A 41,225-nucleotide genomic window follows, 5' to 3' on the forward strand; every position below is an offset into this window, starting at 1 on the left:
TGTGAAACTTGCAAGTCGCTTTGGGGTTCGTCGGCAACTACGCCCCACGTGGACTTTCACCACAGATTGACGGCATGCCCGTCATACTTAAAAAAAGAGGACCGCAAGCGGTCCTCTTCCTGTATTCTGGATAATGCAGTGTTTATACAATGCCCTGAAGCATCATAGCTTCTGCGACTCTTTCGAATCCTGCGATGTTAGCTCCTGCGATCAGGTTGTAACCTAAGTTGTACTTCTCGCAAGCATCAGCTGCTTCCTTATGGATGTTGACCATAATTCCCTCAAGCTGTTTGTAAACATCTTCCTTTGAGAACATGATGTGCTCAGCATTCTGGCTCATCTCCAAGCAAGAGCAAGCAACTCCGCCGGCATTTGCTGCCTTTGAAGGTCCTACTACTACGCCGTTCTCCTGCAAGTAAGCAATAGCCTCGTTAGTTGTAGGCATGTTAGCTCCTTCGCACAGATACTTACATCCGTTAGCAACCATATTCTTAGCATCCTCAAGACGGATATCGTTCTGAGTTGCACATGGCATGTAGATGTCAGCCTTAACTTCCCAAGGTTTCTTTCCTGGGAAGAACTTAGCGCCTTTGAACTTGTCAGCATAAGGTGCGCAAACGTTCTTGCCTGAATTTCTCAGCTCAAGAAGGTAATCTTCCTTTTCACCAGGTGTGATTCCATCCATATCAAGGATGTATCCGTCAGGTCCTGAAATTGTGATTGGTTTAGCGCCTAACTGGTTCAACTTCTGGATAGTTCCCCATGATACGTTACCGAATCCGGAAACTGCAACTGTCTTGCCCTTAAGGTCTTCGCCGCAATGTTTCAGCATCTCTCTTGCGAAGAATACGATACCATATCCGGTAGCTTCTGTTCTTCCAGCAAGTCCGCCATTAGCAGTACCTTTTCCTGTCCATGTACCGTCATAAGCGTTTGTGATCCTCTTATACTGACCCATCATGAATCCGATCTCTCTGCCGCCAACACCAAGGTCTCCAGCAGGAACGTCTGTGTTAGGTCCGATATGTCTGTAAAGCTCAGTAATGAATGACTGGCAGAATCTCATGATTTCTGCATCTGACTTTCCGTTAGGATCGAAGTCAGCTCCGCCTTTGCCACCGCCGATAGGAAGTCCTGTCAGGCTGTTCTTAAAGATCTGTTCAAATCCCAGGAACTTAAGGATTCCAGGATATACGCTCGGAGCGAATCTCAGACCACCTTTATAAGGTCCAAGAGCGCTGTTGAACTCAAATCTGTAACCTCTGTTAACCTGAACCTTGCCGTTGTCGTCAACCCAAGGTACTCTGAACTGTATGCCTCTTTCTGGCTCTATCAGTCTTTCAACAAGACCAGCCTCAACGTACTCAGGATGTGCCTCAAGTACCGGCTCGATAGAAGTCAGAACTTCTTCTACAGTCTGAAGAAACTCAGGTTCGCCAGGGTTCTTCTCCTTAGCGATATCAATGTACTTCTGAACTAAATTTCCCATTTTGATCTCCTCTTTTCTCTTACTAAATATTAGCTTCAAAATGCGTATACATTATCCGTAACTAATATTAAATATAACACTTTGATTTTTTATAGTCAATGATTTAGACGAATAAGAATGAGGATTCTGATGTTTTTATTTTGGAACATGGCTGGAGCCTGTTAAAGTGTTGAAATATTACGATGTATAGCCATTAAAAATGCCTGTTTTTTGTTGCCTTTGAACAAGTTTTAGAGTATAATTATTTATTAGCATCCAGTGCATATATTAGATGAAAGGAAGTGAAGACACATGGATAATGTTCCCGTGGATAAGCGTAGGGGCATAATACGACAACCTAAGAAGACTATCATGTCTTCACCCGGAAAATTTTTCAGATAGATGAGTCTGCCTGATCTTGTGTTTTCCGGGAAGGGAAAATACAGGAAAGGAAGTACAGACCAATGGATAACGCAATTCAGGACAAGGACCTGATGATGGATGAATCCATCGAGAAAATACTGGAACTTCTTGAGGAAAAGAAATACTTCAGCGCCAGAGATGAGCTTATGAAGTATAATGCTGCGGATATTGCTGAGATCATTGAGGAAATCACTGATGACAGCGAGATAAGAATGACAGTCATTCTGTTCCGTCTGCTGCCGAAAGATGTTCTGGTAGAAGCCTTTTCATATCTGCCATCTGATTTGCAGGTGGATATTGTCAACGAGATCACAGATAAGGAGATCAACTACATAATCCAGGAGTTGGATTTCGATGATAAGATCGACGTGCTGGAAGAACTGCCGGCAAATCTGGTCAATAAGATACTTGAAAAGACACCTAAGAACGAAAGAAAACAGATCAACACATTTTTAAACTATCCGGAAAACTGTGCAGGTAGCCTGATGACGCCTGAGTACATCAGCCTCCAGAAGGAATGGACAGTTGAGGACGCCTTGGAACACATCAAGGAAGTGGGCATGGACGCCGAGACCGTCTATACCTGCTACGTCAAGGATACAGGAAGAAAACTCATAGGGATAGTTTCCCTGAGCACTTTGGTCGTGACCGACAGCGACGTCAAGATCAAGGATATAATGAAAACAGAATACATATATGAAGATGTAGACAGAGACCAAGAGGAAGTCTCCGACGATTTCAAGAAGTACGGCTATCTGGCAATACCTGTTGTTGACAAGGAGCACAGACTCATAGGAATAATCACCGTCGATGATATCCTGGAAGTCATGGAAGACGAGGCTACAGAGGATATCGAGAGAATGAACGGAGTCATAGACTTCGAGAATTCCGACAAGGGTTATCTGGACATATCGGTATGGCACCACGCCCTTAACAGGCTGCCATGGCTCATAATCCTCATGATCGCGTACATTTTCACAGGAATGATAGTAACCAAATTCGAGAATTCCCTTTCGACTGTCATCTGTCTGGTAGCTTACATGCCGATGCTCATGGGCACCGGCGGCAATACCGGCTCACAGGCTGCAACACTGATAATCAGAGGACTTGCCACAGGCGAAGTGGAGACTGACGATGTGTGGAAGATCCTATGGAAAGAATTCCGCATAGGCATAATCATAGGCGTTATTCTGAGCATCTTGAATTTCGCCAGAGTCATCTTTATAGACGGCAACAGCGTCATGGTAGCCTGCACAGTCTGCGCCGCCATGCTGTTCATCGTGATTTTCGCCAAGATAATCGGAAGCATGATCCCGCTTATCGTTAAGAAGGCACATCTGGATCCGGCGCTTATCGCCAATCCGGCTATTTCTTCAGTATCCGATGCAGTGGCACTTTCCATATACTTCGGAATGGCTACATTGTTCCTGAATCTCTAGAAGGGGGCATTTGTAATGAATTTTAGTATTTCAGGGGATATCGACGCGCAGTTGATAGGCCGTTATATAACAAAAAGAAATTTGTTCATAAGCAAGAACGATTGCGGTCGTGTCCTGCTGGTTGCAGGAGGCGCCGGCATGACCGGTTCAGCCGTTTTAGGCGCAAAGGCTACTTTGCGGAGCGGCGTGGGCCTGGCCTATGTGTGCACGCCAAAGGGTAATTTTCAGGTCATACAGACTTGCGTGCCTGAGGCCATATGCGCTGAATGGAGCGCTGTGGCAGACCGTGATTACGATGCTGTGGCCTTCGGCCCGGGCATGGGAAAAAGCACCGCGACCAAACGCATGCTGAAGAACATACTTTTGAGCAATACATCTACCCTGATAATAGACGCTGACGGCCTTAATGTTCTGGCCGAAGACGATGAGCTGCAGAACTTTGCGGCTAATCATATGGGAGACCTGATCATAACGCCTCACCTGGGCGAGGCCAAGCGACTTTTGAACGCTGAACGCAACGGTAACCCCGACGGCCGCATGGAGATGGCCTTTGAGCTGGCTACCAAATTCAACGCCGTGGCGGTGCTCAAGGGCGCGGGCACTCTGGTTGCAGGCGATACGGGCGAAGTCGACGGCATGGAAATATGGCAGAACACCACGGGTAACCCGGGAATGGCAACTGCCGGCTCCGGAGACGTACTGACAGGAGTGATCCTGGCCCTGGCAGGTCAGGGACTTTCGGGACTGGACGCAGCCAGAGCGGGTGTGTACATCCACGGCCTGGCCGGAGATCTGGCTTGCAGAGACAAAGGCGAGTATGGTATGATAGCAGGCGATATAGCCGAGGAAATCCCATACGCTATTAAATCAATAATTGCAGAATAAGTTGAAAGAGGTACTAATGAAAAGGAAAAACAGCGAATACTATGAATCCATCGCAAGACGGATCAAAGTCGATGTGATCAAGGCCATATACAATGCCGGTTCGGGACATCCGGGCGGATCTTTGTCGGTGACGGACATTATTACGGCCCTGTATTTCGGCGAGATGAACATAGACCCACATAGACCGCAGATGAAAGACAGGGATAGATTTGTTCTATCCAAGGGCCACGCAGTGCCGGCTCAATACGCCGCCTTGGGCGAGAGAGGCTACTACGCCGTAGAGGATATAATGACTCTGCGCAAGCTTGGCAGCGATTTTCAAGGCCATGGCAACATGCATTACGTACCGGGTATAGAAATGTCCACGGGATCCCTGGGACAGGGGTTTTCGGCCAGCGTTGGAATGGCACTTGCCGGCAAAATGGACAAAAGTCCTGGCAGAGTGTATGTGGTTCTGGGCGATGGCGAACTTCAGGAAGGTATCGTCTGGGAAGCAGCTATGTCGGCTGCCCACTACGGACTGGACAACCTGACGGCTTTTGTTGACTGGAACGGTCTGCAGATAGACGGAGAAAACGACAAGGTCATGACCGTAAGGCCAATAGATGAGAAATTCAGAGCATTCGGCTGGAATGCCATGGTAATAGACGGACATGATTTCGATGAAATATTCAAGGCAATAGATGAAGCCAAGGCCAATGAGGGCAAGCCTACTGTCATCGTCTGCAAGACTCATAAGGGAAAAGGAGTTTCCTTTATGGAGGATCAGGCAGGATGGCATGGCAAGGCTCCTGACGAAGAACAGGCTAAGAAGGCTGTAGCAGAACTGGGAGGTGAGTGGTAATGGCAGATAAAGTAGCAACTAGAGCCGCTTACGGCGAGTTCCTGGTAGAAGAAGGAAAAACAAATAAAGACCTGGTAGTTCTCGATGCGGACCTTTCCGGATCCACCAAGACATCAGGCTTTGCGAAAGCATATCCGGACAGATTTTTCGACTTCGGCATTGCCGAGCAGAATATGATGGGAGCCGCAGCGGGACTGGCCCTTTCCGGCAAGACAGTCTGCGCTTCGACCTTCGCCATGTTCGCCAGCGGCAGAGCCTTCGAGATAATCAGAAATTCCATAGGTTACACAGGTGCCAATGTGAAGGTCTGCGCCACTCATGCGGGCATAACCGTAGGCGAAGACGGAGCAAGCCATCAGACCTTCGAGGATCTGGCTCTTATGAGGACGATCCCGGGAATGACAGTGGTAAACCCGTCCGACGGAAGCAGCGCCAAACTGCTTTTGAAACAGGTGGTGGACATGCAGGGACCTGCTTATGTAAGGCTTGGAAGAGCTGCAGTACCGCAGTTCTACGATATGACGGCAGACATTAAACTTGGCAAAGGAAATCTCCTGCGCCCGGGCAAAGATGTGACTGTGATAGCTACGGGGATCCTGGTGTCGTCGGCTATGGAGGCTGCCTCCGAGCTGGCTGAAGAAGGTATAGATGTGAGAGTAATAGATATGCACACTATCAAGCCTTTGGATGAAGAAATCATCATCAAGGCAGCCAGTGAGACAGGGAAAATAGTTACTGCAGAGGAACACTCGATCATAGGTGGACTTGGCGGAGCTGTGGCAGAAGTAGTTACAAGGGAATGCCCTGTAAAGATGGCCATGGTAGGTCAGCATGACACCTTCGGCGAATCCGGAAAGCCTGATGAACTGAGAGAAAAATACGGAATGACAGCGGCGGATATAGTCAACGCCGTCAGAGGATTATACTAAATGAAATCACAGCGTAGCGTAGGCTATCAGATGGTATTTATGGCAGGAGCTCTATGGGGAACTATAGGGTTCTTTGTCAACATACTAAGTAGTATGGGTGTCGATCCCCTGGTGATCCCTTTCCTGAGAATATTCACAGGAGCAGTGCTACTGGTTCCAATAACCCTGTTCACAGGCGGGAAAGACGCATTTAAAATCGATAAAAAAGGCATAATTTACTGCATCGCCCTGGGAATATTCTGCCAGGCCCTGTTCAATTTGTCATACACAGAGTCCATTAAAAACATTGGCGTGTCCACGGGGGCCGTGCTCCTGTATACATCGCCTATTTTTGCCTGCATAATGTCCAGAATAGTTTTCAAGGAGACCATCGGAGCACAAAAAGTACTGGCACTGCTGGTAAACATCGTCGGCTGCACGCTGACTGTCACCGGCGGGGATTTCTCAGCCATTAGTTTTTCCGTGTTCGGTCTGGTAATGGGCATATCGGCCGGCTTCCTCTATGCGCTTATGACTATAATCAGCAAAGGCGCCACGGCAGATTACAATCCTATAACCATATCATTCTACAGTTTCATATTCGGTTCCATCGGACTGGCCATATTCACTCAGCCATGGGTGAATCTGAGCAATGTATTCAGCTGGAAACTGCTGATCGTGATCCTAGGATACGGCCTTATACCGACAGTTGGCTCATACCTGCTGTATCTGGGAGGCCTCAGCAAAAAACTGGAAGCATCCCGCGTGCCGGTCATCGCTTCAGTTGAGACTGTAGTTGCAGCCCTCATAGGAATACTTATGTTCCACGAAGCCGGCAACGTCATTAAGGTCCTGGGTATCTGCCTGGTCGTAGGCTCCATAGCCATAATGAATATGGGAGCTACAGGAGGCAACAATGAGCAAAAAGAATAAAGAAAATAAGACCAACGCTATTCGCATAGCCGAGGCCCATGGAATAGATTATGAAATAAGGACTTACGATGCGTCCCGTGGCTTTGTCAGCGGTGTGGACGCTGCTCATGAAACTGGCATTGAAGAGGCTAGGTGTTTCAAGACTCTAGTCCTTGTGGGTCACAGCCGCGAGAATTATGTCTGCGTCATTCCCGTAGCCCGGGAGCTTGACCTGAAGAAGGCCGCGGCGCACTTCGGCGAGAAGAACGTGGAAATGATCCACGCAAAGGATATAACCAGGACCACCGGATACATTAAAGGCGGCTGCTCGCCTATAGGTATGAAGAAGCAGTTCGTCACGGCCATAGATTCTACGGCAAAGGATTTTGCCACTGTAGGCATCAGCGGCGGCAAAGTGGGATTGCAGATGGAACTTGATCCTGAGAAGCTGGCTGAGCTGGTAGGTGCGGGCTTCTGTGATCTGACAAAATAAACATTGATAAGCAAAAGGGGCCGTCCCATTAACGAATTCCTTATCCGTTAATGGGACGGCCCCTTTTAGAGTGTTTATCAGTCATTGAAATCCGAGGATTTCAAGGGACTGCAACAATGTGTACTCCCTAATTATATACTATACTATGTAAAAAATAAACAAAAAAATAAAAGCACTTGAATTATCTGTAAATAAATGGTAATATGTGGTAAAGAAAGGTGCGTGGGGGATGGACAGATTATTCATAAGAGAGAACCATGAGAAGGCCAAAGAGCCGAGACAGATAAATATAGGAGTTACCGGCCTCGGCCGCAGCGTCGGCACAACGCTTGCCGCATCATCCCTTGCTTTGTACCTGGCGGAAGCCGGTTACAGCGTGACATTTACACAATGCGGAGACCCAGAGAAAACCAACGGCCTGCTTTTTGTGGCAGCTGCCATAGACAAGAGGTTTTACGGCCGGGAATTCACTGACTTCTATGGGGAAATAGCCGCAGGCAGGACCATAAGGAACCGCAGGAACATGGAAATGGGCGTCAATTGGAGACTTATGACGCCGACTGATGTGGACAGGAAAGTTAGATTGGACGAAGCCCAGAAAACCAGGTTGATGGCCGGCACAGGAGACGATGTCTGTGTCTTCGACATAGAGCCCGGTAGCGGATATGAGGAATTTCTGGTAGATATGGATGTGATCGTGGCTGTAGTGGATCCACTGCCTTCACGTATGACGGCGGATACAGAGGCATTCAGAAAACTGCTGGCCATGGAAGGCAGCGGGAACTTCAAATTCATCTGGCTGGTCAGCGGGGTCAACAGCGGCGTCAGCAAACGGCAGGTCAGGAACTTCATAAGAAGTAATGAAATCAGTTGGGTCGACAGAGTACCTGACGAGGTCATTTATCGTAATGAATACAGGTGCAGGTTCCAATGGGAGGACGAGACTGTAAAGACTATATTCAGCGATGTTTTCACTAAAGTTTCACATTATATAGGCAATTAAAGGAGCCTAGGGTGTTTCCAAAAGTGGAAAACTATGGTATAATCTACAAAGTTATTAAGAAAAATTAAGACTTTGAATTTAATTGGCAAGGGGAAATAATGATAACATTTACCGACGTTACAAAGATGTATGGCGATAACGTAGGACTGGAAAATGCCAGTGTTGATATAGATAAGGGAGATTTCGTATTTTTAGTGGGCCCCAGCGGCGCAGGCAAGTCTACCTTTATCAAACTGATTTTGAAAGAAATAGATGCCGATTCCGGCAGTATCAGGATAGGCGATTATGAAGTCACGCAGCTAAGCAACCGAGAGGTACCGCAGCTGCGCAGGAAGATCGGAATAGTATTTCAGGACTTCAGACTTCTGCCTAAGAAGACAGTCTACGAGAATGTCGCCTTTGCTATGGAAATACTCCATAGAAGCAAGAGACAGATAAGAAAGAGAGTGCCGCAGATATTAAGTCTGGTGGGCATTTCTGATAAAGCAGACAGATATCCTCAGGAACTGTCGGCAGGAGAACAGCAGAGAGTTGCTATTGCCAGGGCTATAATCAACAACCCTAAGGTACTTATAGCAGATGAGCCTACGGGCAATCTGGATCCGGATACCGCAAGCGGCATCATGGAACTGCTGGATCAGATAAATATGACGGGGACCACGATTCTGATGGTCACCCATGCTAAAGATATAGTTGACAGGATGCATAAGCGCGTTGTCGCCATTGAATCCGGTCATATAGTCAGAGACGAATTCGGACAGTACGGCTATGAAGAAGCAGGCGATCAGAGGGAGGAGGTCTTTGACGATGAATAGTTTTACCTATAACATCAAACAGGCTTTCCAGCAGATAGGCAGGAATAAAGGCATGAGCTTCGCTTCAGTCTTTGCCATCATCGCTATGATGATGATCTTGGGATTATTCTTCGTTGTGTCAGTCAATGTTAACCTTTTCACTGAAATGGTCAAGCAGGACTACGACAGCGTGGAAGTGTATTTGCAGGACAGCACAGACACGGCTCAGGCCCAGACAATAATGAATAAACTGGAAACAGTAAAGGGCGTTGACAAGGTCACTTACAGGACCAAAGACGAAGCCCTGAATATAATGAAGGAAAGATGGGGAGACAGCGGATATCTGCTGGATTCCCTTGGAGATAATCCATTGCCAAACTCCATACTTGTTAAAGTCAGCAGCGTTAAAGGCGCTGATCGAGTCAATACTTTGGCGGCGAAACTGGATGGTGTGGAGAGCACCAAGTACTATAAAGAAACAGTGGATAAGCTGACTAAGGTCACTAATTTCATGCAGGCGGCAGCCATAGTGATCATGATATTCCTCATAGTGGTTTCAGTAGTGGTCGTATCGAATACCATTAAGCTTACGGTATTTGCCAGGGCCCGGGAAATATCCATTATGAAGTACGTGGGCGCGACCAACTGGTTTGTGAGAGGTCCCTTCCTTGTGGAAGGTATACTGATAGGAATATTTTCATCCCTGGTTTCGGCGGGGATAACATACTTGATATACAGCAGGATAGTAGCCACTATCGGAACTAAGGTCATGACCATATTGTCATCGCCTCTGGTGCCGGCAGGGTATCTGTCATTGAATCTTATAATCATATTCCTGGCTATGGGAATAAGTATAGGAGCATGTGGCAGTGTGATTTCCATGAGGAAATTCCTGGACAAATAAAGGGGGAGGTCAATAATGAGAAAGAAAATACTTGTGGTAGGTCTGATCGTAACTCTGGTAATGTGTTTCAGCCCATTATCATTTGCGGCGTCTACGCAGGATAAACTGAATTCTGTACAGAATCAGAAGGATGACATATCGGGGGATCTTGATTCTCTGTCTTCAGAGATAAAGACTCAGCAGGCATCCATCGATAAACTTCAGAAAACCATCGATGCTAAAGCTTCGGCTCTGGCAAAGACACAGGCTAAACTGGATTCCACCAAGAAGCAGATCAGTTCCAGAAAGGATGGCCTGGAGAAGAGACTCCGCGCCATGTATAAGAATGGTTCTATCGGATATCTGGATATAATCCTCAGTTCACAGAATGTCAGCGACCTGATTTCCAACCTGGAAATGGTGCAGAAGATATATAAGAACGATCAGGACACCCTGACGACATTGAAGACTCAGAAGAAGAAAATAGAGTCTCAGGAAACTCAGCTGGCTTCAGAGAAGAAAGCGTTGGATGCTCAGCAGTCTAAGCTGACAAGCAAGAAGACGACTATGCTGGCTTCCAAGAGTAAACTGACGGCCAAGCTAAATCAGCTCAAGCAGACAGAGAACAAACTCAAGGCTGCTATCAGCGCAAGCTCCGGCAGCAACGGCGGTAGCTATGGCGGCGGAGTATTCTGCTGGCCTACTACATCTCATACGATAACTGCGCAATTCGGCGAGAAACGTTCCTACGAAACTCATCCGGGAATAGATATCGGCGTAGCATCCGGTTCCCCTACATATGCGGCGGCCAGCGGTACAGTAGTCATAGCGGGATGGTACGGCGGCTACGGTAAATGCGTGGGCATAAACCACGGCGGCGGCCTGACCACTATTTATGGACATAACAGCAGCATACTCGTTAGCGTTGGACAACATGTAAGTAAAGGCCAGGTAGTGGCTCGTACCGGTTCCACCGGTTGGAGCACAGGCCCTCATCTGCATTTCGAGGTCAGGAAGAACGGCACGCCGGTCAGCCCATGGTCTTACTTAAATTAAAAGGTCAGCATTAGATGGAATTAAAGCAAAAATTTGTAGAATTACTGAATAAGAGAGGCATCACGTCGGAAGAAGATATAAGGGAATATCTTTCCGATAAACCTCAGAAAACATACGATCCATTCCTGCTTCTTAACATGGAAGCAGGAGTGGATTTAATATTGTCTGCCATTGAGGCTGATGAGAAGATCTGCATTTACGGAGATTACGATGCCGATGGCATCACTTCTACTGTCATAATGCTGGAGGTTCTGGGCAATCTGACCAAGAGACTTATGTACTACATACCTTCTCGTTTCGATGAGGGTTACGGTATGAACCGGGCAGCCGTGGAAAAGATCCATGACAAAGGCGTGGATCTTATCATTACCGTGGACTGCGGCAGTGTATCCTGCGATGAAGTGGACTATGCCAGATCCCTCGGCATGGAAGTCCTCGTAACGGATCATCATACTATTACAGATAAAAAGGCCTCAGGCCTTGTTATAAATCCTACCCAGAAGGAATGTCCGTATCCGTTTAAATATCTGGCAGGCTGCGGAGTGGCCTTCAAGGTCGCTCAGGCTATAGTGGCTGAAACCGGCCTCCCGAAGAGTATCCTCACCAGGACATTGGATCTGGTGGGCATCGGCACTATAGGCGACATCGTACCTTTGGTAGGCGAGAACAGGACCCTTGCCAAATATGGCCTGCGGGCCATCAATACATCAGCCAGGGAAAACCTTGGAGCCCTGATCGAAGCAACAGGCCTGCATCCGGGGCATATAACGGCGGAAAATGTTTCTTTTGTTATAGTCCCGCATCTTAACGCTGCCGGCAGAATGGACCACGCTTCCAAAGCTGTGGAAATGCTAATGGAGAAAGATCAAGCCCGGGTCAGAGAGCTGGCCATGGAACTGTCACGCTGCAACAGCGAGAGGAAGCATGTGCAGGAAGGCATCTATAAAGAATGCACAGCCATAATAGATGAAAAATTCAAAGATTCAAAATTTCTGGTCATAGATCTGCCGGATGCTCATGAGGGAGTAACAGGTATCGTGGCCGGTAAAATCAAGGACAGATATTACAGACCTGCTATTATAGTCACTCCTACAGGAGACGGATGTTTAAAAGGTACAGGAAGAAGTATTGACGGCGTCAATATTTATGATATGCTTAAAGACAATGAAGACCTGTTTCTGCGTTTCGGCGGTCATGCGGCTGCCTGCGGATTCACTATGAAGGAAGAAAATCTGCTGAAACTGAGAGATAATCTGAATGATGCCGCCGGGAGAATATATGAAGAGAGACCGGAAACATTTGACAGGGATCTCAGCCCGGAACTCAGACTTGAACCGGCAGATATAGATCTGGAGCTTATGAGCGACTTTGACAAACTGGAGCCTTGTGGTTGCGCCAACACCAAACCACTGGTGGCAGTAAGCGGAAATGTAGCCAATTACTCCAGAATGGGAAATCAAAACCAGTATATGAGATTAACTTTAAGAATGGATGGCGGTATTACGCTGCCATGTGTGGATTTCAGGAATGCGGATAGCCTGGAAACCATGATACAGGCGGAACCTGATGAAGTTTTCGATTTCATGGGTTATCTGAGCGCCAGAACATGGAAGGAAAACACCACCATACAGATGACCGTAGAAGACGCACAGGTGAGTTTGAAAGATTGAGGATCGTATGATAAAAATCAAGAAAAGCAGATTCGTGGCCATAATAGCCGCGGTGATCATAGGAACACTTCTGGTGGCTACTGCGGGATTTTTTGCAGTAGCAAAAATCAATGACTTTACCGTAGTCAAAGCTTCCAGTTATGAGAAGATGAAGACTATATCCAAGGACTATTCCAAGTTGTACGCCCTGCAGACGGAGATCAATGATAACGGTCTGTGGAAGGTAAGCAAGGCCAAGCAGATGAACGCCATATACAAGGGACTTTTCAACAGTCTTGATGATCAGTATTCCACATATATGACCAAGTCGGAAGCAGAAGAATGGAACAGTTATGTCAACGGTACTTTCTACGGCATAGGCATAAGCTATGAAAAATACGGCAAGAACAAATACATAATCAGAAAGGTGTTCTCTGACAGCCCGGCTCAGTCGGCCGGACTAAAGAGGGGCGATGTGATCCTGAAGGTCAACGGCAAGGTTTACACTGATGTGAACAAAGTCAAGAGCGCCATGAGGGGCAAGGAAGGCTCCAAGGTAAAGGTTACTTATTCGCGCAAAAGTGCGACTAAGACTGTTACAATGACAAGGGCTGAGATCACGGAGGATTCCGTATTCAGTTCCGTGCTCAAAGGGAATATCGGATACATCTGGATATCGTCATTCTCTGAAAACACCGCAGATGAATTCAAGACAGAACTCAAGTCCATGGAAAATAAAAACGTCAAGGGACTTGTCATAGATATCAGACAGAACGGAGGCGGATATACTCAGCAGGGTATCAAGATCGCCGATATGCTTCTGCCGGAATGCACCATAACCTACGTGAAGGACAGGGACGGCAAGAAGACATATTACAACTCCAAGGAGAGCTGTACCAAACTCAAGTATGTGCTGCTGGTAGATAAGAACACAGCCAGCACATCGGAGATACTGGCGTCGGCCATTAAGGACAACAAGGGCGGCAAGCTGGTAGGTACGACTACCTTCGGCAAGGGAATAATACAGGAAGAGTATACCTTCAAGGATGGATCTGCTTTCAAGCTGACTATCCAGCAGTATTTCTCGCCTGATGGACATAAGATACACAAGATCGGAGTCAAACCTGATTATCAGGTGAAACTGAAGAGTGGATCAACAACAGATTATCAGTTGAAGAAGGCTATTCAGCTGTTGAAGTAAGGTGAATTAAAGACGTGGCTTATTGACTTTAACGCGTAAAAGTGATATACTTTCACTTTAGTAAAGGGTAAAGAAAGGAGTCACAGAAATGGCATATGAATCAAAGTTTAAGCGTGACGATATTGATGAGCTTTTCGACGCGGTATTGACATTGAAAGACAGAGAAGACTGCTATAGATTTTTTGAAGATATCTGCACGATCAATGAAATACACGCAATAGCTCAGAGACTTCAGGTAGCCAAGCTACTGTCACAGAAGAGGACCTACAGTGAAATCGAAGAGGTGACCAAGGCTTCTACTGCGACTATCAGCAGAATCAATAAATGCCTGGTTTACGGAGCTGACGGATATCAGCGAGTCCTTGACAGACTGGCAAACCAGAAATAGAAACCGAGAAAGTTTGAGCTGTTGTTTTCACAACAGCTCTTTTTAAACCGCACATTTCATACTACACCGGTAAAGGCACGACAGTTGAATTGTCAGTGCCTCTGAAATTGCGGTTTATGTAAAAAATACCATTGGCGGGCTGTGACACGCGGGGCGGCGATTCCGCAGGAACGAGTACAGTCACTGACGATGGGAGCAACAAGGGCAGTTAAACGCGCTGTGCTGTCTGAAGTCGAAATGCATGATGGCATGGTCATTAGCATGTTCACATACTAATGACCGCGTCATCATGCAAAAGCATCGACGATGCTTTAAAACATTTCGACAAGTTCACAGCGCGTTCTGCTCTTGGCGAGCAAGGAAACAGTGACTGTTCGTGACGAGGACAAGCAGTCCCCGTGTGTCACAGCCCGCCAATGAGTAATATTAAAATATGATACCGCAATTTCAGGAGGTACTGATGGATTCAATTTACATTTATGATGGCCAGTTCGCCACCGGCGATGCCGGCTTCGACATGATCAGAAGCGCTGCAGCCAGACACTGCGCAGAAAACGGCATTGAATTCGACTACGATAGATCCGAAATCACCAGAGACGAGAAAGGCAAGCCCTACTTCGTCGACATGGATCTGGAGTTTTCTCTTTCCCACACAGGCAAGATGTGGATGTGCATGTTTTCTGACAGACCCTGTGGACTTGACATACAGGAAATGAGAAAATGCGATCACGAGGCCATATCCCAAAGATACTATCTTGACGACGAGCAGCAATATGTGAGTGAAAATGGCTTGGATGGTTTCTTCCATATATGGGTTAGAAAAGAGGCCTACTGCAAGATGACCGGCGAGGGTATGTTCGGCAATATGCCGTCGGTAATGGAAGACTCGGGCACATTTGACGGCAAGGATTACTGCTTCAGAGAGATAGAGATTTCGGACAGTATGAAATGCGCCATATGCAGCGAAGATGCCAGAGACTATGAAATGAGGATATTAGGATGATAAAGTTTACTTTTTTGTCGGAAAACAAGACGGACGACCCGGCCTGCGACGCAGAGTTCGGCCTGTCCGTATACATAGAGACACCTGCTATGAACATTTTGTTCGATACGGGCGCCTCCGATCTCTTTGAGAAAAATGCCCGCAGAAAGCACGTTGACCTGGAAGACGTAGACGCCTGCGTCATCAGTCACGGCCATTACGACCACACCGGCGGCGTACCCAGGTTCACCGTCCTGAACGATAAAGCTCAGGTGTACATCCATAAGAACGCCTTCAGGGAAACCTACGGCACCACCAGGGGCAAGATGGACAAACATCCATGCAGCATTTTGTGGACCGAGGAGGAAAAAGAACATGTCAGGACTAGACTGACACTGACAGACGGGCCATGCTGGCTGACTGACGATATAGTCGTGTCCGGGACCATACCTGATGTGCCGGGCAGTGCGCCTACGGAGAAATTCTATATCAAGGATATCGACGGCGTTCTGAACCCTGATCCCATGGATCACGAACAGTTCCTGGCCATCAGAAACGGCAGCGAGGGGGTTTTCGTGTTTTCCGGCTGCAGCCACAAAGGTGTCATAGCGGCTCTTGATTATGCGAAAAAGTTATTCCCTGGAGAGCGCATCGCAGGTCTCATAGCAGGCATGCATCTTTTCGGCGCCACAGACGAAGTGAGACGGGAAGTCGTTGACAAGGTCATGGCCGAAGATCCGGATATGGTAGCGCCTGTCCACTGCACGGGCATAGACGCCATCATCATGCTGAAGGAGCGCTTAGGCGACCGGTGCATAGTGCCATCGGCAGGGAGCAGCTATGAATATTGAAGATACTGCCGCCAGGAAGCTTACGGAGCGGAGCATGTCAGTGGTGGAACTGACCAACTACCTGGCTAAGAAAGGCTTTCCGCAGGAAGACGTCAGCAGAGTTATCGCTATGCTTAAGGAAGACGGCTATCTTAACGACAGCCGTTTTTGCAGGGAGTACTTCGAGTACGCATTCGGCAGGAACAAAGGTAAGCGCAGGGCTTTTGCCGAGCTTCGCAAGAAGGGCGTCGATGCCGACGTTATGGAGAATGCTTTCGATGATTACGAGGCTGAGGACGACGTGGATTTCAGCGAAGAGCGTATGGCCAGGGCTGAGGCTGCCAAGATACTTCGCATGGCTGATCTGACCTGGGATGATCCCGTGTCGGAAAAGATCCGCGGGCGCATAGCCAGAAAACTGGACAGTTACGGATATTCGTCGACTGTCATTTATGAAATACTAGGAGAACTTAAATATGAGCTTCGATGAAAGAACCAGATTACTTATAGGCGATGAGGGTGTTGACAGGCTGGCAGGAGCCAGGATACTGGTTTTCGGCTTAGGCGGCGTGGGCGGATACGTCTGCGAGGCCCTGGCCAGAGCAGGAGTCGGCGCCCTTGATATAGTAGATAATGATGAAATCGACGAGACTAATATAAATCGTCAGATCATAGCCACAAGGGACACCATAGGCAGGGAGAAAATAAGAGTTATGATGAACAGGATAAGGTCCATAAATCCCAATTGCAAATTAACCGGATACGATTGTTTCTATCTGCCGGATGATGATTCTGCCGGACTTTTCGATTTCAGCAATTTCGACTATGTGGTAGACGCCATCGATACTGTGGCCGCCAAGGTGGACATCATCGCCCGTTGCAAAGATGCAGGGACGCCGGTGATCTCAGCCATGGGCACCGGGAACAAAATGGATGCCGGCCGGTTTCAGATCGCGGACATTTCCAAGACCAGCGTCTGCCCTTTGGCGAGAGTCATGCGCAAGGAGCTTCGCGACCGCGGGATCACTGATGTGAAAGTTTTGTTCTCTAAAGAAGAGCCGGTAAAGACCGGCCAGAGGACCCCCGGAAGCATTAGCTACGTTCCGCCTGTAGCGGGATTGCTTATGGCCGGACAGGTAATAAGGGATATTTTGAACGAAAAACACTAAAAAACACCGTTTGAATTGCCATTATTTACAGAATCAACATAAAACCGTACTATAATGGACTAGTGCCTGTGAAGAAGGGCACCGCTATTATAAAAATAAACGTCTTCGAGGAGGAAATAATGAAGAAATATTTAGCTGAATTTATTGGGACTTTAGCTTTGGCACTGATCGGCTGCGGAACGGCAGTTGGAGCCAACGCTTTGTTCACGGCACTGGGCATGGGATTGCCTGTGGCTTTCACGACATTGACCATCGCAGTAGCATTTGGCGTTACTTACATCGCCATGTACTACGCTTTCGGAAGCGTTTCCGGATGCCACCTGAACCCGGCAGTTTCTCTTGCTGTTTTGATCAATAAGGGAATGGGAGTCAAGGACTTCTTCGGATATATCATCGCACAGTTAGTCGGAGCTGTTGCAGGAGCAGGACTTCTGGCACTGTTCGTTCAGGGAAGAACTTCTCTAGACGCTTGCGCTTACGGAGATTCAAGTACTTTCGGAATCACTATCTGGATGGCTCTTGGACTTGAACTTGTAACATCATTCCTGTTTGTACTGGTATTCCTGGGAGCTACTGACAAGAAGGAAAAGACTGCTGTCAGCGGTATCGTCATCGGACTTGCGCTGGTTGCCGTTTATCTGTTCTCAGTCCCGTTCACAGGCGGCGGAGCCAATCCGGCAAGAGCATTCGGACCTGCTATCGTACAGCTGAGCACAGCCATTACTCAGGTTTGGGTATTCATCGTTGGACCGCTGGTTGGTGGTATACTTGCAGCACTTGTTAATAAGATCTTCAGAGGAGAGCCGAAGGAAGCTAAGACAATCGAAGAGAAGAAAACTGATGCTAAAGCAAAGAAAGAGAATCCTATTGAAGCAGCTATCGCAGCTGATGAAGAGGATGACGATGCTGAAGAGGCTGAAGAAGATACTAAGGAAGACGCAAAAGACGAAGAGAAAGTTACTGAGTAATTTGCAGGATTTTACAGAGCATCTGGCGTACAGGTGCTCTTTTTTTCTTGCAATGAATGGCCTGCGGGGTTAGAATAAGGTAATTCAGAAGGAGGATCCATGGGGAAAATCGACGATAGAAAATGCCTGACAATAATAGTAGAGGTAGTGGTCATATATCTGGTGACCTTCGCTCTTGGAGCTATGGCGCTTATGCCGGCCCTGACTGCCGCCACAGACATGAGCACCAACTCTGTCACCGTTATCAGCAGTCTGGCTGTTGATGCGGTACTTATAGTGGTATTTTTGTTATTGTTCAAAGATCTGGATCCTTTCGGAGGCAAGCCGGGCATCTCAGTAAGACATGAGACACCATTTATAGTGGCAGGACTGGTGAGTTTTTTGCTCCTTGGCATTCTGACGGGGACGATCCTCGCTGGTCTCATGCCGGAAAACTACAGTGAGTATTCGTCGGCCTTCGGCCTCGGGACCGGTAACATGGGTATCATAGAGATCCTGTGGTTGGTGGTTGCGGCGCCTGTTGCCGAAGAGATCATGTGCCGTGGAGTCGTATTCAAGGCGGTCAGATCCGGACATGGGTTCTGGCTTGCGGCTATCATTTCATCTCTGCTATGGGCCGTGATCCATATGGACCTGATCCAGGGAATAAGTACGTTCATACTGGGCCTGTTACTGGCCCTGCTCATGGAAAAATTCGGCAGTCTGTGGGTCTGCATAGGAGCCCACATGCTGAATAATGTTATAGCGATTCTGCCATCTGATGTATTTACCCTGCCCAATGAACTGAAGTACCGGGTCATAATGGCTGTGGCCGTGACAGTAGTAGTGCTGGCTCTGACCAGGGCCCTGGCAGTACATAAGACCGATGTTCCGGATGCGGACACCGGCATATCTATAATCTGAAAGAAGGAATAGTTAATGAACTGGTCATTAATAGCAGGCCCGATAATCGGTGCCATAATTGGATATTGTACGAATTATATAGCAGTCAAGATGCTTTTCAGACCTCTGGAGCCCATATATGTCTTCGGAAAAAGGCTGCCATTCACCCCTGGCATAATCCCCAAGAGTAAAGACCGCATAGCCGTTGCCGTGGGCAACGCCGTAGGCGGAGGTCTGCTGACACAGGAAGCCCTGGAGAAGACTTTGTTAGCGCCGGAACTTAAGGAAAAACTCCGCCTGAGGATCAATGCTGTCATCCGCAAGGAATCTCAGGATGAACGGCTTGTCCGCGACGTCATAATCTTCTATGTAGACGGAGACGAATTCGACGGTATGCTGGAGAAGGGTGAGGATAAGGTCGCCAGCGTCATAGCTCAGAAGGTCATTGAAATGGACATAGGCAGGCTGGTCGCTGACGAGGCTATCAACGCCATCAAGGAACAAAGGGTAGGCTCTGTGGTTACCAGGCTATTTAGCGACGAGTTTCTCTACACGCTGATATCGCCAATAAGCGATAAGGTAGACGCTATGGTCAAGGAACGTGGCGTGGAACTTGTGAAACAGAAAATCCACGAGGAGTTCCAGTCCTTCGAGGAGAAGACTGTGGGCGATCTGTTTACGGCCATCGAAAAGTCCGGTATAGATGTGGGGCAGTCTATGGTCAACGCTTACGAAGTGTTTATAAAGAAGCGCCTTGAATCTATACTGAAGAATATTGATATTGCTCAGATCGTCAAAGATAAGATGGATTCCATGGATGCGGGCGAAGTTGAGGAACTTGCGCTGTCAGTAATGAAGAAGGAACTCAATGCCATCGTAAATCTGGGAGCGTTGATAGGATTTATACTTGGCTGTGTCAATATCTTCTTTAACCTGTAGTTGCGTCGTCGTGCGGTTACATTATGAGAAAGCCTGTAGCCGTAGTGGGAGTGCTGTTCCTGTGCTTCCCTGTCAGTATAGTTTTGCCTTTGATAGCAGGAGCTTATGCGGGAAGCCTGGTACCGGCCATAGGAAGAAAGGAGAAGCGTGGAGATGAGAAAAATTAAGAGAGTCAGATTTTTGTGGACGATAATCAAACGCACCCATGCCGAACGTCTTGTTTACAGTTTGTTGGTTTCGGTTTTTGTAAGCGCATTGATCCTTTGCCTTGTGGAGCCGGACATCAACAGATACGGGGATGCTTTGTGGTACACATGCGTCAGTATTTTTACCATAGGATTTGGAGATTTTGCAGCGGTAACGGTAATAGGCAGGATCGTCACCATAGTAGTGACGCTTCAGGCTCTGCTGGTGCTTGCCATAATACCGGGCATAGTTACCAGCTATTATATTGATGTCGTAAAGGAAAATCGAAAAGAATCTGTTACCTTGTTTATGGATAAATTAGAGCGGTTACCTGATCTTTCCAGAGAAGAACTTGAAGAAATATCAGAACGAGTCAGACAAATGACAAAATAGGCGCAGCAGAACCAATAAAATAATCGCCTCACAAGACTACCGGGACTGTAGAGAAAGAAAACTCACCGGTTTCCTGTGAAGCGATATTTTCAATTGTTAACAGGCTTTCTGATCTGCCGCGTTGTTACTGCGAAAAAGATCTTCTATGGCCTTTTCCAGATAATCGGCTATGACTTTATGGCCCTTGCCATTTGGATGCATGCCGTCTAAGCATACCAGAGATTCATAGTCCGGCTGTTGGAGGACTGCACTCCTTATGTCGATGACAGGCACATTCTGTTCCCTGGCTATTTCATTTACCATATCATTGTATCCCTCATGCCAGCGGTATATGTATTCCTTGTCGCCCTTAAGAAACTCAAGGATGTTGTCTTTATCAAGTCCCTTTGATACCCAGCCGAAGAATTTATCAGCTACAAGAGGAGGAAGAGACATCATTACAGGCGTGCTGCCTGCGGCTCTTACCCTGGCTATCATGGAAAGATAAAGCTGTCTGAATTTATCTAAGGGAACCAGAGGCAGATGTTCATCCTGCGGAGTTTCCGCGATCTCATTCCACAAAAGGTCACAGTCGTTGCCGCCGAATTCCAACAGAGTATAGTCATAGTCACCCAGAGTATCCTCATGTTTATTCATTATTTCAGAGCCCTTGACTGTGGTGCTTCCGAATTTAGCGAAGTTCTTGATTTTAACGCCGGTATCTGCGGAAGTCAGGTTGATGAAGCTATCTTTCAGGAAGACATACTTCCCCTTTGCTTCGTCGAAAACCACTCCCTTGGTGATCGAATCACCGAAAACGCATATATTCATTCTAATTACCCCCTTACGAGATATTAAATACTTTATAATCTGATATTGAATATTATATTTAAGAATATCGAAAATGTCAACACGTTATTGCAAAAAAACTTAAAAAGTTTTATAATATCATCATATAAATTATTAAGGGGAGCAACTATGGAAAAGATAGAAGAACTGAAGGTGAAACTGAAGGAGTCCAGACCGGAGAAATGGGAACAGATCCCGGACATCGATCTCTACATGGATCAGGTCATCAGCTATATGACCAGACAGCACATCGGACTGGAACTGGACGACGATGAGGAGTCGCTGACTTCAGCGATGATAAACAACTACATTAAAAGCGGCCTTTTGCCAAGGGCCCACGGCAAGAAGTACGACCGTGAGCACATTGGATATCTTACAGCCATCTGTCTTCTGAAGCAGGTCCTCAGCGTAGGCGAGGCCGGCGTGCTTCTGTCCAACCAGATGGAGCACCGCAGCATAGAAGATTTCTATAACAATTACAACAAAGTCCTCGATGAGGAGTATAATAAGGTAGCGGACAGCATCAAGGATAATGCTTCCGAGGAAGAACTAGCCCAGGAAGCCCTCAGGCTGGCTGTATCAAGTTACGCTCAGAAACTGGCCTGCAAGAAGATCTTGGATGATATAACGCCCCATGAAGATGAGGAGGGTAAGAAATGATAGGAAGAAAACCCAAGAAAACAGCTCTTGTTTATTTTTCCCTCAACGGAAATACCGATTATGTGGCTAACAGAATAGCCGAGGAAATCGGAAATCAGGCTGACCTGGACGTTATCCGTCTGGAGCCTAAGAAGCCCTATGTGGACAAGGAACCTATGAAATTCGTCAAAGGCGGCGCCGCGGCAACCTTCGGAGCCAAGCCTGAACTGAAGGCTTACGACTTCGAGCCTAAGGAATACGACACGATAATTTTCGGGACCCCTGTGTGGGCCGGAACCTTCGCTCCGCCACTGCGGACCTTCATGCTGGCACATAAACTAAAAGGCAAAAATATCGCTTTGTTCATCAACAGCTCCTCAGGCAATGTGGACAAGTGCCTTGCCAAACTGGATAAATACCTGAAAAAGACAAACCTGATAGCTACCCTCAGCCTGGTGGATCCATTGAGATCCATGAGCACCGAAGACCTGGAGGAAATCAGAAAGTTTGCCAGGGAGATACTGGAGAATAAAGAATGAAAGAGTTAGCATTGACCCCCGACAAACCCTTTGTCAACAACGTAGACGTGACGGTCTACGACTTTCCCAAGGGCAGGGAAGAAAGTCGGCGGAAGCGCTGCGGCATAACCGTAGAGTTTGCCGAAAGCGACGTAGCGGACCTGCAGGGCCAGGGCATGGACTACGAGGCGGCTATTGAATATTACAAAAAGTACATTTACGATCTTGTCACGGCTAACATCGGCCCAGACTGGCAGTGTGTGGAAGGCTGGGACAAGGTCATGGAAATAGTAGAAGACCACGTGAAGGCATATTATTAAAAATTGCAGGCGGGCTCAGGTCCGTCTGTTTTACTGCTTGCCTTGTGTGGTATAATAATTCTGTGCCTCGGGTACGCCCCGGCACTAATCAACAAAGAAAGAGATGGTTATTTTATGGCAAAAGTTGATATTTTCTCCGGCTTTCTTGGAGCCGGCAAGACGACACTTATCAGGAAACTCATTGAGGAAGCCTACGGTGACGAGCAGATCGTCCTCATCGAGAATGAGTTCGGCGAGATCGCAGTAGACGGCGGGTTTCTGAAGGATACAGGCGTCAAGATAAATGAAATGAGCGCAGGCTGCATTTGCTGCACACTGGTGGGAGACTTCGGAAAAGCCCTGAATCAGGTCATCGACCAGTACGACCCGGACAGGATCCTCATCGAGCCTTCCGGCGTAGGCAAACTCAGCGACGTTATAATCGCGGTCCAGGATCTGAAAAACGACAGGATCCAGCTCAACGGCTTTACAACAGTTGTAGACGCCAAGAAATGCAAGATGTATATGAAGAACTTCGGAGAGTTTTTCAACAACCAGATAGAAAACGCAAGCTCGATAATTCTGAGCCACACAGACGGTCTGTCACAGGGCAAACTGGATCAGTGCGTTGCTGTACTTCGCGAGCATAATGCGGAGGCGTCTATTGTGACGACACCGTGGGACGAGATCAAGGGCTCGCAGATCCTTGAGATCATGGAACAAAAGAAAACTTTGTCGGCGGAGCTTGAGCATCTGCGTGAGGAAGCATATAAGGAGCAGGCTGAGCATGAGGCCGAGCATGAACATGAAGGTCATGAGCATCATCACGATCACCATGAACATGAGCATCACCATGATCATGACGACCACGATGAACATGAGCATCATCACGACCACGACCATGATGAACACGAGCATCATCATCACCATCATCACGACGGTCATCATCATGCAGATGAGGTCTTCGAAGACTTCGGGGCCGAGACTACTCATAAATATACTAAAGATCAGATCCGAAAAGCCCTGGAAGGCCTGCAGAATATAGCGGAAGTAGGACAGGTACTGAGAGCCAAGGGCATCGTAGAAGGCGAAGACGGACAGTGGATCCACTTCGACTATGTACCGGGCGAACCGGACGTAAGAACCGGCAGCGCGGAGACTACAGGTATGATCTGCGTCATAGGCGCAGGCATCGATCAGGATCGCATCAAGGAGCTCTTCGGCATGTAAAGACCGGGATCTCGGGATTCGACTTAATGTAAACAGGAGGCAAAATGGAAATACCAGTATATTTGTTTACCGGATTCCTTGAATCAGGTAAGACAACGTTCATACAGGATGCTTTGGAGGGGGACGATTTCAATGCGGGAGAGCGTACCCTCTTCCTTTTGTGCGAGGAAGGCGAGGAAGAATATCACCCTAGCAGATTCTTCGGCACCAATGTATTCTTTGAGAAAATTGAAAATGAGGAAGATATAAACGAGAAACTGCTAAGCAGTCTGCAGAAAAAGCATAAGGTTGAGCGTGTTATAGTAGAGTGGAACGGCATGTGGAACCTGGACAGCCTCTATCAGGCTATGCCTCAGGAGTGGATCACATATCAGGAAATGATGTTTGCTGACGCAACGACTTTCATCACATACAACGACAACATGCGTCAGTTGGTCTTCGACAAGCTGAAGAGCGCTGAGGTAGTCGTGTTCAATCGCTGCGTCCGCGGCGGCTTCGACAAGATGGCCTTTCATAAGATAGTCCGGGTTGCCAACCGTAAGAGCCAGATACTCTACGAGTACGGTCGCGACGATGTGGAAATGGATAATATCCAGGATCCGCTACCCTTCGATCTGAAGGCTCCGGTAGTCACCATCAAGGATGAGGATTACGCCGAGTGGTACAGAGACATCAACGAGGATCAGGATAAATACGACGGTCTGACTATCAAGGTCAAGGGCCGTGCCGTTACAGGCGGCGAGATACCTGACGACAAGTTCGTCTTCGGCCGTCACGTAATGACGTGCTGCGTCCAGGACATTCAGTTCGCAGGCCTGGTCTGCAAGTGGACAAAGGAAGCAGCCAAGCTTGAAAACGGCCAGTGGGTGACTGTCAAAGCAAAGATAAAGGTTGAAGTCGACCCTGTCTATGAGAATACAAAGGGACCTGTGCTCTACTGTACTGAGGTACAGAAAGTAGACCCTGCAGACCCAGAGGTGGCAACATTTTAAGGCGTTGCCGCCTTTTTTTTGCCATGGAAATACTGCCACCGAGGGCCGGACACTAATCCGGGTTCCTTCAGCGACATATTTAGTGTCCCAGATGTCTGTGGCGCCGGTATTTAGTGTCCGGAGTGCCTTATCCGAGGGCCGGACACTAATCTGAGTTCCTTCAGCGGCATATTTAGCGTCCCAGATGTCTGTGGCGCCGGTATTTAGTGTCAGGGGCCCCTTATCCGAGGGCCGGACACTAATCCAAGTTCCTTCAGCGACATATTTAGTGTCCAAGATGCCTGTGGCGCCGGTATTTAGTGTCCGGAGTGCCTTATCCGAGGGCCGGACACTAATCCAAGTTCCTTCAGCGACATATTTAGTGTCCCAGATGTCTGTGGCGCCGGTATTTAGTGTCCGGAGTGCCTTATCCGAGGGCCGGACACTGATCCGAGTTCCTTCAGCGACATATTTAGTGTCCCGGTGATTTTAAACATCATATGTCTACTATTAAATTCCCCCTTACAATTAGTCACAAAAAGGTGTATAATATCATTGGGGTAATTTTGCCCTCTTATTAGTGAAGGGAGATGTAGTGATGTTTGAAGTAGACGACCTGATCATGTACGGAGGAACAGGGGTCTGCAAAGTCGAAGCAATTACTAAACCGGAGTTCGAGGATCCTGACGAAGACAGGCTATATTATGTACTGCAACCGCTTTATCAGAGCGGAACTATATATGCGCCGATAGACAATGATAAGGTCTTTATGAGGCCAGTCATTTCAGAAGACGAAGCCAATGATCTTATAGATATCATGCCTGAAGTGCATACAGAAATATATAAGAGCAGCAGTATACAGCAGCTTTCCAAGCATTATCAGTCAGTAATCGATACTCATAAATGTGTAGATCTCATTAAATTGACTAAGTCTATTCACAAGAAGAAAGTTGATGCTATGAAGCAGAACAGACACTTGGGGCAGATAGACAAGAAATTCCTGAAGAGGGCTGAAGACCTTCTGTTTGGAGAGATAGCAGCAGCTCTGCACATGTCTATGGACGAGGTTTCGGATTATATCGGCAGCAGGATCAACAGCGTATACGAAGAAGCTGAATAAACGATAAAGAAAAGAGGCGCGGGCCTCTTTTTTTATGCAACAAGCATTAGAACTGGTGGAGAACTAAAGTTAAAATCGAGGATTCTTTTGGTAATTTTCGGATGCTCCGCATTACGCGATTCCGCAGGAGCAGATACAGCCATAGCCGCAGACGAGTAAAAAGAACAGCCTAATATGCCGCGATGTTTGATGACGAAACAATGGTGACATATGAGGAACAATGTGCTTGCACAATTGTTCCGACAAAGTCACCATTGGAAATTCTCGTAGAGAATTTCAGAGTTTTCGTCAAGTTCGCGGCATATTCTGTTCTTTACGAGTGAGACTATATGGCTGTTCGCGCACGAGGACAAGCGAAATGCGGAGTATCCGAAAAAAACACTTGACTATATAGTAACTATATACTTTATAGTATAAATAAGCAGGGAGGTGCTTATTTATGAAATTGAGATTCCATACAAAGTTATCTTATGGAATCGGGGGAGTTGCTGACAATGCAATGTACACGCTGGTCGGAACATTCCTCTTATTTTTCCTGACATCAGTAGCCGGAATCAGGCCGGCGGCAGCAGGGACCATCGTCGCCCTGGGATCAGTGTGGGAAGCCATGTGCGGCCCGGTCACGGGATTCCTCTCCGACAACACATGCTCGCGCTTCGGAAAGAGAAAACCTTTCCTCATGGCCGCGGCCTTTCCTGTAGCCATAGTCACAAGCCTTTTGTTCACGGCCATAGACGCAAGCTATACCGTGAAGATAATATATTATACCGCCATGACGCTGCTATTCTGGCAGGCCTTTGCGCTGTTCTTTGTGCCATATATGGCCTGGGGCTCAGACCTGACCGAGGATTACCACGAAAGAACGGTACTGAGATCATACGCATATCTGTTCAACCAGGTAGGCATGGCCCTTGGAATGGTTTTGCCGACCATAATGGTCGACTGGCTCATGAACATGGGCAGATCTGTCGAGACGTCCTGGTCAATGCTGGGCATAGTCGTAGGCGTACTCAGCGGAGGAGCTCTGCTCATCTGCGCCCTGACTATCAAGAAGAGCGATGTGAAAAACTTCGTGAAGGACCCAAATCGGGAAAAGGTATTCACAGCCAGGAAGATCGCCTGCATGTTCAGGGAATATTTAATGATCCTGAAACTCAGGCCCATCAGATTCATAATCGGCGCCAGCCTTTTGTACCTGGTAGCCAACACATTCTTCTCATCGGACAGAGTTTACTATTTCACGTATAACCTGGGATTATCGGCAGGGCAGATCTCCTTGATAATGCTGGTAATAACCATCGTGGGCATAGCTCTGACGCCGGTGGTTGCGTTCATCTGCGGATTATCCGACAAGAAAGACGTATTCATGATAGGCGTAGGAGCCACAGGAGTGATGCTCATAGGAGCCAGATTCATCGGCGTGGATTCATTCATGGCCTGCTGCGTTCTGTGCTTCATATATTCCATAGGCAACACCTGCTACTGGCAGCTGATGCCGTCTATGATCTACGACGTCTGCGAGGCAGAAGAACTGGCATCCGGCGAGAAACATTCCGGGCAGGTCATCTCGCTGCAGGCTTTGTCTGAATCAGTTTCCACGGCCGTAGGCTCTCTGATCCTGGGCATAATACTTCAGACGGCGGGCTTCAACGAGAGCGTCCATGCACAAAGCGATATGGCTCTGTCATGGGTCAGCAACTGCTTCACGCTGCTGCCGGGGATCTGCATGATCCTGGTGGCTGTGGTCATCGCCAATCACCCTATCAACAAGCACAGCTTCCAGCGCATAATGGATGCTCTGGAGAATCGCGCAAAGGGCATAGAAGTTGATCTGAAGGAATTCGAGGATGTCTTCGGGAAGAAATTTGTAAAGCACAATAAAAAACACTGACGGCAGAACCGACAGTGTTGCTGGCAGAAATCAAAGGACACGGACCGAAACCTTGACCATATAATGGTAGTACCCATTGACTGAAAGGTCGTCTAAGATAAGATCTTCGTAAAGAGAATCATCTAGTTGCAGGTGATTCTCTTTCGCGTATGCGATCAGTTTCTTGCACAGTTCCAGAACTTTATCATAGCCGTGATCGTCGTAGATGGTCAGATAGCGGCCTTTGGAGTCCACATAGACATCCTTATAGCCGGAGGATCTGAGAGAATCCTTGTCGACGACCGTATAGAACTTAGAATAGTGGTAGCTGTTCTCTTTGACGCCGTCCACAGGGATCATGCCTCCGATAGCATGGGCGCTGGAAAGATCAAGACTGCGGCAGTAACTGAAATGCTCCGAGACTGCTTCCGCAACATCGCGCTCATCCTCGGGCCCCGTATAATCGGTTATGACCAGATATTCTTCATCGATATCCTCGAAGGCGATCTCCCCCAGATGAGCGTGGATCCCCTCTTCTGTAACATCGATTTTCTCGTCTATATAGCGCCTGGCAAATTCCAGCCGGCGAATACCCTGATCTATGTCATCACGCCTGTCGTTGAGCAGCTTAATGAGAGCCTCCGGCGACCGGTTGGCCATGTGCGCCTTGATGTCCTTCAGAGGCACCCGCAGCTCCTTGAACATAGTCAGGACCTCGAAGGTCTCCAGCTGAGTAAAGGAATAATAGCGGTAGCCGTTTTCCCCTGTATATTCAGGCTTGAAGATGCCGATCCGGTCATAGTAAAAGAGCGTCTGCTTGCTGACGTTGAAAAGCCTGGCAAATTCACCTGTTGTAAAATAATCTTTGTTCTTCTTCATGTGACCATTATAGCACAGTGAAAGGCTCCTGGCAGAAGTTTTTACGGTTTACCTTCATGGCGGCAAATGGTATAATAGATGTGCTGACCGGAGGTAGAAAAAGTGAAATACATAGAAATAAATATAGAAACATCGGAGACCGGCATCGAGCTGATAGTCGCAAGGCTTCTGGCCCTGGGCATAGACAATACCGAGGTGACGGATCCCCACGATATACAGGAGATAATGGAACAAAAGGAAACCTATGCATGGGATTACATTGATGACAGTGTGGTTGAGAAAATGCAGGAGGCGCCTGTCGTCACAGTTTATCTGGAGGAGGGCTCTGCGGGTCTTGAGAAAGCAAAGGAAATCAGGGCGGATATGGCCGATATGGTCGTGGCTGCTGCTACGGGAGCCTACGGTCCGGGGACTGACGGAAAGGGCGTAGACCTGGGGTCCATGAAGATCCTCGTAAACGACAGAGACGATTCTCAGTGGAAAGACAAGTGGAAGGAATACTTCAAGCCTTTCAGAGTTTCAGAACACATAGTGATCAAACCTACATGGGAAGAATATACGGGGGAACCGGCCGACCACATTCTGGAAATAGATCCGGGCATGGCTTTCGGTACGGGCACCCACGAGACCACTTCCATGTGTATAGAAATGATAGAGAAATATCTGAAACCGGGGGACAAAGTCCTGGACGCCGGCTGCGGCTCGGGAATACTGACCATAGCGGCCATCCTTCTTGGAGCCGGTCAGGCTCTCGGTGTGGACATAGACAGGGAAGCCGTTCGTGTGGCCAATGAAAACATTGTCAAAAATCATGTAGAGGATCACGCCACGGCTCGCTTCGGCGACGTGACTGAAGGTGTGGACTTCCGGGGAGACCTGGTAGTAGCTAACCTTATGGCGGAACTGGTATGCATGATATCGCCCGATGTGCCTGCCCATCTCGTAGACGGCGGCATATACATTTCTTCAGGAATACTGACTGAGAAAGAAGACATGGTCAAGGCGGCCCTTAAGGGAGCAGGTTTTGAGATAGTCGAGATAGATCGAAAGGGAGAATGGTGCTGCATAGTAGCGAGGAAGGGGAAATAATGAAAGTTGCATTCCATACTTTAGGCTGCAAAGTCAATCAGTATGAGACAGAAGCCATGAAAGAGCAGTTTGCCCGTGGCGGATACCAGATAGTAGGCGAAGATGATTTCGCTGACGTATACGTAGTAAACACCTGCACGGTGACTAATATGGCCGACCGCAAATCGCGGCAGTTCATAAGGCACGCAGGAAAAATAAATCCTGATGCTGTAGTGGCTGTCACAGGCTGCTACGCGCAGATGAAGCCCGACGAAGTGTCCGCTATAGAAGGCGTGGAGATAGTTGCCGGGACAGACGAGAAACATCACATGCTCGATTTTGTTAACGATTACATGACGCAGCATGCCGCGACCATCAGCATCAAACCCTACGACCAGCTGTCAGAATACGAAGACCTGGGCGTAATAGATGCCATGGAATCCCGTACCCGCGCATTCATAAAGATACAGGAGGGATGCAATCGATTTTGTTCCTACTGCGTCATACCCTATGCAAGAGGTCAGGTCCGCAGCAGAGACGAGGGCGAGATCGTCCGCGAAGTCCGCGGGCTGGTGGACAAAGGTTACCGTGAGATAGTCCTGACAGGCATAAATACGGCCCTTTACGGGGCAGACAAAGGCGAGCTGGCCATAGAGCCACTCATAGCCAGACTCAACGCCATAGAAGGAGATTTTCGCATCAGACTCAGTTCTCTGGAACCGACAGTCATCGATGCGGAGTTCGTCAAAGGGCTCCTGGGATATGAGAAACTGTGTCACCACCTGCATCTGTCGATCCAGAGCGGGTCCGACAGGATCCTGGGATTCATGGACAGACACTATTCCAGAGAGGATTACCTGGAGATCGTCAATGTGCTCAGGGACTTTGATCCCCACTACGGGATTTCCACAGATATAATAGTAGGCTTTCCGGGAGAGACTGAAGAGGATTTCCAGGATAGCGTTGCAATGACTCGCCAGGCGCAGTTCTGCAAGGTACACGCCTTCAAATATTCCATGCGCAGCGGTACCAAAGCCGCGGAAATGGGCGACCAGATCCCGGGAGAAGTGAAAAACCAGCGTAGCGAAGAACTGATAGAGGCGGCGGAATCGACTGCGGAGCATTTCTTTGATGACTGCGTCGGAGACAGCAGGCGGGTGCTCTTCGAGACCTGTGAAGATAAGATGATCACCGGATACACGGACAACTATATCAAGGTTTATGCGGAAGGTGATGAAACTATGTTTAATGAGCTTTGCGAAGTAAGGCTGTTAAAGAAATATAAAGACGGAATGCTCGGCGAGATAACGCACGGGCAGGAAAGGAGCAGATAATGGCAGATTGTATTTTTTGCATGATAGCAAATCATGAGATACCTACCGATGTGGTTTATGAAGATGATAAGATCATCTGCTTCCACGACGCAGAACCTCAGGCCCCTGTCCATGTTCTGGTGATACCGAAGAGACACATAGAGTCTCTGGATGATGTTACTGAAGATGATCAGGAACTTCTCGGATATATCATGTTCAAGATCCACGAGATCGCTGCAGATCTGGGCTTGGAAAACGGATACAGAGTAGTCAGCAATAACGGCGAAGACGCTTTCCAGACCGTCAAACATCTTCACTTCCACATTCTTGGAAAACGTAAGATGACCTGGCCACCAGGCTGATTTTCCGCGGCTTCAGTGTTGATTTTCCGCGGTTTTCAAAAAACAACTTGCTATATCTCCGCAAAAATAGTATAATTATCACCGTTATAGGCATAAGTCTATCCACAGCTTAATATTTCAATTAAGGCAGGAGGTGAATCGGGATATGGCACAGGTAATCGTAAGAGAAAACGAAAGCTTGGAGAGCGCTCTGAAGAGATTCAAGAGATCATGCGCAAGAGACGGCGTAATGGCAGAAGTTAGAAAAAGAGAGCATTATGAAAAGCCAAGCGTGAAGAGAAAGAAAAAGTCTGAAGCCGCAAGGAAAAAGGCTAAGAAATACTAGTCTTTTAGGCCATTTAAACCATGTAGAAACGAGGTGATATAAATGGGCTTAAAAGAAGAATTGATGAGCGACTTCAAGGAGTCGATGAAAGCTCACGATGAGATAGCTAAGAACACTATCAGTCTTGCCAGAGCTGCTATCAAGCAGTACGAGGTAGACAACAGAGAAGAACTTGACGAAGCCGGCATAGTAGCAATTCTGCAGAAGCAGATCAAGATGCGTAAGGATGCCCTCGCCGATTTTGAAAAAGCTGGAAGGAAAGACCTGTTTGACGCATATAACGCGGAGATAGACGTTCTTAAGAAATACATCCCTGAGCAGTTATCGAAAGAAAAGATCGCTGAAATTGTCAAGGAGACTGCTGCTTCCCTGAACATTGAGAAGGGCAGGCAGAACATGGGCAAACTCATGGGTCCCGTTATGGGCAAGGTCAAAGGCCTCGCCGATGGCAATGATGTGAAAGAAGTCGTTATGAAATTTCTTTCCGAAGAATAAAGACGAATTATGGCTGGGCATTGGCGGTAACGCTGTTGCGCAGCCATTTTTACTATAAGGAGATACTATTTGAGCAACGAATTACGCAAGATTAAGATCGACGATACCATAGATATGGAAGACCTTTTCGGCAACCTTGACGCCAACCTTGATATAATCAAGGAAAGCACAGGCGTAGAGATAATCCAGCGGGATGATTGCCTGTTATTGAAGGGCGAGAAGCCGGAAATGGCTGAGGAAATACTCAGAGAACTGATTACTCTGGTCAGGAGCGGCGACACCATCGACGCGCAGAAGGTCAACTACATAGTTTCCCTGAAAGAGAGCGGACTCTCCTACAGCGAACAGAAAGTCAGCAAGGATGTCATTTGTTTTACCACCAAGGGCAAGCCTATCAAACCTAAGACCATAGGCCAGAAGGAATACGTAAACAGCATTAAAAACAGAGACGTAGTCTTCGCCATCGGCCCTGCGGGAACGGGTAAGACGTATATTGCCGTGGCTATGGCCATCAGCGCATTCAAGAACAAAGAAGTACAGAAGATAATTCTGGCAAGACCGGCCGTTGAAGCCGGTGAAAACCTGGGATTCCTGCCGGGAGATCTGCAGGAAAAGGTAGATCCTTACCTGAGACCTTTGTACGATGGACTTTATGACATTCTCGGCAGAGAGAATGCCACGAGACTTAAGGAGAAGGAAGCCATAGAGGTAGTGCCTCTCGCATACATGCGAGGCCGTACCCTGGACGACGCCTTCATAATACTGGATGAGGCCCAGAATACCACTCAGGAACAGATGAAGATGTTTCTGACCAGAATGGGTTTCGGTTCCAAGGTAGTCGTCACCGGAGACGTGACTCAGATCGACCTGCCAAAGGGCAAGAAGAGCGGCCTTGTAGAGGCCAGTCACATTCTGAAGGGCGTCAACGGTATCGATTTCTGCTACCTGACAGACGTAGACGTAGTGCGCCATGAGATGGTCAAGCGCATAATCAAGGCTTACGACAGTTATTATAGAAGCAAGCCGGGGGACAAGGAATAATGAAGATATATTTTGACGACGAAGAACAGGTGTCAGAAGACATACTGGCCACTATGGAAAAAGCCGCAGACCTTTGCGTTACCGGGGAAGGCCTGGACGCAGGCATCTGCGAGGTCAGTGTATCCTTTGTGAGCCAGGACGAGATCCATGACCTGAACCGGGAGTATCGCGGCGTAGACAGCGTCACGGATGTCCTGTCATTTCCACAGTATGAAGACACGGCGGACATGGTCGGCGATGTCATAGAACTGGGCGATGTGGTCATCTGCCGGGACAGAGCCGCCGAGCAGGCCGAGGAGTTCGGCCACAGCTTTCAGCGGGAGATCATATATCTCTTCACCCACAGCATTTTGCACCTGCTTGGCTACGACCACATGACAGAGGCCGACAAGAAGGAAATGCGCGGCCGCGAGGAAGAAGTCATGAGCGCCCTGGGCATCGGGAGGCAGTAATGGATAAAAAAGAATTATACAGAGAGGCTAAGGCGGCCATGGTCAATGCCTACGCGCCTTACTCGAATTTTACCGTAGGAGCGGCCCTTTTAACTAAGAGCGGCCGGGTCTTCACGGGCGTCAATGTTGAAAATGCCTCATTTGGGGCTACTATATGCGCCGAGCGTACGGCCTGTGTCAAGGCTGTATCCGAGGGGCACAAAGATTTTGCCGCCATTGCCATTGCCTCAAGCCGAGGCGGGGCGCCTATGTGCGGCATATGCAGACAGTTTTTGTCGGAGTTCGCGCCGGACCTGAAGGTAATAACCGGGGACGACGAAGATCACCTAATTGTAACGGAGCTCACAGAGCTCCTGCCTGACAACTTCAGGCTTTAGAAAGGAATTAAATGAAATCAGGATTTATAGGAATAGTCGGACGGCCTAATGTTGGCAAGTCGACTCTGCTCAACCAGATCATGGGGGAGAAGATAGCTATTACTACAGACAAACCTCAGACTACGAGAAACAGCATCAGAGGGATCTATACCAGACACGACGATGGAGACAATGGAGTGCAGATGGTGTTCATCGACACGCCGGGCATTCACAAGGGCCGCAACAAACTGGGTTCAGCCATGACAGACATGGCAGTGAATACCTTTAAAGAAGTAGACGTGATTCTCCTGCTGGTAGACGGACCTATGTCCAAGGGCCCGGGAGACAAATACATCGTAGATATGATGAAGGATGTTAACACGCCTAAGATCCTGGTAGTGAATAAGATGGACACTATGGATCCAGAGGAGTATCTGGAAATATACAACGAATACAACGAGCTGGGCATCTTCGATGACATTTACGGCACATCGGCCCTTAACGGAACCAATGTAGTCGAGCTTTTGTCACGGGTCGAGGAATTTCTGGAGGAAGGACCTATGTACTTCCCTGAGGATATGATAACCGATTATCCGGAGCGTTTCCTGGTCAGTGAAGTCATAAGAGAAAAGGCTCTGCTATACCTGAATGAGGAAGTCCCTCACGGCATAGCTGTGGAGATCGAATCCTTCAAGGAAGAGAAGAACATAAGCAAAATAAGCGCTGTTATTTACTGCGAGAAGAAGTCCCATAAGGGCATCATCATAGGCAAAGGCGGCAAGAAACTCAAGGGTATCGGCAAGGCTGCGAGGCTGGAGCTGGAGGCACTGTTGGGAACAAAAGTGTTCCTGGAGTTGTGGGTGAAGGTCAGGGAAAACTGGCGTGACAGCGATTTCGACCTTGCTAATTTTGGATATAGGGACAGAGACTGATGTATTTGAATTCAGAAGGGATCATATTTCGGCAGACCAAAGCAACCGGCGGCCGCAGGATGATCCTTTTGTTCACAAAGAAATATGGTAAGATCAGCGTGGGCACCAGCATGAGTGAGAAAGCCAGGACCAAGTCCTCTCTTGCCATGCGTCCGTTCACCTATGGCAATTATCAGATTTTCCAGGGCAGGACGTATTACAATCTGGACAAGGCAGACACTATTAAGAGCTTTTACGGCATCGGCGAGGATCTGGATAAATTCATGTATGGTTCCTACGTTCTGGAGCTTACGGAGAAACTGGTACCCGAGGAGCTGGCCCAGCCTGCGATCTTCGATCTGCTCATAGAGTTCATGGAACAGCTGGAACTTCGGAAAAAGAGCTGCGAGACTCTGGTTCTGGCCTATGAAGTCAGGATACTGAAGATACTGGGTATGTTCCCTGAGCTCAGGTCCTGCGTAAGTTGCGGCAGCAAAGAGGAACTTGATTATTTCAGCGTCAGAGACGGCGGGATCATGTGCAGAAACTGCGCTGAAAAACTTAGATCTGAAGGCGAAGATTCATTGATTTATGATGGGAAATTTGGTATAGTAGATATATTGAATTACTTTGCTTCCAATTCACTTGGATCTTTCAGTAAAATTGCCCTGGATGACGGCATAGCAGACAGATTGCAGGTGATTATAAAGGAGTACATCTCATACCATTTAGATGTGGGAAATTTAAAAAGCGAGAGCCTTTTCGCGAAAAATATATAGGAGGTTAATTATGGAGATCACATTGGAAAAAATCGAACTGGTCAAAGACAGAACAGGCGCAACATATAAGGAAGCCAAAGATGCTTTGGAAAAAGCGGACGGAAATGTGGTTGACGCTATCATCGCCATTGAGGAGAATATAGACGAACAGTCTTCATCCAGGAAATTTGGCGAACAGGGGGAAGCCTTGATCGACAAGATGAAAGAGGTCATCAAGAAGGGTAATATTTCTAAGATCGTAGTTAAACGAAACGACGATGTGCTCATCAATATTCCGTTGAATGTCGGTGTGCTCGGCGCAGTAGTCGCTCCATGGGGAATCGTTATCGGAGTGCTGGCTGCTTTCAGTTTCAAATGTAAGATCGAGCTGATCAAGGACGATGGCTCAGTCGTTGACATTACAGATAAGGCCGGCAATATTTACGACGACGCTGTAACTAAGGGCGGCGAAATCTACGGAGGAATCAAGGAGAAGGCTCCTGGAGTCTACGAATCCGTAAGAGAAAAGGGCGGCGACGCTGTAAACAAGGCTAAGGATATGGCGAAGGACGCTACTGATGCTGCCTTCACAGCTGCAGGAAATAAATTCGGCAAATCGTCTTCAGATGATGATATCATCGATATCGATATCTGCGACAAGGATTGCGAAACATGCACCGAGCCTTGCGAGGATCGTTGCGATGACTGTGAATATGATAAATATCACGGTGAAGAAACTAAAGAAGATAATAAAACAGAAGAATAATCATAAATATTAAAGAAAGTTGGTACACTGATCAATGGGTAATGAAGTTACAATGGAAAAAATCGTCGCACTGTGTAAGGGAAGAGGTTTCGTATATCCCGGTTCGGAAATCTACGGAGGACTGGCAAACACATGGGATTACGGTCCCCTTGGCGTAGAATTCAAGAACAACATCAAGAAAGCATGGTGGAAGAAATTTGTCCAGGAGTCCAAATATAACGTTGGCCTCGATGCCGCCATTCTGATGAATCCGAAAACATGGGAAGCTTCAGGACATATAGGCGGATTTTCAGATCCACTGATCGACTGCAAGAACTGCAACTCAAGGTTCCGCGCTGATAAGCTCATAGAAGACTATATGGCAGAAAAGGGAGAAGAAATCATCGTTGACGGATGGCCTAATGAGAAACTGGAGGCATTTATCGCAGATAATGGAATCAAATGTCCGGATTGCGGTAAGACTGACTTTACCAGTATCAGACAGTTCAATCTGATGTTTAAGACATTCCAGGGCGTCACCGAAGACACCAAGTCTCAGATATATCTCAGGCCGGAGACTGCCCAGGGAATTTTTGTTAACTTTAAAAACGTAGCCAGAACTTCCAGGAAGAAGATACCTTTTGGCATCGCGCAGATAGGCAAGTCCTTCAGAAACGAGATCACGCCGGGCAACTTCATCTTCAGGATCAGAGAATTCGAACAGATGGAGCTGGAATTTTTCTGCAAGCCTGGTACGGATCTGGAGTGGTTCGACTATTGGAAGAACTATTGCAGAAACTTCTTGGATTCTCTTGGAATGAATATGGAGAAACTGAGAAGCAGGGATCATTCTCAGGAAGAATTATCTCATTACAGTAATGCTACTACAGACCTTGAGTATCTGTTCCCATTTGGATGGGGAGAACTCTGGGGAATAGCAGACAGAACAGATTTTGACCTGCGCCAGCACAGTAAATTTTCCGGAGAGGAAATGACATTTACTGAAGGCGAAGGTAAAGATAAAGAGACATATATCCCGTATTGCATAGAGCCGTCGCTGGGAGCAGACAGAGTTGCCTTAGCCTTCCTGATCGACGCCTATGATGAAGAAACTGTAACAGATGCCAAGGGCAAGGAAGACACGAGAGTTATCATGCACTTCCACCCGGCACTTGCGCCATTCAAGGCTGCCGTACTGCCACTTGCCAAGAAACTGGCAGATCAGGCTGAGCCTGTATATGACGAGTTGTCCAAGTACTTTAATGTGGACTATGATGTTACAGGATCGATTGGAAAGAGATACCGTAGAGAAGATGAGATAGGTACTCCTTACTGCATTTGCGTCGACTTCCAGACAGAGGAAGACGGATGTGTAACTATAAGAGACAGGGATACGATGGAGCAGACGAGACTGCCTATCGACCAAGTCAGAAGTTATATTGAGGAACGCTTGGAATTCTAGGATTCTAAGCAAGACAAAACAGAGAGGTAGGAAATATGGAAAACAAATTTGTTTATTCATTCAACGAGGGTTCCAAAGATATGCGCGATCTATTAGGAGGAAAGGGAGCCAACCTGGCAGAAATGACCAAGATCGGCCTTCCCGTACCTTTTGGATTCACAGTTACTACGGAAGCTTGCAAGAAGTATTACTCAGACGGTAAGCAGATCGACCAGACCGTGGTCGAGGAAATCAAGATCAAACTCGTAGAACTTGAGAATGTCATGGGAAAGAAATTCGGAGATCCTAAGGATCCTTTACTGGTATCAGTAAGATCAGGAGCGCCGATATCCATGCCGGGTATGATGGACACCATTCTTAATCTTGGACTGAATGATGAGACCGTCATAGCGCTGGCTAAGCTCACAGACAATGAGAGATTTGCCTACGACAGTTATAGAAGATTTATCCAGATGTTCGGAGACGTAGTCCTGGAAGTTCCTATGAAGGAATTCAACAAGATATTCGATGGACAGAAGGCTAAGGTCGGCGCTGAATTTGACGTAGACCTGGGCACTGAAGATCTGAAGACGATAATAGTAGGATATAAGAAGCTGGTCAAGGACACTCTGGGAAGAGACTTCCCGCAGGATCCTCAGGAACAGCTTATGGAAGCCATTACGGCTGTATTCCGTTCATGGGGAAATGACAGAGCTATACTATACAGAAAGCTCAATGACATTTCGGAGTCATTGGGAACAGCAGTAAATGTTCAGTCCATGGTATTCGGAAATAAAGGAAACGATTCAGGCACAGGCGTAGCCTTCACCAGGAGCCCGGTAAACGGCGAGAGAAGTATCTACGGAGAATTTCTTGTCAATGCTCAGGGAGAAGACGTAGTTGCAGGAATCAGGACTCCTAAGCCTATCCATGAGATGGCAGAGTCATTCCCTGAAGCATATAAGAATTTCGAGCACATTGCAGATGTACTTGAGAAGCATTACACGGATATGCAGGACATGGAGTTCACTGTTGAGAACAGCAAGTTATTCATGCTCCAGACGAGAAATGCCAAGAGAACAGCAGAGGCTGCAGTAAACGTAGCCGTTGACATGGTAAATGAAGGCCTCATCGACAAGAAGACAGCAGTCCTCAGAATAGAGCCGGATTTCGTAGAGCATCTGCTTCACCCTCGCTTCGACAGCGATGATGAAGATAAGGCAACACCTATTGCCAAGGGACTTGCCGCTTCTCCGGGAGCAGCTTTCGGAAAGATCTGTTTCCAGGCAAAGGATGCCACAGAACTGGCTGATAAGGGCGAGAAAGCCATTCTCGTTCGTCAGGAGACATCTCCTGAAGACCTGGCTGGAATGGTAGTTGCGCAGGGCATATTGACCGCTCACGGCGGAGTTACATCCCATGCTGCAGTAGTAGCCCGTGGAATGGGCAAATGCTGCGTAGCAGGCTGTTCTGCAGTTGCTATCGATGAAGATGCCAAGGTAATGACCGTAAACGGCAAAAAATATAAAGAAGGGGAGTTCATTTCCCTTAATGGAACTAACGGTAATGTATACGAAGGTATGCTGAAACTGGTACCACCTGATATTTCAGGAAACTTCAATAAGATCATGTCATGGGCAGACGAGATCCGCACTATGAAGGTAAGAACTAACGCAGATACGCCTAAGGACCTGAAACAGGCACTGGTATTCGGAGCCGAGGGAGTTGGCCTTTGCCGTACAGAGCACATGTTCTTCAACGAAGAGAGAATCCCTGCTATCCGCGAGATGATCATAGCGAAAGATGAGAAGTCAAGACGCGTAGCCCTTGCTAAGCTGTTACCTTTCCAGAAGGGCGACTTCAAGGAAATGTATCTGGCCGTAGGCGACAGACCTATGACAGTAAGATTGCTGGATCCGCCGCTACATGAGTTCCTCCCTAAGACTAAGGAAGACATGCAGCAGCTTGCAGAGTCAAGCGGCGTTCCATACGATGTGCTTGTGGCAGAGGCAGAGAGTCTGAAGGAATTCAATCCGATGCTGGGACATCGTGGATGCAGACTTGCAGTTACATATCCTGAGATCGCAGAGATGCAAACGGAGGCTATAATCACAGCTGCTATCGAAGCATCGGCAGAGCTGGGCAAGGACATCGTTCCTGAAATCATGATACCTCTCGTAGGCGAGAAGAAAGAACTGATGAATGTCAAGGCTACAGTCGTTGCTACTGCAGAGAAATGCATGGAGAAAGCCGACAAGAAGCTGGAGTACATGGTAGGTACCATGATAGAGATCCCAAGGGCAGCACTTACTGCTGACGAGATCGCAGAGGAAGCAGAATTCTTCTCCTTCGGTACTAACGACCTTACACAGATGACCTTCGGCCTGTCCAGAGACGACACAGCTGAGCTTATCAGAGGATATGTTGATAAGGGAATATATGACCATGATCCGTTTAAGTCCATAGATCGCGATGGCGTTGGCAAGCTCATGAAACTGGCTACTGAACTGGGCAAGAAGACTCGCCCTAATATCCATCTCGGTATCTGCGGAGAGCACGGCGGAGATCCTAAGAGCATAGAGTTCTGCAATAGCATCGGACTCAACTATGTTTCCTGCTCACCGTACAGAGTACCTGTGGCAAGACTGGCTGCAGCTCAGGCTGCAATCAAGCAGGGCAAATAAACAGAGCACTTAACGAGGGGCTGCCTTACGGGGCGGCGGGTATCCAAAGTTATTTGGGGTTTCTCCAAAATAATTTGGGGGCCAGAACTGGGGAATATCCAAAAACTCCAAAGTTATTTGGGGGCTGGAGTAGATGTAGTATATAAATCGGACAATAGTTTTGAGAAATTTCTCCATTGGTAGTACAATATCAAATATGAGGAGGAGTATGCTATGCCAAGAAGA

45 protein-coding genes and 1 pseudogene are annotated in these 41,225 nt (G+C 47.7%); 42 read left to right on the forward strand and 4 right to left on the reverse strand.

All coding sequences use genetic code 11. The features are described 5' to 3' along the window. Nucleotides 1–142: 142 nt before the first annotated feature. Entirely contained in the window at nucleotides 143–1,489 is a 1,347-nt protein-coding gene (gene gdhA, locus EV211_RS06490) for an NADP-specific glutamate dehydrogenase (RefSeq protein WP_133528615.1), read from the reverse strand. 443 nt (nucleotides 1,490–1,932) lie between these two features. On the opposite strand from gdhA, the gene mgtE reads away from it, so the two are divergent. The 22 genes from mgtE to EV211_RS06595 all read left to right on the forward strand — a co-directional run bounded on the left by mgtE (nucleotide 1,933) and on the right by EV211_RS06595 (nucleotide 20,695). Continuing rightward, nucleotides 1,933–3,330 (forward strand): magnesium transporter, encoded by a 1,398-nt coding sequence (gene mgtE, locus EV211_RS06495; protein ID WP_133528616.1) that lies wholly within the window; start codon nucleotides 1,933–1,935, stop codon nucleotides 3,328–3,330. Nucleotides 3,331–3,345: 15 nt separating this feature from the next. Beyond that, the gene (locus tag EV211_RS06500; protein WP_133528617.1) at nucleotides 3,346–4,215 is read left to right on the forward strand and encodes an NAD(P)H-hydrate dehydratase; all 870 of its coding nucleotides are present in this window, start codon (nucleotides 3,346–3,348) and stop codon (nucleotides 4,213–4,215) included. Nucleotides 4,216–4,231: 16 nt separating this feature from the next. Continuing rightward, nucleotides 4,232–5,059 carry a transketolase gene (locus EV211_RS06505; RefSeq protein ID WP_133528618.1) on the forward strand — a complete coding sequence of 276 codons (828 nt, stop codon included), beginning with the start codon at nucleotides 4,232–4,234 and terminating at the stop codon, nucleotides 5,057–5,059. Next, nucleotides 5,059–5,988, forward strand: coding sequence for a transketolase family protein (locus EV211_RS06510; RefSeq protein WP_133528619.1), 930 nt, complete (start codon nucleotides 5,059–5,061; stop codon nucleotides 5,986–5,988). The genes EV211_RS06505 and EV211_RS06510 overlap by 1 nt, the downstream gene beginning before the upstream one ends. Continuing rightward, the gene (locus tag EV211_RS06515; RefSeq protein WP_133528620.1) at nucleotides 5,989–6,900 is read left to right on the forward strand and encodes a DMT family transporter; all 912 of its coding nucleotides are present in this window, start codon (nucleotides 5,989–5,991) and stop codon (nucleotides 6,898–6,900) included. Continuing rightward, nucleotides 6,884–7,372 (forward strand): Cys-tRNA(Pro) deacylase, encoded by a 489-nt coding sequence (gene ybaK / locus EV211_RS06520; protein ID WP_133528621.1) that lies wholly within the window; start codon nucleotides 6,884–6,886, stop codon nucleotides 7,370–7,372. Before EV211_RS06515 ends, ybaK begins: the two co-directional genes overlap by 17 nt. Before the next feature lie 229 nt (nucleotides 7,373–7,601). Next, nucleotides 7,602–8,375, forward strand: coding sequence for a hypothetical protein (locus tag EV211_RS06525; RefSeq protein WP_133528622.1), 774 nt, complete (start codon nucleotides 7,602–7,604; stop codon nucleotides 8,373–8,375). A gap of 98 nt (nucleotides 8,376–8,473) precedes the next feature. Continuing rightward, on the forward strand, nucleotides 8,474–9,190 hold the full coding sequence (gene ftsE / locus EV211_RS06530) for a cell division ATP-binding protein FtsE (protein ID WP_133528623.1): 717 nt from the start codon (nucleotides 8,474–8,476) through the stop codon (nucleotides 9,188–9,190). After that, a complete protein-coding gene (gene ftsX / locus EV211_RS06535) occupies nucleotides 9,183–10,073 on the forward strand; it encodes a permease-like cell division protein FtsX (RefSeq protein WP_133528624.1) in 891 nt (296 codons plus the stop codon). Before ftsE ends, ftsX begins: the two co-directional genes overlap by 8 nt. A gap of 15 nt (nucleotides 10,074–10,088) precedes the next feature. Further along, the gene (locus EV211_RS10985) at nucleotides 10,089–11,108 is read left to right on the forward strand and encodes a murein hydrolase activator EnvC family protein (protein WP_133528625.1); all 1,020 of its coding nucleotides are present in this window, start codon (nucleotides 10,089–10,091) and stop codon (nucleotides 11,106–11,108) included. Nucleotides 11,109–11,122: 14 nt separating this feature from the next. Next, entirely contained in the window at nucleotides 11,123–12,778 is a 1,656-nt protein-coding gene (gene recJ / locus EV211_RS06545) for a single-stranded-DNA-specific exonuclease RecJ (RefSeq protein ID WP_133528626.1), read from the forward strand. A gap of 7 nt (nucleotides 12,779–12,785) precedes the next feature. Continuing rightward, nucleotides 12,786–13,958 (forward strand): S41 family peptidase, encoded by a 1,173-nt coding sequence (locus tag EV211_RS06550; RefSeq protein WP_133528627.1) that lies wholly within the window; start codon nucleotides 12,786–12,788, stop codon nucleotides 13,956–13,958. 88 nt (nucleotides 13,959–14,046) lie between these two features. After that, on the forward strand, nucleotides 14,047–14,346 hold the full coding sequence (locus EV211_RS06555) for a YerC/YecD family TrpR-related protein (protein ID WP_133528628.1): 300 nt from the start codon (nucleotides 14,047–14,049) through the stop codon (nucleotides 14,344–14,346). A 460-nt stretch (nucleotides 14,347–14,806) separates the two neighbouring features. Further along, nucleotides 14,807–15,349, forward strand: a complete 543-nt coding sequence (locus tag EV211_RS06560; RefSeq protein WP_166635390.1) for a 4'-phosphopantetheinyl transferase family protein — start codon at nucleotides 14,807–14,809, stop codon at nucleotides 15,347–15,349. Beyond that, entirely contained in the window at nucleotides 15,346–16,179 is an 834-nt protein-coding gene (locus EV211_RS06565) for an MBL fold metallo-hydrolase (protein ID WP_133528630.1), read from the forward strand. The genes EV211_RS06560 and EV211_RS06565 overlap by 4 nt, the downstream gene beginning before the upstream one ends. After that, a complete protein-coding gene (locus EV211_RS06570; RefSeq protein ID WP_133528631.1) occupies nucleotides 16,169–16,648 on the forward strand; it encodes a regulatory protein RecX in 480 nt (159 codons plus the stop codon). Before EV211_RS06565 ends, EV211_RS06570 begins: the two co-directional genes overlap by 11 nt. Then, the gene (locus EV211_RS06575; RefSeq protein ID WP_133528632.1) at nucleotides 16,635–17,327 is read left to right on the forward strand and encodes a tRNA threonylcarbamoyladenosine dehydratase; all 693 of its coding nucleotides are present in this window, start codon (nucleotides 16,635–16,637) and stop codon (nucleotides 17,325–17,327) included. The genes EV211_RS06570 and EV211_RS06575 overlap by 14 nt, the downstream gene beginning before the upstream one ends. A gap of 119 nt (nucleotides 17,328–17,446) precedes the next feature. Then, nucleotides 17,447–18,295 carry an aquaporin gene (locus EV211_RS06580; RefSeq protein WP_133528633.1) on the forward strand — a complete coding sequence of 283 codons (849 nt, stop codon included), beginning with the start codon at nucleotides 17,447–17,449 and terminating at the stop codon, nucleotides 18,293–18,295. 99 nt (nucleotides 18,296–18,394) lie between these two features. After that, nucleotides 18,395–19,198: a CPBP family intramembrane glutamic endopeptidase gene (locus EV211_RS06585; protein WP_133528634.1), complete on the forward strand. Its 804-nt coding sequence runs from the start codon at nucleotides 18,395–18,397 to the stop codon at nucleotides 19,196–19,198. Nucleotides 19,199–19,213: 15 nt separating this feature from the next. Then, nucleotides 19,214–20,116 carry a DUF445 domain-containing protein gene (locus tag EV211_RS06590; RefSeq protein ID WP_133528635.1) on the forward strand — a complete coding sequence of 301 codons (903 nt, stop codon included), beginning with the start codon at nucleotides 19,214–19,216 and terminating at the stop codon, nucleotides 20,114–20,116. A gap of 23 nt (nucleotides 20,117–20,139) precedes the next feature. Then, complete coding sequence (locus tag EV211_RS10715) at nucleotides 20,140–20,283, forward strand: hypothetical protein (protein ID WP_166635391.1); 144 nt, start codon at nucleotides 20,140–20,142, stop codon at nucleotides 20,281–20,283. Beyond that, on the forward strand, nucleotides 20,270–20,695 hold the full coding sequence (locus tag EV211_RS06595) for a potassium channel family protein (RefSeq protein ID WP_243108556.1): 426 nt from the start codon (nucleotides 20,270–20,272) through the stop codon (nucleotides 20,693–20,695). The genes EV211_RS10715 and EV211_RS06595 overlap by 14 nt, the downstream gene beginning before the upstream one ends. A gap of 96 nt (nucleotides 20,696–20,791) precedes the next feature. Here the strand turns inward: EV211_RS06595 and EV211_RS06600 are convergent, their stop codons facing one another. Continuing rightward, nucleotides 20,792–21,505, reverse strand: a complete 714-nt coding sequence (locus EV211_RS06600; RefSeq protein WP_133528636.1) for an SGNH/GDSL hydrolase family protein — start codon at nucleotides 21,503–21,505, stop codon at nucleotides 20,792–20,794. 147 nt (nucleotides 21,506–21,652) lie between these two features. Here EV211_RS06600 and EV211_RS06605 point away from each other — a divergent pair, with 147 nt between their 5' ends. The 7 genes from EV211_RS06605 to EV211_RS06635 all read left to right on the forward strand — a co-directional run bounded on the left by EV211_RS06605 (nucleotide 21,653) and on the right by EV211_RS06635 (nucleotide 28,191). Beyond that, a complete protein-coding gene (locus tag EV211_RS06605) occupies nucleotides 21,653–22,183 on the forward strand; it encodes a DUF1836 domain-containing protein (protein ID WP_133528637.1) in 531 nt (176 codons plus the stop codon). After that, nucleotides 22,180–22,701 carry a flavodoxin family protein gene (locus EV211_RS06610; protein WP_133528638.1) on the forward strand — a complete coding sequence of 174 codons (522 nt, stop codon included), beginning with the start codon at nucleotides 22,180–22,182 and terminating at the stop codon, nucleotides 22,699–22,701. Before EV211_RS06605 ends, EV211_RS06610 begins: the two co-directional genes overlap by 4 nt. After that, nucleotides 22,698–23,000, forward strand: a complete 303-nt coding sequence (locus EV211_RS06615) for a hypothetical protein (RefSeq protein WP_133528639.1) — start codon at nucleotides 22,698–22,700, stop codon at nucleotides 22,998–23,000. The genes EV211_RS06610 and EV211_RS06615 overlap by 4 nt, the downstream gene beginning before the upstream one ends. Before the next feature lie 114 nt (nucleotides 23,001–23,114). Further along, nucleotides 23,115–24,209, forward strand: coding sequence for a CobW family GTP-binding protein (locus tag EV211_RS06620; protein ID WP_133528640.1), 1,095 nt, complete (start codon nucleotides 23,115–23,117; stop codon nucleotides 24,207–24,209). Between the two features lie 44 nt (nucleotides 24,210–24,253). Next, nucleotides 24,254–25,201 (forward strand): TIGR03943 family putative permease subunit, encoded by a 948-nt coding sequence (locus EV211_RS06625; RefSeq protein WP_133528641.1) that lies wholly within the window; start codon nucleotides 24,254–24,256, stop codon nucleotides 25,199–25,201. Between the two features lie 577 nt (nucleotides 25,202–25,778). Next, on the forward strand, nucleotides 25,779–26,300 hold the full coding sequence (locus tag EV211_RS06630) for a CarD family transcriptional regulator (RefSeq protein ID WP_133528642.1): 522 nt from the start codon (nucleotides 25,779–25,781) through the stop codon (nucleotides 26,298–26,300). Nucleotides 26,301–26,739: 439 nt separating this feature from the next. Further along, nucleotides 26,740–28,191, forward strand: coding sequence for an MFS transporter (locus tag EV211_RS06635; RefSeq protein WP_133528643.1), 1,452 nt, complete (start codon nucleotides 26,740–26,742; stop codon nucleotides 28,189–28,191). 30 nt (nucleotides 28,192–28,221) lie between these two features. Here the strand turns inward: EV211_RS06635 and EV211_RS06640 are convergent, their stop codons facing one another. After that, nucleotides 28,222–29,049, reverse strand: a complete 828-nt coding sequence (locus EV211_RS06640; RefSeq protein WP_133528644.1) for a MerR family transcriptional regulator — start codon at nucleotides 29,047–29,049, stop codon at nucleotides 28,222–28,224. Nucleotides 29,050–29,151: 102 nt separating this feature from the next. On the opposite strand from EV211_RS06640, the gene prmA reads away from it, so the two are divergent. The 13 genes and pseudogenes from prmA to ppdK all read left to right on the forward strand — a co-directional run bounded on the left by prmA (nucleotide 29,152) and on the right by ppdK (nucleotide 41,000). Continuing rightward, nucleotides 29,152–30,138, forward strand: a complete 987-nt coding sequence (prmA, locus tag EV211_RS06645; RefSeq protein WP_133528645.1) for a 50S ribosomal protein L11 methyltransferase — start codon at nucleotides 29,152–29,154, stop codon at nucleotides 30,136–30,138. Beyond that, nucleotides 30,138–31,451, forward strand: a complete 1,314-nt coding sequence (gene mtaB / locus EV211_RS06650; protein WP_166635392.1) for a tRNA (N(6)-L-threonylcarbamoyladenosine(37)-C(2))-methylthiotransferase MtaB — start codon at nucleotides 30,138–30,140, stop codon at nucleotides 31,449–31,451. Before prmA ends, mtaB begins: the two co-directional genes overlap by 1 nt. Then, complete coding sequence (locus EV211_RS06655; RefSeq protein WP_133528647.1) at nucleotides 31,451–31,792, forward strand: histidine triad nucleotide-binding protein; 342 nt, start codon at nucleotides 31,451–31,453, stop codon at nucleotides 31,790–31,792. The genes mtaB and EV211_RS06655 overlap by 1 nt, the downstream gene beginning before the upstream one ends. A 145-nt stretch (nucleotides 31,793–31,937) precedes the next feature. Next, nucleotides 31,938–32,117 (forward strand): 30S ribosomal protein S21, encoded by a 180-nt coding sequence (gene rpsU / locus EV211_RS06660; RefSeq protein WP_034819698.1) that lies wholly within the window; start codon nucleotides 31,938–31,940, stop codon nucleotides 32,115–32,117. A gap of 42 nt (nucleotides 32,118–32,159) precedes the next feature. Continuing rightward, complete coding sequence (locus EV211_RS06665; protein ID WP_133528648.1) at nucleotides 32,160–32,612, forward strand: GatB/YqeY domain-containing protein; 453 nt, start codon at nucleotides 32,160–32,162, stop codon at nucleotides 32,610–32,612. Between the two features lie 69 nt (nucleotides 32,613–32,681). Then, complete coding sequence (locus EV211_RS06670) at nucleotides 32,682–33,653, forward strand: PhoH family protein (RefSeq protein WP_330564610.1); 972 nt, start codon at nucleotides 32,682–32,684, stop codon at nucleotides 33,651–33,653. Next, nucleotides 33,653–34,081: pseudogene (gene ybeY / locus EV211_RS06675) on the forward strand (rRNA maturation RNase YbeY); the annotation flags it as partial. The gene EV211_RS06670 and the pseudogene ybeY, both read left to right, overlap by 1 nt. After that, nucleotides 33,982–34,482 (forward strand): cytidine deaminase, encoded by a 501-nt coding sequence (cdd, locus tag EV211_RS06680; protein WP_330564613.1) that lies wholly within the window; start codon nucleotides 33,982–33,984, stop codon nucleotides 34,480–34,482. The pseudogene ybeY and the gene cdd, both read left to right, overlap by 100 nt. Nucleotides 34,483–34,493: 11 nt before the next feature. After that, nucleotides 34,494–35,393, forward strand: coding sequence for a GTPase Era (gene era, locus EV211_RS06685; RefSeq protein WP_133528651.1), 900 nt, complete (start codon nucleotides 34,494–34,496; stop codon nucleotides 35,391–35,393). After that, on the forward strand, nucleotides 35,393–36,151 hold the full coding sequence (gene recO / locus EV211_RS06690) for a DNA repair protein RecO (protein WP_133528652.1): 759 nt from the start codon (nucleotides 35,393–35,395) through the stop codon (nucleotides 36,149–36,151). Before era ends, recO begins: the two co-directional genes overlap by 1 nt. 10 nt (nucleotides 36,152–36,161) lie before the next feature. Continuing rightward, a complete protein-coding gene (locus EV211_RS06695) occupies nucleotides 36,162–36,896 on the forward strand; it encodes a DUF4342 domain-containing protein (RefSeq protein WP_133528653.1) in 735 nt (244 codons plus the stop codon). A gap of 52 nt (nucleotides 36,897–36,948) precedes the next feature. Further along, a complete protein-coding gene (locus EV211_RS06700; RefSeq protein WP_330564611.1) occupies nucleotides 36,949–38,337 on the forward strand; it encodes a glycine--tRNA ligase in 1,389 nt (462 codons plus the stop codon). Nucleotides 38,338–38,372: 35 nt separating this feature from the next. Beyond that, nucleotides 38,373–41,000, forward strand: coding sequence for a pyruvate, phosphate dikinase (gene ppdK / locus EV211_RS06705; protein ID WP_133528655.1), 2,628 nt, complete (start codon nucleotides 38,373–38,375; stop codon nucleotides 40,998–41,000). Between the two features lie 9 nt (nucleotides 41,001–41,009). On the opposite strand, the gene EV211_RS10805 is transcribed toward ppdK, so the two are convergent. Further along, the coding region (locus EV211_RS10805; RefSeq protein WP_207668001.1) for a hypothetical protein at nucleotides 41,010–41,225 on the reverse strand (216 nt) is incomplete at its 5' end.

It is taken from the genome of Aminicella lysinilytica (assembly GCF_004362975.1).
Lineage (GTDB): Bacteria > Bacillota > Clostridia > Peptostreptococcales > Anaerovoracaceae > Aminicella > Aminicella lysinilytica.

Bases quoted from the DNA above. Each gene is read 5' to 3' on its own strand.
- EV211_RS06615 (WP_133528639.1), top strand. From the start codon at position 22,698: ATGAAAGAGTTAGCATTGACCCCCGACAAACCCTTTGTCAACAACGTA.
- EV211_RS06515 (WP_133528620.1), top strand. From the start codon at position 5,989: ATGAAATCACAGCGTAGCGTAGGCTATCAGATGGTATTTATGGCAGGA.
- ftsX (WP_133528624.1), top strand. From the start codon at position 9,183: ATGAATAGTTTTACCTATAACATCAAACAGGCTTTCCAGCAGATAGGC.
- mtaB (WP_166635392.1), top strand. From the start codon at position 30,138: ATGAAAGTTGCATTCCATACTTTAGGCTGCAAAGTCAATCAGTATGAG.
- EV211_RS10985 (WP_133528625.1), top strand. From the start codon at position 10,089: ATGAGAAAGAAAATACTTGTGGTAGGTCTGATCGTAACTCTGGTAATG.
- EV211_RS06635 (WP_133528643.1), top strand. From the start codon at position 26,740: ATGAAATTGAGATTCCATACAAAGTTATCTTATGGAATCGGGGGAGTT.
- rpsU (WP_034819698.1), top strand. From the start codon at position 31,938: ATGGCACAGGTAATCGTAAGAGAAAACGAAAGCTTGGAGAGCGCTCTG.
- ppdK (WP_133528655.1), top strand. From the start codon at position 38,373: ATGGAAAACAAATTTGTTTATTCATTCAACGAGGGTTCCAAAGATATG.
- EV211_RS06610 (WP_133528638.1), top strand. From the start codon at position 22,180: ATGATAGGAAGAAAACCCAAGAAAACAGCTCTTGTTTATTTTTCCCTC.
- EV211_RS06600 (WP_133528636.1), bottom strand. From the start codon at position 21,505: ATGAATATATGCGTTTTCGGTGATTCGATCACCAAGGGAGTGGTTTTC.
- ybaK (WP_133528621.1), top strand. From the start codon at position 6,884: ATGAGCAAAAAGAATAAAGAAAATAAGACCAACGCTATTCGCATAGCC.
- EV211_RS10715 (WP_166635391.1), top strand. From the start codon at position 20,140: ATGAGAAAGCCTGTAGCCGTAGTGGGAGTGCTGTTCCTGTGCTTCCCT.
- era (WP_133528651.1), top strand. From the start codon at position 34,494: ATGAAATCAGGATTTATAGGAATAGTCGGACGGCCTAATGTTGGCAAG.
- EV211_RS06605 (WP_133528637.1), top strand. From the start codon at position 21,653: ATGGAAAAGATAGAAGAACTGAAGGTGAAACTGAAGGAGTCCAGACCG.
- EV211_RS06580 (WP_133528633.1), top strand. From the start codon at position 17,447: ATGAAGAAATATTTAGCTGAATTTATTGGGACTTTAGCTTTGGCACTG.
- EV211_RS06655 (WP_133528647.1), top strand. From the start codon at position 31,451: ATGGCAGATTGTATTTTTTGCATGATAGCAAATCATGAGATACCTACC.
- gdhA (WP_133528615.1), bottom strand. From the start codon at position 1,489: ATGGGAAATTTAGTTCAGAAGTACATTGATATCGCTAAGGAGAAGAAC.
- recO (WP_133528652.1), top strand. From the start codon at position 35,393: ATGTATTTGAATTCAGAAGGGATCATATTTCGGCAGACCAAAGCAACC.
- EV211_RS06640 (WP_133528644.1), bottom strand. From the start codon at position 29,049: ATGAAGAAGAACAAAGATTATTTTACAACAGGTGAATTTGCCAGGCTT.
- EV211_RS06595 (WP_243108556.1), top strand. From the start codon at position 20,270: ATGAGAAAAATTAAGAGAGTCAGATTTTTGTGGACGATAATCAAACGC.
- EV211_RS06555 (WP_133528628.1), top strand. From the start codon at position 14,047: ATGGCATATGAATCAAAGTTTAAGCGTGACGATATTGATGAGCTTTTC.
- EV211_RS06565 (WP_133528630.1), top strand. From the start codon at position 15,346: ATGATAAAGTTTACTTTTTTGTCGGAAAACAAGACGGACGACCCGGCC.
- EV211_RS06695 (WP_133528653.1), top strand. From the start codon at position 36,162: ATGGAGATCACATTGGAAAAAATCGAACTGGTCAAAGACAGAACAGGC.
- EV211_RS06550 (WP_133528627.1), top strand. From the start codon at position 12,786: ATGATAAAAATCAAGAAAAGCAGATTCGTGGCCATAATAGCCGCGGTG.
- mgtE (WP_133528616.1), top strand. From the start codon at position 1,933: ATGGATAACGCAATTCAGGACAAGGACCTGATGATGGATGAATCCATC.
- EV211_RS06620 (WP_133528640.1), top strand. From the start codon at position 23,115: ATGGCAAAAGTTGATATTTTCTCCGGCTTTCTTGGAGCCGGCAAGACG.
- EV211_RS06575 (WP_133528632.1), top strand. From the start codon at position 16,635: ATGAGCTTCGATGAAAGAACCAGATTACTTATAGGCGATGAGGGTGTT.
- EV211_RS06665 (WP_133528648.1), top strand. From the start codon at position 32,160: ATGGGCTTAAAAGAAGAATTGATGAGCGACTTCAAGGAGTCGATGAAA.
- EV211_RS06585 (WP_133528634.1), top strand. From the start codon at position 18,395: ATGGGGAAAATCGACGATAGAAAATGCCTGACAATAATAGTAGAGGTA.
- EV211_RS06590 (WP_133528635.1), top strand. From the start codon at position 19,214: ATGAACTGGTCATTAATAGCAGGCCCGATAATCGGTGCCATAATTGGA.
- EV211_RS06525 (WP_133528622.1), top strand. From the start codon at position 7,602: ATGGACAGATTATTCATAAGAGAGAACCATGAGAAGGCCAAAGAGCCG.
- EV211_RS06560 (WP_166635390.1), top strand. From the start codon at position 14,807: ATGGATTCAATTTACATTTATGATGGCCAGTTCGCCACCGGCGATGCC.
- EV211_RS06500 (WP_133528617.1), top strand. From the start codon at position 3,346: ATGAATTTTAGTATTTCAGGGGATATCGACGCGCAGTTGATAGGCCGT.
- EV211_RS06510 (WP_133528619.1), top strand. From the start codon at position 5,059: ATGGCAGATAAAGTAGCAACTAGAGCCGCTTACGGCGAGTTCCTGGTA.
- ftsE (WP_133528623.1), top strand. From the start codon at position 8,474: ATGATAACATTTACCGACGTTACAAAGATGTATGGCGATAACGTAGGA.
- recJ (WP_133528626.1), top strand. From the start codon at position 11,123: ATGGAATTAAAGCAAAAATTTGTAGAATTACTGAATAAGAGAGGCATC.
- EV211_RS06570 (WP_133528631.1), top strand. From the start codon at position 16,169: ATGAATATTGAAGATACTGCCGCCAGGAAGCTTACGGAGCGGAGCATG.
- EV211_RS06505 (WP_133528618.1), top strand. From the start codon at position 4,232: ATGAAAAGGAAAAACAGCGAATACTATGAATCCATCGCAAGACGGATC.
- EV211_RS06630 (WP_133528642.1), top strand. From the start codon at position 25,779: ATGTTTGAAGTAGACGACCTGATCATGTACGGAGGAACAGGGGTCTGC.
- EV211_RS06700 (WP_330564611.1), top strand. From the start codon at position 36,949: ATGGAAAAAATCGTCGCACTGTGTAAGGGAAGAGGTTTCGTATATCCC.
- EV211_RS06625 (WP_133528641.1), top strand. From the start codon at position 24,254: ATGGAAATACCAGTATATTTGTTTACCGGATTCCTTGAATCAGGTAAG.